Origin of the sequence: Pseudomonas frederiksbergensis, assembly GCF_001874645.1 — a bacterium.
Taxonomy (GTDB): Bacteria; Pseudomonadota; Gammaproteobacteria; order Pseudomonadales; family Pseudomonadaceae; genus Aquipseudomonas; species Aquipseudomonas frederiksbergensis_B.
The window spans coordinates 229,486-285,329 of sequence record NZ_CP017886.1 but is presented as its reverse complement, the minus strand read 5'-3'; the positions used below and the strand labels follow the sequence as shown (position 1 = coordinate 285,329).

Sequence of the window (55,844 nt, the reverse complement as noted above, 5' to 3'; positions counted from 1 at the left end):
ATCCATGGGTGGAACTCCGAATCAGATTGGAAGGGCTGATCCGATCGACAGGTCGCCAAACCTGGTCGCTGGGTAGGCGACGAGGGGACTATAGTTTTTGTTGCTGCGGGTAACTAGAGCGCCATTTCTGAGATTGATGTAGGGCGTGTGGGCGGGACGAGACTCATGGTTTTAGCCGAACAAAGCCTCCTTTACGATGCATCTGCATTTCCCCATGACGTAGACTCCTCCAACCGCGATTTCCTGCCCGCCCGAGACTCACCCATGCAAGCACCCCCGACCCATCGCCCCCTCTGGCAAACCTATCTCCTGTTCCTGGCGCCCATGGTTCTGTCGAACTTTCTGCAGTCCATGTCAGGCACGATCAACAGCATCTACATCGGTCAAATGCTCGGCACTCAGGCCTTGGCGGCCGTGTCCGGTATGTTCCCGATCGTGTTCTTCTTCATCGCGCTGGTCATCGGCCTCGGCGCGGGTGCCGGGGTGTTGATTGGTCAGGCGTGGGGGGCGCGGGAGCCGCAGATGGTGAAGGCGATTGCCGGGACGACGTTGCTGTTGGGGGCGATGATCGGATTGATGGCGGCGGTGGTGGGGAGTGTGTTTGCACGGCCGGCGTTGCAGGGGTTGGGGACGCCAGCGGATGTGCTGGACGATGCGGTGGCGTATGCGCAGGTGATGATGTGGATCCTGCCGTCGCTGTTGGTGTTTGTGTTGTTCACGCAATTGTTGCGAGGGGTGAGCGATACGCTGTCGCCGTTATTGGCGCTGGTGGTGTCGACGTGTGTCGGGCTGGCGCTGACGCCGGCGTTGATTCTCGGGTGGTTTGGGCTGCCGCCGATGGGGATTCAGAGTGCGGCGTTTGCCGGGTTGGCGGGTAACCTGTCGGCGATGGGGTTGTTGGCGTGGCGGTTGATTCGCAAGGGCCATCCGTTGGCGCCGGATCGGGCGTTTTTTGCGGCGATACGGCTGGACATGGACATCCTCGGCAAAGTGCTGCGCATCGGTTTGCCCACGGGGTTGCAGATGGTGGTGCTGTCGTTGTCGGAGCTGGTGATTCTGGCGCTGGTCAACCAGCACGGTTCCCAGGCGACGGCGGCGTACGGGGCAGTGACGCAGATCGTCAATTACGTGCAATTTCCGGCGCTGTCGATTGCGATCACGGCGTCGATCCTCGGGGCCCAGGCCATCGGGGCAGGGCGCATCGAGCGGATCGGGCCGATTCTGCGCACGGGGCTGTTGATCAACGTGTGGCTGACCGGTGGCCTGGTGGTGTTGGGTTACTTGCTGTCGCACTGGTTGCTGGGGTTGTTCCTCACCGATCCATCCACCCAGGCCATGGCCGAACACCTGTTGCACATCATGCTCTGGAGTCTGCTGGTGTTCGGCTTCCAGGCGGTCATCGGCGGCATCATGCGCGCCAGCGGCACGGTGATGGTGCCGGTGGCGATTGCAATCGTGTGCGTGATTGGGGTGCAGTTGCCGGTCGCATATGTGTTGGATGCGCGGTTCGGATTGCAAGGGGTATGGATGGCGTTTCCGGTGGCCTACCTGGGGATGCTGATGTTGCAGACGGCGTATTACAAAAGGGTCTGGCAGCATCAGAAGATCGAGCGGTTGGTGTAAAAGGGGGGGCGATGGTGATCGCCAGGCTCCATGCCCGGGCGACAAACCCGGGCATAGGCTTACAGGGAAAAAGCCAGCCTCGTGTCGATCAATGCCCGCCCACCACCAAATGGCTGAACGGCGCCACATACGCCTGCAATGTGACCAACCCACCGACCAGTATCGCCAGCACGATGGAGTGGAAAAACACGTAGCGCAGGATTTCCCCTTCATGCCCATACCAGCGGGTGGCGGTGGAGGCGACCACGATCGATTGGGCGTCGACCATCTTGCCCATGACCCCGCCGGAACTGTTGGCGGCGGCCATCAATATCGGGCTGATGCCCAGTTGTTCCGAGGTCACCCGTTGCAAGCCGCCGAACAGCACGTTGGACGCCGTGTCCGAGCCGGTCAAGGCAACGCCGAGCCAGCCGAGCAGGGTGCCGAACATGGGGTAGAAAATCCCAGTGGCGGCGAAGGCCAGGCCCATGGTCGCGTCCAGGCCGGCATAGCGGGTGATGAAACCGAGGGCGAGCATCGCCGCGATGGTGATGAGCGAATAGCGCACCACCCACAGCGTTCGCAGGTATTGGCTCACCAGCTGCGGGATGGAATAGCCCATCAGCAGTCCGCCGAGGATCGCCGCCAGCAAGATGCCGCTGCCGGTGCTGGTGAACCAGGTGAATTTGTAGATCGCTTCCTCCGGCTTAGGTTGCGGCACGACGGGCGGAACCTTCTCGACCTGCAAGTGCAGAGTGGTGAAGGTCAGGGCCGGCGCGAAGATCGGGTTCGCCTCGCTCATGGGCTTACCCTGGGGGTCGAGCTTGGCCGAGTGGGTTTGCGGGTCCATGGCCGGACGGGTGTCGAACATGTTTTTGAAGCCTTGAGTGCCCCAGGCGAAGACAAAGACCGTGAGGATGATCCAGGGCATCCACGCGCGCATGACCGCGGGCCGGGCATCGCTGGCAAAGGTTGCGCTGGCCGCCGGTTTTTCGTCTCGGGATTCCTCTACTTTTGAGTCGTCGACTCGCCCCGACAAGGCGGCAGAGGTGTGCACGTGGGCGGGTTTCCAGACCTTGAGGAAAGCGGTCAGGCAGGCCATGGAAATCAGCGCGGCAATCACGTCCACCAGCATGGGTCCGTGGTAGTTGGACACGAAGAACTGCGGCACTGCGAAGCTGACCCCGGCCACCAGAATCGCCGGCCAGATTTCCAGCATCTTGCGCCAACCGGCGAAGGCCCAGATCAACCAGAACGGCACGAGCACCGAGAAGAACGGCAACTGCCGGCCGACCATCATCGACAGTTCCATTTCGTCCAGCCCGGTGACCTTGGCCAAGGTGATGATAGGCGTGCCCAAGGCACCGAACGCCACCGGCGCGGTGTTGGCGATCAACGCCAGACCGGACGCGGCCAGAGGCGAGAAACCCAGCCCGATCAGAATGGCCCCGGTCACTGCCACCGGCGTGCCGAACCCCGCGGCCCCTTCGAAGAACGCACCGAAGCAGAAGGCGATCAGCAGCAATTGCAGGCGGCGATCGTCGGTGATGCGCGCAAGCGAATCCTGCAAGACTTTGAAGGAGCCGTTCTCGGTGGTCAGCCGATGCAGGAAGATGATGTTGAGCACGATCCAGCCAATCGGCAGCAGACCGGTGGCGGCGCCTAACAGCGCGGCGGAACCGGCCATGTTCGCCGGCATGCCGAAGGCAAAGATCGCGATCAGCAACGCCGTGCTCAGCGCCAGCAAGGCCGCCAGATGCGCCTTGACATGAAAAAACGCCAGGGACGTGAGCATCACCACGACCGGTAACGCCGCCACGAGGGTCGAGACCACCGGGTTACCGAAGGGATCGTAGACTTGCTGCCAGACCATGTTCCACCTCTGCTTCTTGTTGTTGGCAGTGCAGGCCCCGAGGGGGGAGGTGAAATTGAGTATAGGTGGCATTGCGCGGCGGGCTGGCAGGCCTGCGCGTGGCTGAAATCGGGACGCAGGCTCCCGTGGATGGCGGGTCATAGACTTGCCCATCCACCGTTGCCGAGTACAAGCAACGTTCGTCACGCCCAACGAGGCTCATCACAGATGTGCGTCTTTCTCTAGTGATCAGCAGGTGCCTCGGCTTGAATGAGGATCGCATTGGCCAGCTCATCGTCACTGGCGTTAAGGTCTGGATGATCGTGGCGAATCTGCTTCAACGCAGACTCCAGATAGACACCACGTATTGCACCTCCACTCGCCACAAAGCTGGAAGCGTCATCGCGGGCAGGGATGATCATTTTGTGGTCCTTGAACGTTGAGTACAGCGATGCGGAAACCCCTGCCGAGGTGGCGACATCGCCCGCATCTACTTTGGCGAGGACCGAACCAAAGGGCAGACAAAGCATTAGCGAAGAGATGAGCAGTATGCGACGCATGACGGCGTCCTCCGAAAGGGTGAAGCAACGGATGTGTTACATCATTTTGGAGGTGTGGCGTCAGTCAGGAGTTCCCTGTCGTTGGCATATCTGCTCACAAAGCAGAGGGCTGAGCGGACAGTCGGGATGATGCGCAGCGGCAGTGGTTGCCAGCGGTCAGTCTGTTGGAATGATTGGACGGGTACGGTGTCGACCCAATAAGCGGAGTCATCAATATGGCTCAGTCAGAAGGTTAGATCATGCGCCAGATCTGGATAGCCACCTGCCTCGCAATAACCCTTATCGGGGGCCAGGTGAGCGCGGCTGACCAAGAGCAAAACAAGGAGGTGGCGGTGGACAAGGCGCAGGTCCTGGAACAGAAAACCGCAGATAAGGGCAGTGTGTCGCCCGTGCCCAAAGCCGAGGCGATTACGCCCTCTGAAGCGCAGGCGGTCGATCCGGCGGGCAAAGCACCTTTAAAGGATGCAATTACCTGCCTTTCACGCACTGTTTTCTGGGAGGCCAAAGGTGGGGAATTGGCCGATATGGAAGCTGTCGCCAATGTTGTTTTGAACCGGCTCGGCCATGAAGGTTTTCCGGGTACCGTGTGCGAGGTGGTCAAACAAGGTTCGGAAAAGCATGCCTGCCAGTTTTCGTGGTGGTGTGATCGACGTTCGGATCAAGCCGACGAAGACGCTCCCTATGCGGTTGCTACGGAAATAGCGCGAAAAGCGCTCAACCACCAGCTCACGGACCGCACCCACGGCGCCATGTATTTCCACGGCAAGAACGTGAAGCCCGAGTGGGCCAAGGAATACATCAAGACCGCCGAGACCAAAAAATTTCTCTTCTACAAGCCTCGCGACGGTACCGCACGATAGGGGCGTTCGCTCAGGCTTCGTCAGGACGAAAACGTGGCGAAGCACCTCGCGCAGTGCCAGTATGAATGGGAGTTTCCGCATTTGCCGAGTGCGCAACATGGGTACCACCGAGCGCTTGTCATCACTGACCGCCAGCCGTCTGCGGGCCTTGCACCGGGAAGGTTTCGTGGTGCTGCCCGGCGTGCTGGATAGCGCCCGGATTACCGCGCTGCGCACTGCAATCGATGGTCTGAAACCCGAGCACTGGGACTACAGCGGCCGGCTCGATCATTACAAGTGCGTGTTCAACCGCGATCCGTTTTGGCTGCCGTTTCTCGACCTGAACGGGATCATCGAACTGGCCGAAGCTGCCTTGGGAGACGATTGTCACGTCATTGGCCAGACCGCCTGGCGCTGCCATCCCGGCTTCGTCGGGGCCCCATTGCATCTGGATTACCTGGCGATGGAGCTGCCGCAAAGCCTGCTGGTCGACCCGGCCTTCGAGTTGCCGATGCAGATCTGCACCGCGCAACTCTACCTCGACGATATCGATGCCGACCTCAGTCCTACTCGGGTGATACCCGGTAGCCACCGAGCCGGGCGGCCGCCTGCTCGCGGTGAAATCCAGTGGCATGGCTGTACAGCGAAGCCGGTGCTGTGTCGAGCCGGGGATTTGCTGATGTTACGCAGTGAACTGTGGCACGCCGGTAGCGACAATCGAACTCTCGACCGCGTGCGCTACCTGTTGCAGGTACACTACGGCCGACGCATGGTGGCGCAGAAGTTCTCGCCTTACCTGCACTGGCGCTTCAATCCGAGCGTGCTGGCCGCCGCGACACCACGTCAACGGCGCCTGCTGGGAGAGCATCAGGAAGCGGAATACGACTGACCCAAGTGACCTGGCCTTGTTGTCAGCGCTTTCGCGGTCAATGGGGTGGGGTGTTCGGGGAAGTGACTGTCTGGAACCTGACCGATCTCAAGCGCTGAGCGCCCCTGGCACTCCATTCGTGCCGCCTGCTGCCTGGCATCGTGTTGTCATGCTTTTGCCAAGCATGACATCCGCTGAGCACCGTGCAAGTTCCGTATTACGAAATGGGCCGCTGTGCCGCTCAGCACTTGATCGAACGCAGGGATGAACCCTCTAATCAAAGGGTTTCATGCCCCCTCGTGGACCGTAAATCCTGGTGACGGCTGGCACACCGCACGCTGCAGTTTTTCAAAGCGGTAAGCAACACCTGATGTGGAGCAGAACATGAAGAAAGCCGCAGTACTAACCCTTGCCTTGATGCTCAATACAGGCGTATTCAGCACGCCCGCAGAAGCGGCCGGCGATGCTGAAGCGGGTGAGAAACTCTTTAACCGGATATGCGGCGGCTGCCACCAGGTCGGGGAGTCGGCACGGGGTTCTTTTGGACCGCAGCTCAATGCCATTTTTGGGCGCCATGCTGGCAGCACGACGGACTACCAGTACTCTTCCTCGATGAAATCATCAGGCGTCGTCTGGACCCGCGAAACGCTGGCCGCCTACATCGAAGCTCCAAAAAAAGTAGTCCCCGGGACCCGCATGATTTTTTGGGGTATCAGCGATCCGGAAAAGATCGAAAACCTGTTGACCTACCTTCAGACATTTCAGCCGCAATAATCTGTACCTCAGCAAACGTCATCCCCGCAACGTCGGACAGAAGGCATTTTGCTGGCCCCGAAGCCTCAAGGTTACCGCCAAAATTACTTTATTTTCAGGTGGTTAGGCGGAATGCAAATGCGGAATGTATTGATCATGCCGATCTCGCTTGTACTGGCGAGCATTGCTGTCTGTGTCCAGGCAAAAGAGTTGATGCCCAATGATCGGTTTATGTGCAGCTGGGGGGCGGGTACTGCGGCAAGGGCCCAGGAGCTCAAGCTGTCAGGGGTCTCACTGTATGCCGCTCGCCAGAAGATACAGGCTTACAAGTTCAGCAAGGGCTGGATGCGAATGATGGCCTTGGGAATTACCGAGCAAACCTACGACAGTCAATCGAGGTTCAAGCCCGAGGCTGTCCGGCAGAGCTTCTATGAAGAGTGCGTCAGGTACACGTTGGCGCGTAAATGACGTTCGCCCTGTCGTGACTTGTCGGCGCCGGGGTCTCAGGTGCGACTGTTTGAACAGATAAGTCCTGCGCCTACTGCCATAAGGCTCTTCCATGGGCTTACTCACCGGACTTCTCCTGACGACCTGACGTGTTTCTACGGATAACGCTAGCAATGGAAACGGGTTGGTCCAGAATGTCACCGCGCCATGTTAGGTTGTTTTTGAATAATGCCAATTTCGGACTGGAAACAGCCGCTCAAATCATCGAGGGTATGCGCTGGATTCGCGATAGGCCCGGACAGTGAGGTCAATGAATAGGCCCGCCGCCGTGACGCTTCAGTTTTCCCAGCGTCTATGACTTTTATAGCCAGTGTTGGCTCTCGGCATCTTGGAAGAGGGAGATATTTATGATCGTTAAACCGCGCGTTCGTGGTTTTGTTTGTGTGACTACCCACCCCACTGGCTGCAAAGCCAACGTCAAGAATCAGATCGACTACGTGCGTGCTCAAGGACAGATCACCGATGGACCAAAGAATGTCCTCGTGCTTGGTGCATCGACCGGCTACGGACTTGCTGCACGCATCACCGCGGCTTTTGGTTGCGGTGCCCAGACGCTGGGTGTGTTCTTCGAACGTGAAAGTGTCGAGGGTAAACTCGGCACCGCCGGCTGGTACAACACCGCGGCCTTTCACACGTTTGCCGAGTCAGAAGGCCTCTACGCCAAGAGCATCAACGGCGACGCCTTCTCCGATGAAGTCAAGCGCCTGACCATCGAGACCATCAAGCGCGACATGGGCAAGATCGACCTGGTGGTCTACAGCCTCGCCGCGCCGCGTCGTACCGATCCGAAAACCGGTGAAGTCTACAGCTCGACGCTCAAGCCGATCGGCAAGTCGGTTACCCAGCGCGGCCTGAACACCGACAAGGAAGAGGTCAACGTGACCACCTTGGCCGAGGCGACCCAGGAAGAAATCGACGGTACCGTCAAGGTCATGGGCGGCGAAGACTGGCAGATGTGGATCGACGCACTGCACGACGCGGGCGTTCTGGCCGAGGGGGCGAAAACGACGGCATTCACTTACCTGGGCGAGAAGCTGACCCACGACATTTACTGGAATGGCTCCATTGGTGCGGCCAAGAAAGACCTGGATCAGAAAGTCCTGAGTATTCGTGAGCAATTGGCGGATCTGGGCGGCGATGCGCGGGTCTCGGTATTGAAAGCGGTAGTGACCCAGGCCAGTTCGGCGATCCCGATCATGCCGTTGTACCTGTCCTTGTTGTTCAAGGTCATGAAAGAGCAAGGTACACACGAAGGGTGCATCGAGCAGGTCTACGCGCTCTACAAAGACAGCTTGTTTGGCCATCCTCCCGTCATGGATGAAGAAGGGCGTCTGCGCGCGGATTACAAGGAATTGGCGCCTGAAGTCCAGGAGCGCGTCAAGCAACTCTGGGATCAGGTCAGCAATGACAACCTTTACGAACTCACCGACTTTGCCGGTTACAAGGCGGAGTTCCTGCGCCTGTTCGGCTTTGGGATCGAAGGGGTGGACTACGAGGCTGACGTCGATCCAGACGTCAAGATCTCCAACCTGGTCCAGGCTTAAGTCGCAGCAGTAGCGAAAATGGGGGCGGATTTATTTGCGTGGCAAATAAGTCCGCCCCTTTTTGCATTCAGCCGAGCGAGGCGAGGTCAATCAACCACAAACAGCTTCGCCCCCGTCACGGTCGACGACCTGTGAGGCTCAGCATTATCAGCCACCTGATAGCTCATGCCGGGTTTGAGCACGAACTGGCGGCCATCCTCGAGCTCGGTGTGCAGTTCGCCTTCAAGGCACAGCAGGATGTGACCCTTCGAGCACCAGTGGTCTGCCAGGTAATCGGCGGTGTATTCAACCATTCGGACGCGAATTGCGCCGAACTGGCGGGTGCGCCAATAGGCGCTGCCGCGTTCACCGGCGTGGACGGTGGGTTCGATGATTGACCAGTCGGTTGTGCCGAACGGGATAGCTGCTATATCCATGGCGAGTTCTTGAAGTCAGGAGAGAGCACCGATTTACGCAGCTGGGGGCGGGTTGTCAATGGATGGCGCTTCTTCAGAAGCTGAACCCCTGCTGTCCGAGGGTAATGTTTCATTATGTTTCAGATGGTCTGTCGGCGTAGGATGGTTAACTCGGATCGTGCATCACCTCGTTTCCAGCCAAGGGGAACTGAAAAATGAAGTTGAACCTCGTCAAAGCTTTCTTGATTGCTGGCACGTTGTTGTTGAGCGCGTGCTCTGGCATGACAACCAGCAGCTGTTTTTCAGAAGACTGCCATCAGTTTAACGGTCAGGGCGCCAACAAGATGAGCTTTGGTGGTAGCCCGATCGGCAACAGCTTTAATCAATACAGTTCAGGGCTGATGCAGCACGACTGATTCGGCCATTCGCAAACCGGATACGCCGATGGTAACCATCGGCGTTCCTTTGGCGTTGTGTTCACAACCCTAAACGTAGGGCTGACCACTGAATCCCCGTGGGAGCCGTTGCTGGCCCGGCATGTCGCTGAGTCTTTTGATCCAGGACGTGCGCCAGTCAATCGAGGCATGTGCGACTTTGGCTCTGCGCGCCGCTCGGCGTGCAGCGTTGCGAGCGTCTTTTCGGGCGTCCTTGAACGCGTCGGTATTACGGCAGCTACGGCATTTGACGCGGGCAAACTCAGTCGTAGACGTGAGATTGCTGCCATGGCGGCCGCAGGCCAGATGCCCGGCAGTCTTATAGTGAGTCACCATCGATGGATCTCCTTCGCAATGATTTCGGCGTAGCGCGAGGGTCACTTGCTATATCCATATGGGTGACTCTGCACTGTCTGGACTCGCTGCCCATTCAGCGGTGTGAGGAGGGTCAGAGGCCGCGATCCCATTACTATTAATGACACCTGTGTGACCGACGCGTTCGATCTGAAATGTCGAGGGCTGCACGGGGTGTTTTTCTTCAATACAGGCCTGTCAGCGTTCTCCTACTTTGAGCGCCGGAATGTCCCGAAGTTATTGAAGAAGGTGTGCAATGAGTCTGCTCATTTCCATGGCCGCATTTGCGTTGGCGTCGTCGATCACCCCAGGGCCGGTGAACATCGTTGCGTTGAGCTCGGGCGCGCAGTACGGCTTTCGTGCCAGTCAACGGCATGTGGCGGGTGCGACGCTGGGGTTTGTTTTGCTGCTGGTGTTGATGGGGTTGGGGCTGCATGAGTTGCTGCAGCTGTGGCCATCACTGACGCGGGTGGTGCAGTTGTTCGGGGTGGCGTTTTTGCTGTTCATGGCCTGGAAACTCGCTACTGACGATGGTCGGCTCAGCGCGGGTGATTCAGGGCAAGCGCCGACAATGTTCTACGGCGCGCTGATGCAGTGGCTCAACCCTAAAGCCTGGCTGGCCTGTGTCGCTGGGATGGGGGCTTTTGTTGCCGACGGCGAGGCGCAACTGGTCTGGCAGTTTGCGGCGGTGTACCTGGTGGTCTGCTACCTTTCGGTGGCGTGCTGGGCCTATGCCGGGACCTTTCTGCGGCAGTACCTGAGCAATGCCGGCGGTATGCGCTTGTTCAATCGGTTGATGGCGTCATTGCTGGCGGTCAGCGCGGGTTACTTGCTGTTGACCTGAGTGTCAGACATCAGCCGCGATACTGCCCCGGCGTCGCTGCCAGATGCTGTTTGAACGCTCGCTGAAAATGCGCCTGATCGGAGAACCCGGCTTCCAGTGCCACGTCGGCAATCAGCTTGCCCCGGCGTAGTTGGCTACGAGCGAACTGGATGCGGCGGTTGACCAGAAACGCATGGGGCGTCATGCCGTAATGCTGCTTGAAAGCGCGGATCAGGTACGACGCCGACAGCTCTGCCGCGTCGCAGATGTCTTCGAGTTTCAGCGACTGGGTGCAGTTGTCGCGGATGTAATCGGCCGCTCGTTCCAGCTTCAGGTTGGGCTCGCGAACGGTCAGTTCGGCCGGATTGAGCTTTAGCTGCACGTCAGTAAAAAACGCTATGGCGGCGCTGTGTTTTTGCAGCGTTTCCAGCTGTTCGTCGAGCAGTATGTCATACAGCCGATTGAGCTCGCTAAACAGCTCGGCATGGTCGCAGTGGGTGGTGGAGAAGCGCCGGAAGTCCAGCTCTTTGCTGAACCCCAGTTGATGCTGAAGGTGGGTCAGCCACGGCGTATCGACATACAGCATGCGATAAGACCACGGCTGATCGTCGATCGGGTTACAGGCGTGGACATCGCCGGGATTCATCAGCACCACGGTGCCGGTGCCGACTTCAAACGCGGCTTGCTCATGGATATAGGTGCTGCGCCCGGCGGTGATCGCGCCGATGGAAAAGTGCTCGTGAGAATGTCGGGCGTAGCAGACTTCGCGGCCGTCGGCGATGGAGCGCGCTTCGATGAAGGGCAGTGCGTTATCGCGCCAGAAGCGTGGGGCTTTGTCAGCATCTTTGGCAATGGCATGTTTCATCTGCGAGCGTCCTTTGGCAGTCCAGTGGGGAGTGTATTAGCTCTCGTCGTTAAAGGCTCGCTCAAGCGTGGCGATGTCGATTTTTTTCATCTGCAACATGGCCTGCATGGCACGCTGAGACTTGCTCGAGTCTTTGTCGGTCATCATTTTTTTTGTGACCGGTGGTCGCGCCAATCAAGGTCTCGGGAAAATTGCGCTTAGCTCAATGGATAAACCGAGGCGCGCGTAGGCACTCGTTGCCGCAGTGACGCCGTGAAAGGACACCGTGAGTTGCTGAGGAGACCGCCGTGCTGACGTTCAATATCAATGGCAAAGACCAATCCCTGGAAGTGCCCGGCGACATGCCGCTGTTGTGGGTATTGCGCGATGTCGCGCACCTGACCGGTACCAAGTTCGGTTGCGGCATGGCCCAGTGCGGCGCCTGCACGGTGCATGTCGACGGCGCGCCGTTGCGCTCCTGCATCACCCCGGCGGCGGCTGTCGCCAACGGGCAAAAAATCCTCACCATCGAAGGCCTGTCGAGCGACGGTTCGCACCCGGTGCAACGTGCCTGGGCCGAGATCGACGTGGTGCAATGCGGTTACTGTCAGTCAGGCCAGATCATGTCAGCGGCAGCTTTGTTGGCGAAAATCCCGTCACCGAGTGACAGCGACATCGATCAGGCGCTGTCGGGCAATATCTGTCGGTGCGGAACCTATCCGCGGATTCGTGCGGCGGTCAAACGTGCTGCGCAAATCGGGGAGGCATGACCATGAGCGCAGTGATCGATACTTCACGTCGGCAGTTTCTGAAAGGCAGTGCTGTACTCGGTGCGGGCCTGGTGGTGGCGTTTGTCATTCCGGGGGCCAATCGTTTTGCGCAGGCGGCGTCGACACTGGATGCAGTGTTCGCCCCCAACGCCTTTTTGCGCATCGCCCCCGATGGCAGCGTGACGGTGTTGTTGGGGCACTCCGAGATGGGGCAGGGGATCTGGACCGGCCTGACCATGTTGATTGCCGAAGAGCTGGATGCCGACTGGACGAAAATTCGCGTCGAGCATGCACCAGCATCGGCGGCTGATTATGGTCTACCGGCTTTCGGTGGCATGCAGATCACCGGCGGCTCGACCTCGACCTGGATGGAATTCGACCGCTACCGGCAGGCCGGCGCAGCCGCACGCTTGATGTTGATCGAGGCCGCCGCCAAGCGGTTCAACGTTGCACCCTCGACAGTACGAACCGAGCCGGGCGTGGTAATCGCCGGTGATCAGCGGGCGACTTACGGTGAGTTGGCCAATGACGCCGGCCAACTGCCAGTGCCGGATCCGGCGTCGATCAAGCTCAAGGAGGCCAAGGACTGGAAGATCATCGGCAAACCGACCAAGCGCCTGGATACCCCGGAAAAAATCACCGGCCAGGCGAAATTTGGTATGGATGTGCAGTTCGATGGGTTGTTGACGGCGATGGTCGCGCGCTCGCCGGTGTTTGGTGGCAGCGTCAAATCATTCGACGGCGCGGCGGCACTGGCGCTGCCGGGCGTGCATAAAGTCGTGCAGGTGCCGACGGGTGTCGCGGTGGTGGCCGATCATTATTGGGCCGCGAAGCTCGGCCGCGATGCGCTGAAAGTCGACTGGGACCTGGGGCCCAACGCTGATCTGGACAGCGACGCCTTGCTGCAAAACTTCCGCAAACTTGCCGCGATCCCCGGTACCCCGGCCAGCCAGGCGGGGGATATCAGTGCCGCGTTGAGCACGGCGGTGAAGACCATTGATGTTGAGTACAGTGTTCCCTACCTGGCCCACGCACCGATGGAGCCGCTTAACTGCACGGTAAAGATCACCCCGGACAAATGCGAGATCTGGACCGGCACCCAATTCCAGACGCTGGACCAAATGGTCGCGGCGAAAATCACCGGGCTCAAACCCGAGCAGGTCGAGATTCATACCGAATTCCTCGGTGGCGGTTTTGGTCGTCGAGCCAATCCGACCTCGGACTTTGTCAGTGAAGCGGTGCAAGTCGCCAAGGCCGCTGGCGGCCCAGTGAAAACTGTCTGGTCGCGGGAGGACGACATACGCGGGGGTTACTACCGCTCGGCGTTTCTCCATCACGCGCGCATTGGTCTGGACGCCAAAGGCATGCCCCAGGCCTGGCAGCACGTACTGGTCGGTCAATCGATCATGGCCGGCACTTCATTCGAAGCGACGATGGTCAAGAATGGCGTCGATGCCACCTCGGTCGAAGGCGTGGCCGACAGTCCGTACATCAAGGGGCTGGCCAACCATCTGGTCGATCTGCATTCGCCGAAAACCGGCATCAGCGTGCTGTGGATGCGTTCGGTGGGGCACACTCACACGGCGTTTGTCGTCGAGTCTTTGGTTGATGAACTGGCCACGGCGGCCGGCAAGGATCCGGTGGAATACCGACGGACCTTGCTCAAGGAGTATCCGCGACATCTGGGGGTGCTGAACCTTGCGGTGGAGAAGGCCAACTGGAAGGCGCCGTTGCCTGCGGGGCACGCGTTGGGCGTGGCGGTGCATGAGTCTTTTGGCAGTTACGTCGCGCAGGTGGCCGAGGTGTCCCAGGACAACCTGAAGATCCGCGTGCACCGTGTGGTCTGCGCGGTCGATTGCGGCATTGTGGTGAACCCGGCGAGCATCGCCGCGCAGATGGAATCGGGCATCACCTTTGGCCTGGGGTTCACCTTGCACAGCAAGCTGACCTTCAAGGACGGGCAAGTGGTGCAGTCCAATTACCATGACTTTCAGGTGCTGCGCCTGAATGAAATGCCGGAGGTCGAGGTGCACATCGTCCCCAGCACTGAAAAACCGGGCGGCATCGGCGAGACCGGGGTGCCACCGACGGCTCCGGCGGTGGCCAACGCGGTGTTTGCCCTGACCGGGCAACGGTTGCGCGAACTGCCCTTGCAACTGGCGGGGGTGTGAGATGAGGCGGCGCCTATAGGCTACCTGGCGAACAACTGGTCGATGTCTTTGAACGCCTTGAACTCCAGTGCGTTGCCGCACGGGTCGAACAAAAACATCGTCGCCTGTTCGCCCACCAGACCTTTGAAGCGAATACCGGGCTCGATCACGAAACGCGTGCCCAGGGACGTGAGCCGTTCGGCCAGGGACTCCCATTCATCCATCGACAGCACCACGCCGAAATGTGGAACCGGCACGTCGTGACCGTCCACGGCATTGGTGTGGGCGGATTCCTGGGTGGCGGTTTTCGGGTGTTCGTGGATGACCAATTGGTGGCCAAAAAAATTGAAGTCCACCCAATGCTCGCTTGAGCGGCCTTCCTCAAGGCCGAACACCTGGCCATAGAAAAGCCGCGCGGCGGTAAGGTCATACACCGGGATGGCCAGATGGAAAGGGGATAGACGCATGATGATCAAGCCTCGACAACGGGGAAGTTGAGACTGATTCTAGCCTTGTTATTTTTGATTAAATGACGATAATTTTTGCCTCCAGCTCAAATAAAATCGATCGATTGAGGTGCTCATGCTGCGTGAACTGAAAACCTTCATCGCAGTGACTCGCTATGGCACGTTTGCCGCTGCCGGTATGCACATTGGCCTCACGCAATCGGCCGTCAGCGCACAAATGCGCAACCTGGAGCAGGCGCTGGGTATTCGACTGTTTGACCGCACCGGGCGTCAGGCGATCCTCAACGCAGCGGGGCAGCGGGCGTTGCCGATGGCCCGGGAAATCCTCGAAACCTTTCAGCGCATGGCCGTCAGTGACGATGTCAGTGAGTTTCGCGGCGAATTGAGAGTCGGGGCTGTGGCGACGGCCCAGACCGGTTTGCTGCCCCAGGCACTGCTGCGATTGCGCCAGCAGGCGCCGTTGCTCGAGCCGAAACTGGTGCCTGGCGTGTCACTCAACCTGTTGAGTCAGGTCGACGCTGGCGAGCTCGATCTGGCGATCCTGATCAAGCCACCCTTTGAGTTGCCCAAGGAACTGTCTGCTCAAGTGATTCGGCAGGAGCCTTTTGTGTTGATCGTGCCGCCGGACCTCGAAGGTGAGGATCCTTTGCAGGTGCTCAGCACGCATCCACATGTGCGTTATGACCGCAACTCGTTCGGTGGCCGTCTGGTGACACGCTTTCTGCGCGAGCAGCAGATTGAGGTAAAAGTCGCGCTGGAGTTGGATGAGCTGGAGGCGATTGTGAAAATGGTCGAGTGCGGGCTGGGTGTGGCGTTGATTCCCCAGGCGGGGCTCTGGCTGGACTATGGCGCGAAGGTCAGGGTCATAGGGTTGGGCGAGTTGACGTTCTATCGGGAAATTGTGCTGCTGCAGCGTTACAGCCAGCGCACACAACCGATCCAGCAATTGTTTGCGCAGTGCCTGGTCTAAAAGATCGCAGGCTCCTACGGGCGTACACAAATACCCCGTAGGAGCTGGCGCAGCCTGCGATCTCTTGATCTTACATCCATAAAAAACCCGCCAATCGGCGGGTTTCTTGTTAACGCGCGAAGATTACTCTTCGATATTGCCCATGGCGGTGGTGTTGAAGCCGCCGTCCACGTACATGATTTCGCCGCTGATACCGGACGCCAGGTCCGAGCACAGGAAGGCGCCAGCGTTGCCGACTTCGTCGATGGTGACGTTGCGACGCAGCGGCGTTTGCGCTTCGTTGGCGGCCAGCATTTTACGGAAGTTCTTGATGCCGGAAGCGGCCAGGGTACGGATCGGGCCAGCCGATACCGCGTTGACGCGGGTGCCTTCCGGGCCCAGGGAGCCGGCCAGGTAACGTACGCCCGCTTCCAGGGAAGCCTTGGCCATGCCCATGACGTTGTAGTTCGGCATGGTGCGCTCGGCGCCCAGGTAAGACAGGGTCAGCAGGCTGCCGTTGCGGCCCTTCATCATGTCGCGGCCGGCTTTGGCCAGGGCTACGAAGCTGTAGGCGCTGATGTCGTGAGCGATGCGGAAACCGTCACGGGTGGTGGCTTCGGTGAAGTCGCCGTCCAGTTGGTCGCCCGGGGCGAAGCCAACGGAGTGCACGATGCAGTCCAGGCCGTCCCACTTCTTGCTCAGTTCTTCGAAGACCTTGGCGATTTCTTCATCGCTGGCCACGTCGCACGGGAAGCACAACTCAGGGCTCGAACCCCAGCCTTGTGCGAACTCTTCGACACGCCCTTTGAGTTTGTCGTTCTGATAAGTGAAGGCAAGCTCAGCGCCCTCGCGATGCATGGCGGCAGCGATACCGGATGCGATGGACAGCTTGCTGGCGACACCGACGATCAGTACGCGCTTACCGGCGAGAAAACCCATGTGTTGCTCCTCTTTCAGGTTATTGCGCAGTGGCTGGTGCCAGGAAAGCGGCCTCCAGCAACTGCTGTGTATAGGGATGTTGCGGTGCGGCAAAGATATCTCGCGCATCACCTTGTTCGACCACTTGGCCATGCTTGACCACCATCAATTGGTGGCTCAGCGCTTTAACCACAGCCAGGTCATGGCTGATAAACAGATACGTCAGGTTGTACTTGCTTTGCAGTGTGCGCAGCAGGTCAACCACTTGGCGTTGCACGGTGCGGTCGAGGGCCGAGGTCGGCTCGTCCAGCAAAATCAACGCCGGCTTTAGCACTAAAGCCCGGGCAATGGCGATTCTCTGCCGTTGCCCGCCGGAAAATTCATGGGGATAGCGGTGCCGGGTTTCCGGGTCCAGACCGACTTCCTTGAGTGCCGCGATAATCGCTTGTTCCTGTTCAGCCGTCGTACCGATCTTGTGTATCCGCAGGCCTTCACCGACGATCTCGCTCACACTCATCCGTGGGCTCAGGCTGCCGAAAGGGTCCTGAAAGACCACCTGCATTTCCCGCCGTAGCGGCCTTACCTGTTGCTGCGACAGGCAGTCCAGCTGCTTGCCTTCAAAACGGATCGCACCTTTGCTGGCAATCAACCGCAAAATCGCCAGGCCCAGTGTGGACTTTCCCGAACCACTCTCGCCGACGATGCCCAGGGTCTGTCCCTGAGGCAGGCTGAAGTTGATTCCGTCCACCGCTTTGACGTAATCGACGGTATGTCGCAAAAAGCCTTTTTTGATCGGGAACCAGACTTTCAGGTCCTCGACTTGCAGCAATGGCGGGCCGATGACATTGGTTGCCGGGTTGCCGCGAGGCTCCGCTGCCAGCAGCTCCCGGGTGTAAGGATGCTGCGGCGCACGGAACAGCGCTTCGCACGACGCCTGTTCGACGATGCAGCCGCGCTGCATGACACATACGCGATGCGCGATTCTCTGGACCAGGTTCAAATCGTGGCTGATCAGCAGCAGGGCCATGCCCAAGCGGGCCTGTAACTCCTTGAGCAGTTCAAGGATTTTCAGCTGAACAGTCACGTCCAGTGCGGTGGTCGGTTCGTCGGCGATCAGCAGTTCCGGTTCATTGGCCAGGGCCATGGCGATCATCACGCGCTGACGCTGACCACCGGACAGTTCGTGAGGCAGGGCCTTGAGTCGTTTGTGCGGTTCGGGAATGCCCACCAGCTCCAGCAGTTCCAGAGTGCGTTTGGTCGCGACCTTGCCGGTCAGGCCCTTGTGGATACCCAGTACCTCGTTGATCTGTTTCTCGATCGAGTGCAGCGGGTTCAGCGAGGTCATCGGCTCCTGAAAGATCATCGCAATCCGGTTGCCGCGAATGTGACGGATGGTTTTCTCTTTCAGCGACAGCAGGTCATGCCCGGAGTAGTTGATGGTGCCGGTGGGGTGCCGTGCCAAAGGGTAGGGCAGCAGGCGCAGGATCGAGTGCGCGGTCACCGATTTGCCCGAACCGCTTTCGCCGACCAGTGCCAGGGTTTCACCGCGCTTGATGTCGAAGCTGACGCCTTCCACCACCCGTTGCACATGCTCACCGACCACAAACTCGACAGAGAGGTCGCGCACTTCGATCAGATTGTCCTGATTCATTTCACTTCCTCGGGTCGAAGGCATCGCGAGCGGACTCGCCGATAAACACCAGCAAACTCAACATCACTGCCAGCACCGCAAAGGCGCTCATGCCCAGCCACGGCGCTTGCAGGTTGGATTTGCCCTGAGCCACCAGTTCACCCAGCGATGCGCTGCCTGCCGGCAGGCCGAAGCCGAGGAAATCCAGCGCGGTCAGGGTGCCGATGGCGCCCGTGAGGATGAACGGCATGAAGGTCATGGTCGAGACCATGGCGTTGGGCAGGATATGGCGGAACATGATTGCGCCGTTCTGCATGCCCAGCGCCCGGGCGGCGCGTACGTATTCCAGGTTGCGCCCACGGAGGAACTCGGCGCGGACCACGTCGACCAGGCTCATCCAGGAAAACAGCAGCATGATCCCCAGCAGCCACCAGAAGTTGGGTTGCACGAAACTGGCGAGGATGATCAGCAGATACAGCACGGGCAAACCCGACCAGATCTCCAGGAAACGCTGCCCGGCCAAATCAACCCAGCCGCCATAGAACCCCTGCAAGGCACCGGCAATCACGCCGATGATCGAGCTCAGAATGGTCAGCGTCAGCGCAAACAGCACCGACACCCGGAAGCCGTAGATCACCCGCGCCAGCACGTCGCGGCCCTGATCGTCGGTGCCCAGCAGGTTGTCTGCCGAGGGCGGTGCCGGGGCCGGGACTTTCAGGTCGTAGTTGATGCTCTGGTAGCTGAACGGGATCGGCGCCCACAAGGTCCAGGCGTCCTTGGCCTTGAGCAGTTCGCGGATGTACGGGCTCTTGTAGTTGGCTTCCAGCGGGAATTCGCCGCCGAAGGTGGTTTCCGGGTAACGCTTGAGTACCGGGAAATACCATTGGCCGTCGTAATGCACGGCCAGCGGCTTGTCGTTGGCGATCAGCTCGGCGCCGAGGCTTGCGCCAAACAGGATCAAAAACAGCCACAGCGACCACCAGCCGCGCTTGTTGGCCTTGAACCGGTCGAAACGTCGGCGATTGAGAGGGGACAGGTTCATCTCAATGCTCCCGGTGTTCGAAGTCGATACGGGGATCGACCAGGGTGTAGGTGAGGTCGCCGATCAGTTTCACCACCAGCCCCAGCAGGGTGAAGATGAACAGGGTGCCGAATACCACCGGGTAGTCACGGTTGATCGCCGCTTCGAAACTCATCAGGCCCATGCCGTCGAGCGAGAAGATCACTTCCACCAGTAGCGAACCGGTGAAGAAAATCCCGATGAAGGCCGACGGGAAGCCGGCAATCACCAGCAGCATGGCGTTGCGAAACACATGGCCGTAGAGCACGCGATGCCGGGTCAGGCCCTTGGCCTTGGCGGTGACGACGTACTGTTTGTTGATCTCGTCGAGGAAGCTGTTTTTGGTCAGCAGGGTCATGGTCGCGAAGTTGCCGATCACCAGTGCTGTCACTGGCAGCGCGATGTGCCAGAAATAATCGCGGATCTTGCCGGCCCAGCTCAGCTCATTGAAGTTGTTCGAGGTCAGGCCCCGCAGGGGAAACCAGTCCAGGTAGCTGCCGCCGGCAAACACCACGATCAGCAGAATCGCAAACAGGAACGCCGGGATCGCGTAGCCGACGATGATCGCCGAACTGGTCCACACGTCGAAGTGGCTGCCGTGCCGGGTGGCCTTGGCGATCCCCAGGGGGATCGACACCAGGTACATGATCAGCGTGCTCCAGAGCCCGAGGGAGATCGACACCGGCAGCTTTTCCTTGATCAGGTCGATGACCTTGGCATCACGGAAGAAGCTGTCGCCGAAATCCAGGGTGGCGTAGTTCTTGATCATGATCCACAAGCGTTCCGGCGCCGACTTGTCGAAGCCGTACATGTGCTCGATTTCCTTGACCAGCGCCGGGTCCAGGCCCTGGGCACCGCGATAGCTGGAACCGGCCACCGACACTTCGGCTCCGCCGCCAGCAATGCGGCTGGTAGCGCCTTCGAAGCCTTCGAGTTTGGCGATCATCTGTTCCACCGGACCGCCGGGCGCCGCCTGGATGATCACGAAGTTGATCAGCAGAATGCCGAACAGGGTTGGAATGATCAGCAACAGTCGCCGAAAAATATACGCCAGCATCTTATTGCTCCATGCCCGCAGGGTCGGCTTGCTCTTTGGTCTGCACTTCGGTCGCAGGTTTTGCACCGGGCTTGATCCACCAGGTGGATATACCCACGTCATTGGTCGGTGAGACGTTCGGGTGGCCAATGTGATTCCAGTAAGCCACGCGCCAGGTCTTGATGTGCCAGTTGGGGATCACGTAATAGCCCCATTGCAACAGCCTGTCGAGCGCCCGTGTATGAGCTATCAGACTTTTGCGTGAGTCGGCGTTGATCAGCGCTTCGACCAGTTGATCGACTACCGGGTCTTTCAGGCCCATGTAGTTGCGGCTGCCGGGTTTGTCGGCGCTTTCGGACTTCCAGAACTCGCGCTGTTCGTTACCCGGTGAGCTGGACTGCGGGAAGCTGCCAACCACCATGTCGAAGTCGCGCGAGCGCACGCGGTTGATGTACTGCGACACGTCGACCCGACGAATCACCAGGTCAATCCCCAGGTCACTCATGTTGCGTTTGAACGGCAACAGCACCCGCTCGAACTCGGTCTGCGCCAGCAGGAATTCGATGCTTACCGGTTTGCCGGTGGTGTCGACCATCTTGTCGTCGACGATCCGCCAGCCGGCTTCCTGCAACAGTTGATAGGCCTTGCGCTGTTGGGCGCGGATCATTCCGCTGCCGTCACTGAAGGCGTTCTGGAACGCTTCGCTGAACACCTGATCGGGGATTTTGCCCCGGAACGGATCGAGGATCGCCAGTTGATCCTGATCCGGCAGGCCGGTGGCGGCCATTTCCGAGTTTTCGAAGTAGCTTCGGGTGCGCGCGTAGGCACCGTTGAACAGCTGCTTGTTGGTCCATTCGAAGTCCAGCAACAGGCTCAGGGCCTGGCGCACACGCACATCCTGGAACACCGGGCGGCGCAGGTTGAAGACAAAGCCCTGCATGCCGGTGGGGTTGCCGTTAGGGATCTGCTCCTTGATCAGGCGACCCTCGGTGACGGACGGCGTGTTGTAGGCGTTGGCCCAGTTTTTTGCGCTCATCTCCAGCCAGTAATCGAACTGCCCGGCCTTCAGCGCTTCCAGCGCGACGGTGTTGTCGCGGTAGTAGTCGGTGATCATGGTGTCGAAGTTGTAAAAGCCTCGATTGACCGGCAGGTCCTTAGCCCAGTAGTCCTTGACCCGCTCATAGCGGATCGAGCGTCCAGCCTTGACCTCACTGACCCTGTACGGGCCGCTACCCAGTGGAATTTCCAGATTGCCCTTGCTGAAGTCGCGGCTTTCCCACCAGTGCTTGGGCAGTACCGCCAGTTGTCCGAGGATCAGCGGCAGCTCGCGGTTGCTGGTGTGCTTGAACGTGAACAGCACCCGCAACGGGTCTTCGGCGATCACGTTGTCGACGTCGCTGTAGTAACCGCGATAGAGCGGCGAGCCGCTTTTCATCAGGGTCTGGAAGCTGAACACCACGTCTTCGGCACGCACCGGATGGCCGTCATGAAAACGCGCTTCGGGGCGCAGGTAGAAACGCACCCAGCTGTTGTCCGGCGCTTTTTCGATTTTGCCGGCGATCAAGCCATACTCGGTAAACGGCTCATCCAGCCCCTGTTTCGCCAGGGTGTCGTAGATCAGGCCAATGTCATCGGCCGGCACGCCCTTGCTGATGAACGGGTTGAGGCTGTCGAAGCCACCGGAGCCGGCCTGGCGGAAGACCCCGCCTTTGGGCGCGTCCGGGTTCACGTAGTCGAAATGCTTGAAGTCGGACGGGTATTTCGGCGGCTCGTTGTACAGGGTCAAGGCGTGCTGCGGGGCAGCGTGGGCCGTGCAGGCAAGTCCCGCAAAGACCAGACCCAGCAGGGTACGCAAACACATCATTGGGCTTTCTCCGAAGTCTTCAGCCACCACGCATTCAGTCCCAGGGTGTAGGGCGGCGTGGTGACGAAGGCGAACCGGTTGCGGTACGCCAGGCGATGATAATCGATATACCAATTGGGGATGCTGTAGTGCTGCCACAGCAGTACCCGGTCCAGCGCTTTACCGGCCGCCAGTTGCTCGTCACGGGATTTTGCCGCGAGCAGCTGTTCCAGCAGATGATCGACCACCGGGTTGGCAACGCCCGCGTAATTCTTGCTGCCCTTGACCGAGGCCTGGCTCGAGTGGAAGTACTGCCACTGCTCAAGTCCGGGGCTGAGAGTTTGGTCGAGGGTCATCAGGATCATGTCGAAATCGAACTGGTCCAGACGCTGTTTGTATTGGGCTCGGTCGACGGTGCGCAGGTGCGCGTCAATGCCGATACTGGCGAGGTTCTCGGCGTAGGGCTGGAGAATGCGCTCCAGGTTCGGATTGACCAGCAGGATCTCGAACCGCAGCGGCTGTCCGGCTGCATTCTGCAGGCGCTGACCATTGAGCTTCCAGCCAGCCTCGGCGAGCAAACCCAGCGCCCGGCGCAGGGTTTGCCGGGGGATGCCGCGGCCGTCGGTCTGCGGCAGGCTGAAGGGCTCGGTGAACAGCCTGGCAGGGAGCTGATCGCGGTAAGGCGAGAGCATCAGCCATTCATGACCGACCGGTAAGCCTGAGGCGGTGAACTCGCTGTTGGGGTAGTAACTCATGGCCCGTTTGTAGGCATCGCTGAACAGGGTGCGGTTGGTCCATTCGAAGTCAAACATCAAGCCCAGGGCTTCACGCACCTTGTCGTCGGCAAAGGTACCGCGCCGGGTGTTCATGAACAGGCCTTGGGTCTGGGTCGGAATCTGGTGGTTGATCTGCGCCTTGATCACATCGCCACGCCGCACGGCCGGGAAGTTGTAGCCATTGGCCCAGTTCTTGGCCTGGTGCTCGATGTAGATGTCGAACTCGCCGGCCTTGAATGCCTCGAACGCCACGTCGCTGTCGCGATAAAACTCGACTTCAACGCGATCATAGTTGTACTTGCCGCGATTGACCGGCAGGTCCTTGCCCCAGTAATCCTTGACCCGTTCAAACACCAACTGCCGACCCGGCTGAACCTCGGTGATGCGATAGGGGCCACTGCCCAGCGGTGGTTCGAAGGTGGTGGCCTTGAAGTCGCGACCTTCCCAGTAGTGCTGCGGCAACACTGGCAACTCGCCCAGGCGCTGGATCAGCAACGGATTACCGGCACGCTTGAACACGAAGCGGATGCGTTGTGGATTGAGGATGTCGACCCGCTGCACTTCCTGAAGGTTGGTGCGGTATTGCGGATGACCTTCCTTGAGCAGCAAGCGATAGGAAAACGCGACGTCGTAGGCCGTGATCGGCGTACCGTCGTGAAAACGCGCTTCCGGGCGCAGGTTGAACACTACCCAGCTGCGGTCTTCGCTGTATTCGACAGACTGGGCGATCAACCCGTAACTGGAGGCGGGTTCATCGCCGGACGGCGCGTATTGGCCGGTACCGACCATCAACGGTTCGTTCAGCTCGTTGATGCCGTACTGCAGAAAGTTCGGGGTCGCGACCGGGCTGGTGCCCTTGAAGGTGTAGGGGTTGAGCGTATCGAAGGTGCCAAACGCCATGACCCGCAACGTACCGCCCTTGGGCGCTTGCGGATTGACCCAGTCAAAGTGGGTGAATCTGGCCGGGTACTTGAGTGTGCCGAACTGCGCATAACCATGGCTTTCGCTGATCGTTGCGCTTGCGGGAAAGCTCAGTGCCAGACTGATTAGGAGCAGGAGGGGGCGTATCAAGGCAGAGATCCGGTCCAGGCGGCTTGGGCTTGTGGACCGTACAGTAACAGCTTGTATGCACAGGAAAAAGGTAGGGGCGGAAAGCCGCGTAGAGCTACAAAAAAAGATCGCAGCCTGCGGCAGCTCCTACGCCGAGCACACGTCCTGTAGGAGCTGCCGCAGGCTGCGATCTTTTCTTTTTTAACGCGGGGAAGAAACGGTCAGCATCTGCCCAGGTTTGAGGGCCTGGCCAACACGTGGGTTCCAGCGCTTGAGGTGTTGCATCTCAACGTTGAAGCGCTTGGCGACCATGTACAGCGAGTCGCCTTGCTTGACCTTGTATTGGGTCTGCTTCTTGTTGTTGGCCGCAACCACCGTGCTGGTGCGTGTGCTGCGCTTGCTGGTGTCTCGCATCACCAGGGTCTGGCCAACCTTGAGGTCCCTGCCGTTCAGCTTGTTCCAGTGTTGCAGGTCCTTGACCTCGACCTTGTTGGCCTTGGCGATCTGCGTCAGGCTATCGCCGCGCTTGACCCGATAGCTGCGCTTGAGTTTTGCCAGCTCACCGTCGTCAGCACCTTCGAACACCGGTTTGAGCGAACGCTTGCTGATCAACTCTTCGGGTTTCATGGTTGACAGACTGGCGGTCAGCAACTGCGCTTTGGACGTCGGCACCAGCAAGTGTTGGGGACCGTCGACGGTGGTGCGTTGCTTGAAGGCCGGGTTGAGCTGAAACAGTTCGTCTTCGTCGATGTTGGCCACTTCGGCAACCTTGGACAGGTCCATGCGCTGGTTGATTTCGACAACTTCGAAGTAGGGGCGGTTGGCGATCGGGTTGAGGTTCACGCCATAGGCTTCTGGCGACAGAACCACTTGCGACAAGGCCAGCAGCTTGGGCACATACGCTTGGGTTTCTGCCGGCAGCGGCAGGTTCCAGTAGTCGGTGGGCAGGCCGAGTTTTTCGTTACGCTCGATGGCCCGGCTGACCGTGCCTTCGCCGGCGTTGTAGGCCGCCAGGGCCAGCAGCCAGTCACCGTTGAACATGTCGTGCAGGCGGGTCAGGTAATCCATCGCCGCGATGGTCGACGCGGTAATGTCGCGACGACCGTCGTAGAAGCGGGTTTGACGCAGGTTGAAGTAACGCCCGGTGGACGGGATGAACTGCCACAGACCGACCGCATCGGAGCGCGAGTAGGCCATCGGGTTGTAGGCGCTTTCGATCACTGGCAGCAGTGCCAGCTCCAGCGGCATGTTGCGTTCTTCGAGGCGTTCGACGATGTAATGGATGTACAGGCTGCCGCGTTCGCTGGCGCCTTGAAGAAACGATGGATTGCTGGCGAACCACAGGCGCTGTTGCTCGATGCGCGGGTTGACGCCGAGCCCGTCCTGCAACTGGAAGCCTTGGCGCATCCGCTCCCAGACATCCTGCGCGGCTAGCGGCGATGGCTTTTCGCTGAGCCAGATAGGTTTTTGCTTGGTCCGGGTGGAAAGCGTATGTGCCGCGTCGGTTTGCGGCACATGACTGGTGCTTTGGCAGCCCGCCAAGGTGGCGGACACAGCCACCGCGATGGCTTGAGCCAAGCGGGTCAATGCGTCTGATTTGATGGATTTACGAATAGTTGACGACATTGGCTGGAAGTTAGTTCCGGGCAAAAATGTCGGGCGATTCTAGAAAGCGCACGGGGTGCGGTCAACCATTCAGAATTTTTGGACCTATAGTAGCCCCGTCTAGAACGTATCTTTCCAAGTCCTCAGGGCCGCAAAAACCTCACTCGGAGCCCGGTTATCCTGGCCATTCCGTTCGTCTGCTTTTTCTTTAACAGATGTTTCGCCGGTACGCAAAAAAGGGTTGGTGAGCTTCTCCAGCGCCAGGGTCGACGGCAGGGACATGTGTCCGGCCTCGCGTAACTGGGAAACCTTCTTGAGTCGTTCGGCAATCTCCGGGTTATTCGGCTCGACAGCCGCGGCAAAGCGCAGATTGCTCAGGGTGTACTCGTGGGTGCAGTACACCCGTGTGTCTTCGGGCAGTGCGGCCAGACGGCTGAGGGAGTGGTGCATTTGCTCCGGTGTGCCTTCAAACAAACGCCCGCAACCGGCAGCGAACAGGGTGTCGCCACAAAACAGCAAGCCTTGATGGTAATAAGCGATATGGCCCAGCGTGTGGCCGGGCACCGCGAACACATCGAACTCCCAACCGAGTACGCTGACGCGGTCGTTATCGTTCAGGGCCACGTCCCGTCCAGGGATGTTTTCGCTCGCCGGGCCGTAGACGGTGGCGCCCGTCGCTTTTTTGAGTTGCTCGACACCGCCGACGTGATCATGGTGGTGATGAGTGATCAGAATGTCGCTGAGCCGCCACCCCGGGTGCATGGTCAACCAGGCCTGCACGGGTGCGGCATCACCCGGATCGACCACGGCGCAACGCTGGTTGTGGTGATCCTGTAACAACCAGATGTAGTTGTCGGTGAAGGCGGGAAGGGCACTGATCTGTATCATCGCGAGATTCGCCAAGCGGAAAACATTGGTGCATCTTAGAGCTTCTTGGCGAGTTGGAGAATGCAATGACCGATAAAGCGTTCGCTCAGGCTGATCCTGACTGGCTGGCATTGATCAGTGCCGCCCGCGAGTGGCTGTCAGGTCCCATCGGGCAATTTTTGCTGAATGAAGAACGCCAGATGCTCGAAGACGAGTTGGGGCGTTTCTTTGGCGGGTATCTGGTGCATTACGGTCCTTCGGCCGAAACACCCCCGGCGGCGAGGCAGGTGCAACGTAATGTCCGTCTGGGAGCGCCGTTGCCGGGGGTGGAAATTGTCTGTGAAGAACAGGCCTGGCCGATCAGTGAGCACGCTGCCGACGTGGTGGTGATGCAACATGGGCTGGATTTCTGCCTGTCGCCTCATGGCCTGCTGCGTGAAGCCGCCAGCGCGGTGCGTCCCGGCGGGCACCTGTTGATTGTCGGGATCAACCCCTGGAGCAGTTGGGGACTGCGGCACGTGTTTGCCCACGACGCCCTGCGCAAGGCGCGCTGCATTTCGCCGTCGCGGGTCGCCGACTGGCTCAACCTGCTGGGGTTTGCGCTGGAGAAACGCCGCTTCGGGTGCTATCGTCCGCCGCTTGCGTCCCCGGCATGGCAAGCCCGCCTGGCCGGCTGGGAACGCAAGGCCGGTGACTGGCAGCTGTCCGGTGGCGGCTTCTATCTATTGGTGGCGCGCAAGATCGTCGTTGGCTTGCGACCGGTCCGCCAGGTGCGCCGCGAGCCTATGGGCAAATTGATCCCGCTGCCGATGGCCAAGGTCAATCGTCGTCATCTGGAACCGTAAAACACTCTTTCTCTTAATTATTATATTGGTCGGCCGGGCTTGCCCGGCCTCGGGCGTTGTTGATCATTGATCGGCAAGCCACAGACATTTTCTGGATAGGTTGGCATGAGCGATAGCGTAGAACTCTTCACCGACGGCGCCTGCAAGGGCAACCCTGGCCCTGGCGGCTGGGGCGCACTGCTGGTGTGCAAGGGCGTTGAAAAGGAACTCTGGGGCGGCGAAGCCAATACCACCAACAACCGCATGGAGCTGATGGGCGCGATTCGTGGCCTCGAAGAGCTCAAGCGTTCCTGCGACGTGTTGCTGGTCACCGACTCACAATACGTGATGAAAGGCATCAACGAATGGATGGTCAACTGGAAGAAGCGCGGCTGGAAAACCGCGGCGAAAGAACCGGTGAAAAACGCTGACCTGTGGAAGCTGCTCGATGAGCAGGTCAATCGCCACAACGTCACCTGGAAATGGGTGCGCGGCCATATCGGGCATCCCGGCAACGAACGCGCCGACCAGTTGGCCAACCGTGGCGTTGACGACGTTCGGGGTTACAAGCAGGACTGATCTACCTGCAAAGATCGCAGGCTACGCCAGCGCCTACGCTGGAATGCGTCCCCGTAGGCGCTGCCGAAGGTTCGGGCCGCGTTCGGACGATCTTTTGATTCTAAAGGCGGTCATTTCGGATCGCGCAGGCGTAACGCTTCGATCAATTTCAGGCAATGACTCAACCCCGGTGATACATCGCCGACACGTCGACTCAGGATGATCGGCGACGTGGCATTGGTTTCCAATACCGGGGTGAAACCGATGTCGTCGCGATGCAGCAACTGCACCGAGGCCGGCACCAGCGTGACGCCGATACCGGCGCCCACCAGGCCAATGGCGGTTTGCAGTTCGTTGGTCCATTGCGCGACCTTGATGCTCACACCGTAGGACTCGAACAGCGCGATCACATGGTCGGCATAGCTGGGGCGGGGATTGCCAGGGTAGAGCACAAACGGCTCATCGGCCAACTCGGTGAGGCTGATGGGGCCGGCCAGCAGCGGATGCCCGGCGGGCAGGGCCGCCACCAGACGGTCTTCATTCAATACGGTTTGAATGATTGCCGGGTCATCGATGCGGATCCGCCCGAAGCCGACATCGATACGTCCAGCCTTGAGCGCTTGCACTTGTTGCAACGTGGTCATTTCCGACAAGCCCAGCTCCAGCTCCAGCGGCTCATTACTGCGCAGGCGCCGGATCAGTTCCGGCAACACCCCATAAAGGGTCGAAGGGGCGAAACCGATACCCAGCCAGGTCTTCTCGCCCAAGCCGATACGTCGGGTGTTGTCGCAGACCTTGCTCAGTTGCTCAAGCAGGGCGCTGGAGTGTTCAAGGAAAAACCGTCCGGCTTCGGTCAGACGCAGAGGTCGTCCACGTTCCAGCAACACCACCCCGAGTTCATCTTCCAGTTGCTGAATCTGCCGGCTCAACGGTGGCTGAGCGATGTGCAGGCGTTCGGCGGCGCGGGTGAAGTTCAAGGTTTGGCCCAGCACCTGAAAGTAACGCAGATGACGCAGTTCCATGAGCTCTCCACAGTCGAGGATGGTGAATACCTTTAAGGTATCGACCCAGACCAATTCTATATTGGAACCCTGAAAAAAGCCGTACGAGAATCCGTCACAGAACTTCAAGAACCTGACGGGTATCGACATGCTTTCTTCTGCCATTGAATCGATCGAGACGATCATCGTCGATCTACCGACTATCCGCCCGCACAAGCTGGCGATGCACACCCTGCAGAATCAGACGCTGGTGATCATCCGCGTGCGCAGCAAAGACGGCATCGAAGGCATCGGCGAATCGACCACCATCGGTGGCCTGGCCTACGGCAATGAAAGCCCGGACAGCATCAAGACCAACATCGACAAACACTTTGCGCCACTGCTGCTAGGGCAGGACGGGTGCAACATCAACGCGGCGATGTTGCGCCTGGAGCGCAGCATTCGCGGCAATACCTTTGCCAAATCCGGTATCGAAACCGCTTTGCTCGATGCCCACGGCAAGCGCCTTGGGCTGCCGGTCAGCGAGTTACTCGGTGGCCGTGTACGTGACTCGTTGCCGGTGGCCTGGACGCTGGCCAGCGGCGATACCGCCAAGGACATCGCCGAAGCCGAGCAAATGCTCGACCTGCGCCGCCACCGGATCTTCAAGTTGAAGATCGGTGCCGGCGAAGTCGACCGCGATCTGGCTCATGTCATTGCGATCAAAAAAGCCTTGGGCGACCGTGCCAGTGTGCGCGTCGACGTCAACCAGGCCTGGGACGAAGCGGTGGCGCTACGGGCTTGCCGGATTCTCGGTGGCAATGGCATCGACCTGATCGAACAACCGATTTCGCGCAATAACCGTTGCGGCATGGTGCGCCTCAACGCGATGAGCCCCGCGCCGATCATGGCCGATGAATCGATCGAGTGTGTGGAAGATGCGTTCAATCTGGCGCGCGAAGGCGCGGCTTCGGTGTTCGCACTGAAAATCGCCAAGAACGGCGGCCCCCGCGCAGTGTTGCGTACCGCAGCGATTGCCGAAGCGGCAGGTATTGGCCTGTACGGCGGCACCATGCTTGAAGGCGGGATTGGCACGCTGGCCTCGGCCCATGCCTTTCTCACGCTGAACAAACTGAGCTGGGATACCGAGCTGTTCGGCCCGCTGTTGCTGACAGAAGACATCCTCAGCGAGCCGCCGGTTTACCGCGATTTCCATTTGCATGTTTCGCAGGCACCCGGCCTTGGCCTGAGCCTGGACGAAGAGCGTCTGGCGTTTTTCCGCCGCGACAAAACCTCCACTGCCATTCATCCCGCCTGAGGAGAACCGCATGTTATTTCACGTAAAAATGACCGTGAACCTGCCGGTCGACATGGACCCAGAGCGCGCCGCCCAGCTCAAGTTCGACGAAAAGTCCCTGGCCCAGCGCCTGCAACAGCAGGGCAAGTGGCGCCATCTGTGGCGCATCGCCGGGCTCTACGCCAATTACAGCGTGTTCGATGTCGACAGTGTGCAGGAACTGCACGACCTGCTAATGCAACTGCCGCTTTATCCCTACATGGCTATCGAAGTGAATGCGATGTGCAGGCATCCTTCCTCTATTCATGAGGATGATCGCTGAGCCGTTGTTTGCCAGCTCTGTACTCTAATAAATACAAGATGAGGATTAATCATGAATGCCAAGATTTCCCACACTGCCAGCGCCCAGAAGTTCCTTGAAGACGCCAGTGGTCTGCTCAACGATGGTGGTAACCCGCGCGCCAAAGCGCTGATCTATCGCATCCTGCGTGATTCGGTGAACATCATCGAAGACCTTGAAGTGACCCCGGAAGAGTTCTGGAAAGCCGTCAACTACCTGAACGAATTGGGTGCGCGGCAAGAGGCTGGCCTGCTGGTTGCAGGCTTGGGTCTGGAACACTATCTGGACCTGCTGATGGATGCCGAAGACGCGCAGACCGGTAAAACCGGTGGCACCCCTCGTACCATCGAAGGCCCGCTGTACGTGGCTGGCGCACCGCTGTCCAACAGCGAAGCACGGCTGGACGACGGCGTCGATCCGGGCGTGGTGCTGTTCATGCAGGGCCAGGTCAAGGACACCAATGGCCAGCCATTGGCAGGCGCCGTGGTGGATGTCTGGCACGCCAACACGGGTGGCACTTATTCGTACTTCGATGGCAGCCAGTCGGAGTTCAATCTGCGTCGCCGGATCGTCACCGACGCCGAAGGTCGCTACCGTTTTCGCAGCATCGTGCCGTCGGGCTACGGTTGCCCACCAGACGGTCCGACCCAACAGCTGCTTGATCAATTGGGTCGCCATGGCCAGCGTCCGGCGCACATCCACTTCTTCATCTCGGCTGACGATCACCGTCACCTGACCACCCAGATCAACCTGGACGGTGACAAGTATCTGCATGACGATTTCGCCTACGCTACCCGTGACGAGTTGATCGCCAAAATCACCTTCAGTGATGATCAGCAGCGTGCACGTGAGCATGGCGTCAGTGGGCGTTTTGCCGAGATCGAATTCGATTTCACCCTGCAGTCGTCGGCGCAGCCAGAAGAGCAACACCGTCACGAGCGAGTGCGCGCGCTGGAGAACTGATCAGCAGCGTTGGCCCGGGCCACGAGATAACTGACCGTTGATTTCGTGGCCTTCCGCTTTGCGGCGACTTGCATAGAATGGCCAGGCCCGATTTGCTGGGGTGCGTGGCCAACAGCACCGATACCGCAGCCGATAATTACAATGAGAGTGAGCGGTTATGCAAGCGCATCTATTGGGTGAGCGCAGCAGAGTGTTTGAACAGGCCGACCCTTATGCAGTGTCGGGCTACGTCAATCAGCACGTCGGCAACCATTGCATCCGTTTGTCCAGGAGCAGCAGCCCTCAGGCCAGTCTCAATCACAGTAAATTCGCCAGCCTCGACCTGTGCCGTATCAGCTATGGCGGCAGCGTGCGGGTGACCTCGCCGGCGCTGGAAACCATCTACCACCTGCAAGTGCTATTACGCGGAAACTGTCTGTGGCGCGGTCATCGGCAGGAACACTACTTTGCTCCCGGTGAGCTGCTGTTGATCAACCCGGACGATCCGGTGGACCTGACGTACTCCGACGACTGCGAAAAATTCATCGTGAAAATGCCCACCAGCCTGCTGGAGTCAGTGTGCCAGGAGCAACGCTGGTTACACCCGGGGCAGGGCGTGCGGTTTCTGGAGAACCGCTACCAACTGGATGAACTCGAAGGCTTCGTCAACTTGCTGGGCATGGTCTGCCAGGAAGCTGAAGCAAGCGAGCGCATGCCGCGTATTCAGGAGCATTACACGCAAATTGTCGTGAGCAAGATGCTCAGCTTGATGAAAACCAATGTCAGGCGCCTCAGCCTCGGTTCGCGTTCAGCGAACTTCGAGTTGATCGCCGACTACATCGAACGCAACCTCAAGCAGGACATCTGCAGCGAAGAACTGGCGCGTCAGGCACAAATGAGCCTGCGTTCGCTGTATGGGTTGTTCGAGCGCAATGCGGCCACCACCCCGAAAAACTACATCCGGCAGAAAAAGCTCGAGCGGGTCAACGCTTGCCTGAGCGACCCGACCTGCACAGTGCGCAACGTGACCGAGCTGGCCATGGATTATGGCTTTTTGCATCTGGGACGATTCTCCGAAAGCTACCGTAAGCAGTTCGGCGAATTGCCGTCGGACACCCTCAAGCGCCGGCACTGATACCGACCGTGTGCCCCCTGTTTTAACGGGCGTACGTTGCCCCCGTAGGAGCTGCCGCAGGCTGCGATCTTTTGATCTTCGACGGCCTGGAAACCGCCAAAGATCGCAGGCTTCGCCAGCGCCTACGCCGACCGTGTACGCGCCCCCGCAGGGTTATGTGCGTTTTGCACAAAACGGATAAAGGTCTGCACCCAGCGGATATTGTCCCTGCATCAGCCGCCCTAGCATGAGCCTGCCTGAATAAAAACAATGGAGGCGGCGGCCATGTCCCTGCGACCCGAATACCTTCACTCCCTGCTTGAAGAAAACAAAGACCAGGGCCTCTACCGCTGCAAGCGGGAGATGTTTACCGACCCACGGTTGTTCGATCTCGAGATGCAACACATCTTCGAAGGCAACTGGCTGTACCTCGCCCACGAGAGCCAGATTCCGAACAAAAACGATTTCTACACCACCACCATGGGCCGTCAGTCGATCTTCATCGCGCGCAACAAGGACGGCGAGCTCAACGCATTCATCAACGCCTGCAGCCACCGTGGCGCGATGCTCTGCCGACACAAGACCGGCAACAAGTCTACCTACACCTGCCCGTTTCATGGCTGGACGTTCAACAACTCCGGCAAGCTGCTCAAGGTCAAGGATCCAGCGTCGGCCGGCTACCCGGCGAGCTTCAACTGCGAAGGCTCCCACGACCTGACCAACGTCGCGCGGTTCGAATCCTATCGTGGCTTCCTGTTCGGCAGCCTCAAGGCCGACGTGGTGCCGCTGGTCGAGCATCTGGGCGAGTCGGCGAAGATCATCGACATGATCGTCGACCAGTCCGCCGATGGCCTTGAAGTACTGCGCGGATCAAGTAGCTACATCTACGAAGGCAACTGGAAACTCACCGCCGAGAATGGCGCCGATGGCTATCACGTCAGCTCCGTGCACTGGAACTATGCAGCCACCCAGAACCAGCGCAAGCAGCGCGAATGCGGTGACGAGCACCCAACCATGAGCGCCGGCACCTGGGCCAAGCAGGGCGGCGGGTTCTACTCCTTCGACAAAGGCCACATGCTGCTCTGGACCCGTTGGTCGAACCCTGAAGACCGGCCGCTGTACGAGCGCCGCGATGAGCTGGCCAAGGATGTCGGTCAGGCTCGCGCCGACTGGATGATCGAGAATTCGCGCAACCTGTGCCTGTACCCCAACGTGTACCTGATGGATCAGTTCAGTTCACAGATCCGCATCGCCCGGCCGATCTCGGTCAACCGCACCGAAATCACCATCTACTGCATCGCTCCCAAAGGCGAAAGCGACAGTGCACGTTCGAGCCGGATTCGTCAGTACGAGGATTTCTTCAATGTCAGCGGCATGGCGACCCCGGACGACCTCGAAGAATTCCGCTCCTGCCAGATGGGCTATCAGGGCAGCACCACCGCCTGGAACGACATGTCCCGTGGCGCCGCGCACTGGGTTGAAGGTGCCGACGAGGCGGCCAAAGAGATTGATCTGCATCCGTTGCTCAGTGGCGTGCGCACCGAAGACGAAGGCCTGTTCGTGCTGCAACACAAGTACTGGCAGGAAACCATGCTCAAGGCGTTGAGCGAAGAGCTGTCGGTCTTGATCAAGGTGGAGGCGTTGTCATGAGCATCACTTACGACGCCGTGTGCGATTTTATCTACCGCGAAGCGCGCTACCTCGACGACAAGGAATGGGACAACTGGCTGGAGCTGTATGCCGCGGACGCGAGCTTCTGGATGCCGTCCTGGGACGATAACGACGAGCTGACCGAGGACCCGCAACGGGAAATTTCACTGATCTGGTACGGCAACCGCACGGGCCTGGAAGACCGCATTTTCCGGATCAAGACCGAGCGCTCCAGCGCCAGCGTGCCGGACACCCGGACCTCGCACAACATCAGCAACATCGAACTGCTCGAACAGGCCGATGGGCTGTGCAAGGTGCGCTTTAACTGGCACACCCTGAGCTTTCGCTACAAGACCGTCGACAGCTATTTCGGCAGCAGTTTCTACACCCTTGACGTGCGTGGCGACAGCCCGCTGATCAAGGCCAAGAAAGTGATCCTGAAGAACGACTACGTTCGTCAGGTGATCGATGTTTACCACCTGTGAGGCGGCCGTCATGACTCATTCCATCGCACTCAATTTTGAAGACGGTGTCACCCGATTCGTTGACGCCAATCCCGGCGAAACCGTGGCCGACGCTGCCTACCGCCAAGGCATCAACATCCCGCTGGACTGCCGCGACGGCGCCTGCGGCACTTGCAAATGCTTCGCCGAAGCCGGGCATTACGATCTGGGCGAGGAGTACATCGAAGACGCCCTCAGCGGCGAGGAGGCCGAACAGGGTTTTGTGCTGACCTGCCAGATGCGCGCCCTCAGCGACTGCGTGGTGCGCGTGCCGGCATCCTCGGACGTCTGCCGCACCCAACAAACCCGCTACAGCGCGGCGATCAGTCAGGTGCGTCAGCTGTCGGACAGCACGATTGCGCTCTCGATCAAGGGCGACGCCCTGAGCAAACTGGCGTTCCTGCCGGGGCAGTATGTCAACCTGGGTGTTCCCGGCAGCGAGCAGACCCGTGCCTATTCGTTCAGCTCGTTGCAACGCGACGGTGAAGTCAGTTTCCTGATCCGCACTGTACCGGGCGGGCTGATGAGCAGCTTCCTCACCGGCATCGCCAAGGCCGGCGACAGCATGAGCCTGGCGGGACCGTTGGGCAGTTTTTACCTGCGCGATATTCAGCGTCCGTTGCTGCTGTTGGCGGGTGGCACCGGCCTGGCGCCATTCACCGCCATGCTGGAGAAAATTGCCGATCAGGGCAGTGAGCATCCGTTGCACTTGATCTACGGCGTGACCCACGATTTTGACCTGGTGGAACTGGACCGACTGCAAGCCTTGGCTGCGCGGATCCCGAATTTCAGTTTCAGCACCTGCGTGGCCAACCCGCAAAGCGCGCACCCGCTCAAGGGCTACGTGACTCAACACATCGAACCCAGGCACTTGAACGACGGCGATGTCGACGTCTACCTCTGCGGCCCGCCGCCGATGGTTGAGGCAGTCAGCCAGTTCATCCGCGAGCAGGGCATCGCGCCGAAAAACTTCTACTACGAAAAGTTCGCTGCAAGTGCTGCGCAAGCGGGAGGGTTTGATGAACAGATTCCATGAGAAAGTCGTGCTGATTACCGGCGCGGCCCAAGGGATTGGTCGTCGCGTCGCCGAGCGCATGGCCGCCGAAGGTGCGCAGTTGATTCTGGTCGACCGTTCCGAGCTGGTGTTTGAGCTGCAAGAACAATTGGGGCAGACCTGCGAGGTGCTGACCCTCACTGCCGACCTCGAACAGTACGCCGAGTGCCATCGCGTGATGACGGCGGCCATCGAGCGTTTTGGCCGTCTGGATGTGTTGGTCAACAACGTCGGCGGCACCATCTGGGCCAAGCCTTACGAGCACTACGAAGAACGGCAGATCGAAGCTGAAGTCCGGCGTTCGCTGTTTCCGACCCTGTGGTGCTGCCATGCCGCGTTGCCGTTCATGCTGGAGCAGGGCAGCGGCGCCATCGTCAACGTCTCATCGATTGCCACGCGCGGTGTCAATCGCGTGCCTTACGGCGCGGCCAAGGGCGGGGTCAATGCGCTCACCACGTGCCTGGCGTTTGAAACCGCCGAGCGGGGCGTGCGGGTCAACGCCACCGCGCCGGGCGGCACCGAAGCGCCGCCACGGCGGATCCCGCGCAACAGTGCCGAGCAAAGTCCACAGGAGAAGGTCTGGTATCAGCAGATTGTCGATCAAACCGTCGACAGCAGCCTGATGAAACGCTATGGCACGATTGACGAGCAGGTCGGGGCGATCCTGTTTCTGGCCTCTGACGATGCAGCTTATATCACTGGGCTGGTGATGCCGGTCGGCGGCGGTGATCAGGGCTGAGTCCCGGCCGTCCGCAGCCGACAGTTGTCCTGTCGGCTGTCGCTGGCACTTTCAAGCTCTGTGTTAACATCGCCGCCTTATGCAAAACGGCACGAAGAGGGGTTGAAAGAAGATGGCTCAGAGGATGGTGGTGCTCGACACCGAAACCACCGGCATGCCGGTGACCGACGGCCACCGGATTATCGAGATCGGTTGCGTCGAGTTGATCGGTCGACGCCTGACGGGCCGGCATTTCCACGTTTACTTGCAACCAGACCGGGAAAGTGACGAGGGCGCGATTGGCGTCCACGGCATCACCAACGAGTTTCTGGTGGGCAAGCCGCGCTTCGCTGAAGTGGCCGATGAATTTTTCGAGTTCATCAAGGGCGCGCAGCTGATCATCCATAACGCGGCGTTCGACGTTGGCTTCATCAACAACGAATTTGCGCTGATGGGTCAGCAGGATCGAGCGGATATCACCCAGCATTGCTCGATCCTCGACACCTTGATGATGGCCCGTGAGCGTCACCCCGGCCAGCGCAACAGCCTCGATGCCTTGTGCAAACGCTATGGCGTCGACAACTCCGGCCGTGAACTGCACGGCGCCTTGCTCGACTCCGAGATTCTCGCCGACGTTTACCTGACCATGACCGGCGGTCAGACCAGTCTGTCGCTGGCGGGTAACGCGTCTGACGGCAATGGTTCGGGCGAGGGTTCGGGCAATCGGGCGAGCGAGATCCGTCGTTTGCCCGCCGATCGCCAGCCGACGCGGGTCATTCGCGCCAGTGAAGCGGACCTGGCCGAGCACGTTGCGCGCCTTGAAGTGATCGCCAAGTCTGCCGGTGCCCCGGCGCTCTGGACCCAGCTGGCCGAGGCCAAGGCACAGGGCTGATTGCAGCCCCTGGAGCTGCCGCAGGCTGCGATCTTTTACTCATCAATGCCAAATACTTCGGCCCGGTAATCTTCACCGGGTCGTCCATCTCGTCCAGTGTCGCTTCAGTTAGACAATCGAATCGATATCCAGTGTATGCGGTGCACCAATGGTGTGGCCGTAGATCGAAGCGGTCTGTGTGCTGTCACTGCCGCTTGATGGCGCCATGGCCAGTTGTTCAACGACCTGATTCTGCGGGTGTGCCTGCCAGCGGGGCAGGTTGTCTGCCAGTCGTTCAGGTTGCTCCGATAACTGTCCATACACATCTTTCTGGCTAACGCTCATGTAACGCAGAGTGGCCAGGCGAGTGCGGGTGGTGTGTACCTTGTCGACCTCACGATTGATTGCACCTATCGCCTGTTCGTGGGCTCGTACATACGCATCGGGACGCGCCAGTAAATCACGGCACTTGTCACGCAACTGCTGGGTGATTCCTATCAGTGCGCTTTCTATCCATTCAAACTCCCGCTCGGTCACCAGGGAACGCCTGGACTCCTGGGCTTCTTGCCAACGCCGCAGGGTGGCCCAGCATGCCGGAATGTACCCGCCGGCCATCAAGTGGTTGCCGGCGCTGAATACTTGCGTCAGTAACCCCGGCCGATCCGGCAGGCCGTTTTTTTGCTGGAGCGCCACGCTGCACGCGGCGTGCTGGGTAATGGTGTCGCAGCCGGGCTCCCAGAGGATCGAGGACTGTGCCTTGCGGCCAAACTCCACCGGCATGAAGTGACGCAAGGTGCCGTGGTGTTCGTAGGGTTCTCCCGTCCAGTTGGTGATCCCCGCGACGAACACCGAGAGGCCGAGCGGTACGTTGACGAAGGTTAAGGCCAGCCCCGAGCCGAACACCTTCGCCTTGGTGTTCATCCAGGTGCCGGGCACGCTCGGCACCGGGTCGTTGTGGTTCACCATGCGGTAATGCACCAGTGGGGCGGCACCTTTGGCGAAATTGGCGTCACCGGCGCGGGGCGCGCCGTAGGTGTAGAGCTGGATGTCGTAGCCTTCAGGACTGCGACGCAACATCTCAGAGAGTAACAACGCTACTGCGCCACCCAAGCTGTGGCCGCAAATCAGCAGCTTTTGTCCGGCATAGAACTTGTCGAGATATTTCACAGCGAAGCCGTAGGCTTTTTGCGCGGCCTCATAAAAACCACGGTGTACCTTGCTGTCGGTGTCTTCAAATGGCACTTGAAACGCATCGGCATCGCGCAGGCCATCCGCGACGAGTTCATAAGTGCCACGCACTGAAATCAGGATCAGTTCGTCGTTGTGGGTAATGAACGCCTGGGTGTCGGTGGCTTCTACCCCAAGCTTTCTATCGTCGAGGAAGTGGATCTTGGCGGGGTGTTCCTGATCTTCACGCAGTTTTGGATCGTTGACCGGATAGAGAGTGGGATCGAACGGCACAATCTCCAGCCGCTTGGAATACGGCACCTCTTCATACAACGGGTAATAGGCGTTGGTTTGCGTGGAGTCGACCCTCCACAGTTCATCGAACTTGGCCAATGCATCCCCGAACCAGTTACCTACGCTCGGTTGCAGGGGAAAACTCACGGTCTTGGTTTTAACAGGTTGGTCTTCAGGCTGCTGACCAAACGGGCAATAACTCAAGGTCGCCATCAGCGCGAGTTGGTAGAGGTTGAGCGCGCAGAATTCGGAGCCGGTGGACAACATGGGGCGCAAGGCCCGTAGTGGGCGGACTTCCAGCACCGTGTGTTTTTGCGGCATGAGGGCAACGCCGAGCTGGCCATGTTTACCCATGATTTTCGCCGGCCCTGAACTGACGGGGTAATGGCGATAAACCTCAGGAGGCAAATGCGCGACATACTCGACCAGATGGCGTACTTCCACCTGATAGTACTCATCAGCGCAGGCTTGTGCGGGGTTGTCTTTCGTGCGGGTGGCGTTGTTGTTCAGGTAGCGGGTTTGTTCAGCGCGGACTTGAAGTTCGGTGATCTTGAGCGGGTAATGCGGTCTTGTCTGTAGGTCTTTATAGAGTTCCTCTGTCCCTTGGTACATCTGATCAAGGGTGAGCGCAATGGGGCCTGCAAAGTGGTTATCCACCTTGCCATTGCCTGTGGCATCCAACCGGCCAGTGTACTTTTGCCCTTCTGAATCGGTGACTTCATAGGCTAATCCGGCATAGGGTTCACCTGAGCCGAGTTCATCCACCAACTGAAAGCTGGTCCACTTACCTTGCACGGGGCAGGCAAGCACGCGACTGCTTAAGGGTGAGTTCAGTTCTTTATCCATTAGTGTCATTTCGTCATTTCCTTATTCTGTACAGCCAGGGTAAATGGTGCACTTCTGCCCATCCGGCATTTGAAAACCGCTGAAATCTGTGTGATTGCCATTGCAGTAAGCACGTTGATCTTCAAAACCTTTGCCCATGCAGCGTTTCCAGCCATTGGGTACCTTGACCCAGGTATCTCCCCAGCCGGGCCTTTCCTCATCCGCCAACTTGATCGTCATCTTCACGGTTTTTCCCGGTAGTTGATCCAGGGTGTAGGCCGAGAACGGGCGACCACGCGCCGGCTCGCCCTGTGCATCGGTTTCTTTGCAGTCGAGGATTTTTCTGAGGATGCGGGGCTTGCCTGAGGTGCGGAACAGCCATTGGCATTGCCCATGGAAGGTACTTTCGCCCGCTTCGTTGAAGGTGCCCTTGTACTGTTCCTCCAGCTCATCGCGAATGGCGACCACGGCGTCGTCCCCTCCAAAATCTCGCCGGGTTTTGCCGTAGGTGGCGTTTATCTCCAGCTTGATGCGCCTGATCACCAAGGGGCAGCCGCTGACCGTTCTGCGAAGGGCGATTTCAGAATTGGGTGTGTAGGATTCACGCCACTTCAAGTTGAACCCCACTTCCGTGTTTCTCCCGCCCGGCACGCTGCAAGTTTCCCCTTTGGCCGGCTCATACACGGCGATGGCCTGATAGGCAAAATCGGGCGGTAAATCAGCGGTAAAGGTGAACGTGTTCGGCTGACCGGTGGCGCAGCCTGCGGTTAAAGCGAGGCAACAACCCAAGGCAGGGATTTTAAACCGCGACTTCACCTGCGAATTCAACGTTGTCATTGGGTAATGTCCTTATTCCGTGCAGCCAGGGTAAATGGTGCAGGTGCGGCCATCCGGCATTTTGAAGGTGCTGAAATCTGTGTAATCGCCATTGCAGTAAGCACGTTGATCTTCAAAACCTTTGCCCATGCAGCGTTTCCAGCCATTGGGTACCTTGACCCAGGTATCTCCCCAGCCGGGCCTTTCCTCATCCGCCAACTTGATCGCCATTTTTACGGTTTTACCCGGTAGCTGATCGAGGGTGTAGGCCGAGAACGGGCGACCACGACCCGGCTCACCCAGTGCATCGGTTTTTTTGCAGTCGAGGATTTTTACAATGCGTCGCGTTACCCCCATGGTGCGAAACAGCCATTGGCATTGCCCATAGAAGGTGCTTTCGCCCGCTTCGCTGAAGGTGCCTTTGTACTGCTCCTCCAGCTCATCGCGAATGGCGACCACGGCAGTGTCCCCTCCAAAATCTCGCCGGGTTTTGCCGTAGGTAGCGTTGATTTCCAGTTTGATGCGCCTGATCACCAACGGGCAGCCATTGCGGGTTCTGCGAATGGCTATTTCGGCATCAGGCTTGTATTCCGTTCTCCACTTGTCATTGAAAACCGGCGCTTTGTTGTCCCTCGATTCGACGGAGCAGGTTTCACCTTTCGCGGGCACGTAGTAAACCGCTGCAACGTAAGCAAAATCGGGCGGTAGATCGGCGGTAAAGGTAAACGTGTTCGGCTGGCCGGTGGCGCAGCCTGCCGTTAAAGCGAGGCCGCAGCCCAGACTTGCGGTGTGTAGCATGCGTTTCATAGCGGGGCGTCTCCTTGCCAAAATGCCGTTGCCTGAGACACCCGCTCGAAGTGTTCGATCGGGTTCTCATCAGGGCGCACTTGCCAGTGCACGGGCAGTGTATAGGCTGGCGCTTTCAAGCTCTGAGTCAGCAGAAACGCCAACTGCTCCGGTGCCGACCATCCCCACGCGTCAGCCAAGGCCAATAGGCTGCTCAACCACGCCTCGTGATCCTGTTGTTCGGCGAGCCTGGCGTAGGCCTCAACATGTTCTGCCAGCAGATGGCGATGAGCATTGGCCAGACGAGCCTCCGTGGCCTGGAGTTTGGGCACAGGCATCTGCAGCCACAGCGGTTCATCAGGCACTGGACACGCACCGGGAGCGGGATTGTCAGTACTGGCCCAACGCTCCCCTTGCCAGTAACACACGCTGATTGCCGGCCCGAGATAGGCCGGGTAGGCCTCGACGGGTAAATACTCGACGGCGCGGGCCAATACGCGGTTGTCGTGAAAGCGGTACAGCGCCTGCTGGGGCCGGGCGCCAATCATCAGGCGTTCGCGCCAATGCTTGGCCAGCGCGAGCAGGTCACCGTGTTGAAGGCTGGCAAACCAGCCCCAGTTGCGCTCCGGCACCTTGAGCAATTCATGGAGGCGTGGGTCGTCAGGATTATCGAGGATAAAGATGAACGGCCCGACGTCGGCCAGTTCAGCCACCGGGGTTTCGCGGTACACGCTCAGGTACTGATCGAATGGGAGGGTCTTCAACAAGGAACGGCGCATTTCGTGTTCATCGGCTGAGTCCAGAACGAGGCAGAGGGAGTGCCCAAGGCGTCGTTGTTCGCTCATCCATTGACGAGGTAGTGAGTGGGTCATGCGGCGGCTCCTTGCGTCAGACAGAGGCCCGCTCGACAGGCTTCGCAGAGGGGACAGAAATCTGAACCCATGGTTTTGCTGGCGGCCATGAGCGTGCTCTGCGAGGGCGCAATGATTGGCGGCAGTTGCGCTGGCGCCGACAAGGCGTCCAGCACGCCGGGCAGCAATGGCGACGCGGCTGTCCCGGCAACCGGCGCGCCACCGATTGCCATCTCGCTGCTGCCGAAGATTGCGCCGTGGCCAAGCACGAAGTGTTGATCGCCGGCCTTCAAGGTAATGCTCCCCCCTGCATCCAGCACCAGATTGCCACCGGCCTTGATATGTACATCCCAACCGGCTTCGATCACAAGGGTTTGCCCGATACGGGTGTGGCTGCTGCTGGCGACATTCAGATAGTCGTTGGCCTTGAGCTGGACTTTTCGATCCGCCGTGACCGTGCGCTGTTCTTCGGCCTCCAGCACCGTGATGCTGTGGCCCTTGATGGTTTCCCGACGTTCATTGCCCACTTCCAGCCGACTGTCGTTTTCGACCTTCTGCTCCATGTCGCGCTGGGCACGCAGGTAGATCAACTCCCGACCGATGCGGTCTTCCAGATGCAGTTCATTGAAGCCGCTGCTGTCCGGCGAACTGCGGGAGCGGAACACGCTACGGGTTTTGTGCTCCGGCAGTTCATAGGGCACCGGGTTGGCGCTGTTGGCCAGGCAGCCGCTGATCACCGGCTGATCGGGGTCGCCGTCCTGAAAGCTGACCTGCACTTCCATCCCGACCCGCGGGATGGTGACACTGCCATGGGCATTACCGGCCCAACTGGTGAGCACCCGCAACCAACAGCTGCTTTTATCGTCGTAGCGACCTTCGCGATCCCAGTGAAACTGCACCTTGACCCGACCGTACTGATCGCAGTGGATCTCTTCGCCCTTGGGGCCGGTGACCACGGCGGTCTGGGTGCCCGGGATTCGCGGTTTTTTGTGCGTCAGTGGCGGGCGGTAGAACACATCCCAGGGCGTGGCGACGAATCGGTTGCGATAGCCCTGAAAACCATCTCCGTCAGCGGCGGTGCTGGTCATATCGCTTTCAAGGGCCTGCGGTTGCCAGCCTTCGTGATGAACCTCGGTCAGCAACCAGAGGTCGTTCCACTCCTCGAGTGGATGTTCGGACAGTGGCAGAAAGTGCCCGGAGGCCAGAGCGGCCTGATCACTGTTGCCGCAAGCCAGACGGTAGTCGGCACGGTGGCGTTCCAGGGCGCGCCGACTGAGGAGCTTGCCACGCTCACGGTGGATAAAGCGGCCAGGATAAGCGTAGTCCTCCAGATCCGGTTGAACCTTGTCGGCGTCGGGGCGATAGCCGGACTCGAGTAGCATGCGGGCCTTTTCGAAGTCATAATCGCGGCGCGTGACGTGGCTGGGGCGAGCCGCCAGCTGCACTTCAAACCGATTGATCACGGGCCCCTCGGCGACCATGCCGCTGTCTTGTTTATAGGGCGTTGGTTGGTCGAGCCGGGGGAACACGGTCTGATCGTCGCCAAACACCAGCACATGCTGATCGCGGCTGTGCCGGAAGTGATAATGCAGGCCTTCCTCCTGGCAGAGGCGCTGAATGAAGTCCAGGTCGGACTCCTCGTATTGCACGCAGTAGTCACGCGCAGGGCAGGGCGAGCCCAGTTGAAACTGGTAGGCATCGCCAAGGATCCCGTGCTCTTCCAGTATCCGCGCGATGATCTGCGGGACAGCCAGTTGCTGGAACATGCGCTGGTTAGTGCGATATGCCAGATAAGCCAGCTGTGGCACCAGGGTCAGGCGGTATCGGGCCAGGCGATTGACTGAGTCGCCTTGGGCAAAACTGTGAATCTGTCCATGAATACCTGCACCGTTTTCGTCGAACGCCAAAAAGGCGTGTTTATACATCAGGCTTTCGAGCTCCAGCCTGGGGCGCTCGCTGACCAGTTCGACAATGAAGGCGTAAGGCTGGCTGATGAACTCCTTGCCGGTGAACGAGAGGACTTGAACGTCGTGCATGAAGTCGTCGATCGTCAGGCTGAAACGGCTTTGCGGATTAGCGTTGAACATCCATTGTTCCTTCTGCGATGGCTAAGGACTCTCACACCTGAATCGAGTCATCCAGCTGTAATGACACGAACGCTAACAAAATCGCAGAGGGGAAAATGTAGGAGAGGTCCCGAAGGATTGAAGGACGTTGCCGTAATAGGTCAAGCCCCATCAGGCCATTCGTTGCCCGTCACGCAAATCGCCTTGGAGGGGCTCTAAGGTCAAAAGATCGTCCGAACGCGGCCCGAGCCTTCGCCAGCGCCTACATTGACCGTGTGTGTCCCTGATAATCTGTCCTCTCGCCACATCAGCCTCAACCCTCTACCCTGAGGGTATTGGCAGACTACGGTCTGCCGCCTCAGGACGCCGAGCCCCATGTATAAAGACTTGAAGTTCCCGGTCCTTATTGTCCACCGCGACATCAAGGCTGACACGGTCGCCGGTGATCGTGTGCGCGGCATCGCCCGGGAGTTGGAACAGGAAGGCTTCAGCATCTTTTCGGCCGTGGACTACGCCGAAGGACGACTGGTCGCTTCGACTCACCACGGCCTCGCGTGCATATTGATTGCCGCCGAAGGCGCCGGGGAAAACACCCACCTTTTACAGAACATGGTCGAGCTGATTCGCGTGGCCCGTGCCCGTGCACCGAATTTGCCGATCTTTGCCCTGGGCGAGCAGGTCACCCTGGAAAATGCCCCGGCCGATGCCATGAGCGAATTGAACCAGTTGCGCGGCATTCTTTATCTGTTCGAAGACACCGTGCCGTTTCTGGCGCGCCAGGTCGCCCGTGCGGCGCGCAGCTACCTCGATGGCTTGCTGCCACCGTTTTTCAAGGCATTGGTGCAACACACCGCCGATTCCAACTATTCCTGGCACACCCCAGGGCACGGTGGTGGCGTGGCCTATCACAAAAGCCCGGTAGGGCAGGCGTTCCACCAGTTTTTTGGGGAAAACACCCTGCGTTCGGACTTGTCGGTCTCGGTGCCGGAGCTCGGCTCGCTGCTGGACCACACTGGGCCGCTGGCGGAAGCCGAGGCGCGTGCGGCGCGTAATTTCGGCGCTGATCACACGTTTTTCGTGATCAATGGCACTTCGACGGCCAACAAGATTGTCTGGCAAGCCATGGTCGCACGTGATGATCTGGTGCTGGTGGACCGTAACTGCCACAAATCGGTGTTGCACTCGATCATCATGACCGGGGCGATTCCGTTGTACCTGTGTCCGGAGCGCAATGAACTGGGGATCATCGGGCCGATTCCGCTGAGTGAATTCAGCCGCGAATCGATCCAGGCCAAAATCGACGCGAGCCCGCTGACCAAGGGCCGAGAGCCCAAGGTCAAATTGGCGGTGGTGACCAATTCGACTTACGACGGCCTCTGCTACAACGCCGAGCTGATCAAGCAAACCCTGGGCAACAGCGTCGAAGTCTTGCACTTCGACGAAGCCTGGTACGCGTATGCGGCGTTTCACGAGTTCTTCGCCGGGCGTTATGGCATGGGCACCTCGCGCACTGAAGACAGTCCGCTGGTGTTTACCACTCATTCCACTCACAAACTGCTGGCGGCCTTCAGTCAGGCATCGATGATTCACGTGCAGGACGGTGGCGCTCGGCAACTGGACCGCGACCGTTTCAATGAAGCGTTCATGATGCATATCTCCACATCACCGCAATACAGCATCATCGCCTCGCTGGATGTGGCGTCGGCGATGATGGAAGGCCCGGCTGGTCGTTCGCTTTTGCAGGAAATGTTCGATGAAGCCCTGAGTTTTCGCCGGGCGCTGGCCAACCTGCGCCAGCACATCGCCGCCGACGACTGGTGGTTCTCAATCTGGCAACCACTGCTGGTGGAGGGGATAAACCGGGTGACGACCTCGGACTGGCTGTTGCAGCCCGAAGCTGACTGGCACGGTTTTGGCGACATCGCGGAAGATTACGTGCTACTGGACCCGATCAAAGTGACGCTGGTGATGCCGGGACTGACGGCGGGTGGCGCACTGAGCGAGCGGGGGATTCCAGCGGCAGTGGTCAGCAAGTTCCTCTGGGAACGCGGGCTGGTGGTGGAAAAAACCGGTCTGTATTCATTTCTGGTGCTGTTTTCCATGGGCATCACCAAGGGTAAATGGAGCACCTTGCTCACCGAGTTGCTCGAATTCAAACGCAACTACGACGCCAACGTCAGTCTGGCGGCGTGTCTGCCGTGTGTCGCGCAACGAGACGTGGCACGTTATCAGGGCATGGGGCTGCGTGACCTGTGCGATCAATTGCACGCCTGCTACCGCAGCAACGCCACGGCCAAGCACCTCAAACGCATGTACACGGTGCTTCCGGAAGTCGCGATGAAACCGGCCGACGCCTATGATCAATTGGTCCGTGGCGAGGTTGAGGCGGTGTCAATCGACAATGTGCAGGGACGCATCGCTGCGGTGATGCTGGTGCCGTACCCGCCGGGGATTCCGCTGATCATGCCGGGCGAGCGCTTCACCGAGTCGACGCGCTCGATCATCGATTACCTGACGTTCGCCCGCACGTTCGACAGCAGCTTCCCGGGTTTCGTCGCCGATGTGCACGGTCTGCAGCATGAAGACGAGGGCAATGGGCGGTGTTACACCGTCGATTGCATCAAGCTTTGAGGACCTTTCCCAGTATGCAACCGGTCATCAACCCCAAGCACCCGGGTCTGGCGGTACGTGTCGCCGATCAGGGATTCGCTGCGTATATCTGGGGCAGCGACTTCAGTTTTGAGGTCCGGGCTTACGCGGCCGCAGAGATCAATAAACCGGTGGATCAGTGGCCGCTGGAAACCATCACGCCCTACCGCAAATGCTACGGCATTGACCCGCAAGAGTTCGCCAGTTACCAGAACGCGGCCGACAGCGCGATTTTCATGGCGTTTCTCGACGATGCCCCGGTGGGGCACATCGTGATCAGCACTAACTGGAACGGTTTTGCCCATATCGATGAGCTGGCGGTGCACGCCCCGGCGCGTCGCCACGGGGTGGCCAAGGCGTTGCTGGATGTCGCGCAGTTCTGGAGTCGCAAGAAGAAACTGCCGGGCATCATGTTGGAAACCCAGAACAACAACCTGGGAGCCTGCCGGCTGTATGAGCGTTGCGGCTATGTCATGGGTGGCATCGATCACCTGCGTTATCGCGGCATCGACCCGCACACTGCTGAGGTGGCGTTGTTCTGGTATCGGTTGTTCGATAATCCGTTGGAAAATCCGCTTAGCTCGCCAACATCGCCTCGGCTTGTTCCTTGATGATGTCCAGCAGTGCCTGGATGGCAGGAGATATGGCCGCATTGTTGAGGGTCAAGGTGTAGAGGCTGATAGGGACGGCCGGTGACAGCGGGCAAACGTCCAGGCCACTGGCCTTGGCGCCGATCGCGGTAAACGGATCGACAACGGCCAGACCTTCGCCGGCCTCGACCATGCTGCGCATCATCTGATGGGTCTGAACCCGGGTTTGCACCACCGGTGCCGGGCGCAAGGCGTGCAGCTTGCTCTCAAACATCACGCTGAGCGGGTCGTGGCCTTCCAGCCCGACCATCGACTGGCCGGCCAGGTCCTGCACTGAAACGTATTTTTGCTTGGGTTGCAGCCAGCCATGGGGCGCCAGGAGCTGGAGTTTGCCTTGGGCAACGACCTGACACTGAATGTCGGGGTGGTCGGGGTCGTGCAGGCTCAAGCCGAGATCGCTTTCACGCAGCAGCAGGCTTCTGACGATTTCACGCGTGGGTTGGCTGAGCAGCGAGCAGGGCGCATCCGGGAAACGTCGACGCAGGGTGGCAATGCTCTGTGGCAACAACTGTTGCGCCAAGGGTGGCGTGCAAATGATCCGCAACGGGGGCGCCAGGTACTGTTTGAGGCTGCTGGCCAGCCGCTGCACCGGTTCAAGCGCTTCGTAGACGTGAGCAATCTCGACCTGCAACTCCCGCGCCTCGCGGGTGGCCTGCAAGCGCCCGCGCACGCTGGCAAACAGCATGAAGCCGAGTTGATCCTCGGCTTCGCGCAAAATCCCCTCGACCCCGGCCACCGGCAGTTGCAGCATCTCGGCAGCGGTGCCCAGATGACCAGTTTGCAGGAGCGCCTGGATCACTTCGATATGACGTAAACGCATGCATGAAGTCCATGTTCGGCAGGTGAGGGGTCAGTGACTGAATCCTAACCCAAGTCCGTGCCTATGACTTCAGCTCATAACGGTCGCTTATGAGGCGACGTTTGATTCGGGCTCACGGGTGATGGTGACGCCCGATTGCACCAATACAAATTCGTTGTCATCGAGTTTGTTCACGCGATCGCCAATAGCCAGCTTATAGGTGGTGACAGGCGCAGGGCCGGCGATACCGTCCTGCGACGGGGTGGATTCCTGGAACTCATGCACTGAATAAACACGGCCTTCCGCGTCTCTTGCATGGAATTGTCCGACGAGTACTGCTGCCATCTGCTTAGAACCTCTGGAGATAAGTCACTCAATTTGCGGTTCTGTAGACCGTCGATAAGCTTGGTAAGTTTTCCTACAGGAAAAAAATAGTACTTAACTGCTATTCCGCGACAAGGAGCACGTGAAGTGCTGCCGAATCATCTATAACTACAGGCTCCTTTAGCCAGATAGTCGGGAATTCCCAATGAGCAAGGTCTATACGGTTGCTGTCCTGGTTGGCAGCTTGAGAAAACAGTCGATCAACCGCAAAGTCGCGCTGGCGCTGGCTGAACTGGCACCGGCAAACCTCAGGCTGAACATCGTCGAGATTGGCGACCTGCCGCTCTACAACGAAGACATCGACGTAACACCGCCGGCAGCCTACAGCACTTTCCGTGATCAGGTGAGGACATCCGACGCGGTGCTGTTTGTGACACCGGAATATAACCGCTCGGTGCCTGCGCCCCTGAAGAACGCCATTGACGTCGGTTCCCGGCCTTATGGCAAGAGTGCCTGGGGCGGTAAACCGGGTGCGGTGATCAGCGCTTCGCCCGGCGCTATCGGCGGTTTCGGTGCTAACCACCATTTGCGTCAATCCATGGTGTTTCTCAATGTGCCCTGCATGCAGCAACCGGAAGCCTACCTGAGCAACGCCGGTTCGGCGTTCGACGACTCGGGCAAGGTGTCCGAGTCGGTCCGGCCGTTTTTGCAGAACTTCATCAACGCCTACGCTGAGTGGGTCGAGCAATTTAACAAGGCGTGATCGGGTGGCGGCCAGTGCTTGCGCTGAGGAAGTGCTGGCCAGTCGGCTGTTGATCGAACCATTGAATTTTGGACAGCCACGCGACAAGGAGTAGGAACAATGCAAAGCCCTGGCACGGTGACACGGCTGATCACTCGTAAAAACGCCATCGACCAGAGTCGTGTCGAGCGTGAACAGCGCAGCCTTATTCCGGCGGCGGGTGAAGTGATCCTGAAAATTGATCGCTGCGCGCTAACCACCAATAACATCTCCTACGCAGCCTATGGCGACTTGATGAATTACTGGGGGTTCTTTCCGACAGGACAATCGGAGTGGGGCCACATCCCGGCCTGGGGGTTTGCCGATGTGCTGGCCTCTGAAGTCGATGGCATTGCGGTAGGGGAGCGCTTTTATGGGTACTTTCCACTGGCCAGTCATCTTTGGGTACGTCCGGACCGGGTGACCGAGCGCGGCTTTTATGATGCCGTGGAGCACCGTCAAACACTGTCATCGACTTACAACCAGTACACCCGTTGCAGCTGGGATCGGTACTACAGCGAGGCGTTCGAAAACCTGCAGATATTGCTAAATCCGCTGTTTTTGACGTCGTTGATGTTGGCGGATTTCCTGCAAGACAATCAGTTCTTCGGTGCGACTCGTCTGGTGTTCTCCAGCGCTTCGAGCAAAACCGCTTTCGGCACTGCGGTTTGCCTGGAGGGTCAGTCAAATCTGGAACGAGTGGCACTGACATCGACCGGAAACAAGGCGTTTGTTGAACATCTCGGGTGTTACGAGCGTACGCTCGGGTACGCCGAATTGGCCTCGTTGCCCGCTGACCGTCCGACGTTGTACGTGGACTTCTCCGGCGACCTGGACTTGCGCGATCAAGTGCATCTGCATTTTGCCGAGCGATTGGTTTACAGCTGCTTTGCAGGTTCCGCCCAGAGCACGGATGAGCCGCAATTGAGCGCTATAACAGGGCCGCAGCCGGCGTTTTTCTTTGCACCGATCCAGATTCGCAAACGCAGCGCCGAATGGGGGGCGCAGCGGCTCAGCCAGTATTTCGGCGAGGGGGTTCAGCAGTTTTATCGGAAAGTGACGGCACCGGCCAACCCATTGCTCAGGGTGGTGGAGAGTGATGGACTTGAAGCGGCGCAAACGGTGATTTCGCGGCTGTTTCATGGGAAAATCGCGGCGATCGAGGGGCATGTGATCCGTTTGTGATATCGCAACCTCACCAATAACCCGTGGCAGCTGTAAATCCTGAGTCCGCGATTAATCTGAGGTGCCCGTTCAGACGCCACAAGGCTCAACTCTGCCCCGGTACGTTCGGCCACAGATCCGCCACCAGAAACAGCCGCTCGGCTTCGTCCCAGTCACCGTCGCCGTTTTCGGTCAGGCGTACCAGCAACTGTGCGGGCGCCTGAGGGTCGAGCCCGGTCAGCCAGGTCTCCAGTTGCGTGCGGTCCCACGTGTGCTCGGCAGGATAGTGGGCGGGCGCGAGCCAGGCGTGTCGTGGCAATGGTTGCCAGCGACCGGGCGGGCTCTGGGCGATAAAGTGTGCCCAGTCTCGTTGATGCAGCCAGCGTCCTTTGAGGTGCTGCGGATGGGCACAGTCGGGTGACCGGGCTTTGCCGGGCCACGGATACAGCAGATAACCGCCCAGCCACAGGTGTGCGCTGAACCGCAGGATGTCCAGCGCGGCCAACGCATCGCGGCTTTCGGGGCGAGCGGAGATCGGCAGTTGATGGTGGGTCAGATGCGCCAGCTTGCGGTCCAGTCGGTCGTGACAGCCCGGGCCAAGCCATTGGGCGGTGTTTTGGCCGTTGCCGTTCTGTGGTCCCAGGTACAGCTTGATCGCGAGCTCCAGGTGATGCACGCCGTCGCGGTCACGCAGCAGCATGTCCAACTCGCCCAGGGTATGGCCCTCGCGGCGGATCGGCAGGTTGGCGGCAATCAACTCGACCCCCGGCGCGTGCTGCACGGCAAACTGCCAGAGGCGTTCGTAATACAGGCCCAGACGACGAGTCGGGCCGAGCGCCAGCCAACGCTGCAATTCACGGCTGTCCTGATCCAGTTGAAGCAGCCAGTGTTCCAGTCGTTCGGGGGCTTGTACCCAGTCGCTGCCAGCCAGTGGATGGCGTTGTGGCCAGGGTGTTTCGCTGAGCATCGGTGGCGCGAGGATGACCCAGGCCAGGTCGCGCACTTCGGGATGGCGCAACTGACGAGGCAAAGTAAGCAAGTCAGGAAATAAGGTCATCTTGCGAGCATAGCGCTTTGGTTCGCGGCTGAAAGGATTTTGTCTACGGCCCGCTTTCGCCCATAATCGTGTTTTTCGCCGTCGCAGACCCTCGCAGGAGCCCCATGGAGCAATTTCGCAATATCGGCATCATCGGTCGCCTGGGCAGTTCGCAGGTGCTGGATACCGTTCGCCGACTGAAAAGATTCCTCCTTGACCGGCACTTGCATGTGATTCTCGAGGACACCATCGCCGAAGTCCTGCCCGGCCATGGCCTGCAAACCTCATCGCGCAAGATGCTCGGTGAAGTGTGTGACATGGTGATTGTCGTTGGCGGTGACGGCAGCCTGCTGGGCGCCGCTCGGGCATTGGCACGGCACAACATTCCGGTGCTGGGGATCAACCGCGGCAACCTGGGCTTTCTGACCGACATTCGCCCGGATGAGCTGGAAGTCAAAGTCGCCGAAGTGCTCGACGGGCACTATCTGGTCGAAAACCGCTTCCTTTTGCAGGCCGAAGTTCGCCGTCACGCCGAGGCCATTGGCCAGGGCGACGCGCTGAACGACGTGGTGCTGCACCCCGGCAAGTCGACGCGGATGATCGAGTTCGAGTTGTACATCGACGGCCAGTTCGTCTGCAGCCAAAAGGCCGACGGTCTGATCGTCGCGACACCCACCGGTTCGACGGCGTATGCGCTCTCAGCCGGTGGCCCGATCATGCATCCCAAGCTCGATGCCATTGTGATTGTGCCGATGTACCCCCATACCTTGTCAGGAAGGCCAATTGTGGTCGATGGAAACAGCGAGCTGAAAATCGTCGTGTCCAAGGATATGCAGATTTACCCGCAAGTCTCCTGTGACGGGCAGAATCACTTCACCTGCGCCCCCGGTGACACCATCACTGTGAGCAAGAAGGCGCAGAAACTGCGGTTGATTCATCCGCTGGATCACAACTACTACGAAGTCTGCCGGACCAAGCTTGGCTGGGGCAGCCGGTTGGGTGGTGGAGGCGACTGATGCTCGATCCCGCGCGTAGCTACGACCTGATCGGTGACGTGCACGGTTGCGCTCATACCCTTGAGCATTTGCTGGACCGGCTCGGGTACCAAAAATTGGCTGGCGTCTGGCGCCATCCGTCACGCATGGCCGTGTTTCTCGGTGATGTCATCGACCGCGGCCCGCGGATTCGCGAAGCGCTGCACATCGTTCACGACATGGTCGAGGCCGGTCAGGCGCTGTGCATCATGGGCAATCATGAATTCAACGCGCTCGGCTGGAGCACCCCGGCACCCCCCGGCAGCGGCAAGCAGTACGTGCGCGATCACACGCCACGGCATGCCCGTCTTATCGATGAGACCCTGACCCAGTTTGCTGATCACCCGGCGGACTGGCATGACTTTCTCGCGTGGTTCTACGAGATGCCGCTGTTCGTCGACGCCGGGCGCTTCCGGGTGGTCCATGCCTGCTGGGACGGTGGCCTGATCGACGTGCTGCGCGCGCAACACCACGACGGTCGCGTCGATGAGCACTTCGTCCAGGCGGCGGCGGTTTCCGGCAGTTTCGCCTGCATGGCGTTCGACCGCTTGCTGCGCGGCACCGACATGCGCCTGCCGCACGGTTTGACCATGACCAGCGGCGACGGTCTGACGCGCTCGTTCTTCCGCACCAAATTCTGGGAAGACAACCCGCAAACCTATGGCGACATTGTGTTCCAGCCGGACGCCTTGCCCGAGCCCGTGGCCCGCACGCCGCTGTCGCCGGTAGAAAAAGATACCCTGTTGCGCTACGGCATCGACGAACCGCTGTTGTTTGTCGGGCACTACTGGCGCAGTGGCAAACCGGCGCCGATCCGTCCGAACCTGGCCTGTCTGGATTACAGCGCCGTGTTGTACGGCAAGCTGGTGGCCTATCGGCTGGACCAGGAAACCCGTCTCGATCCACGCAAATTTGTCTGGGTCGATGTCGAACGGCCAGAGGTATTGCAATGAGTATTGTTGCTGTTTTACGTCTGCCGCTGGCGGTGGATCTCAGTGGTTTCGTCCAATTGCTGCAACGCATGCACGTGCCGCATCGGGTCAGCGAAGAAGCCGGCGAACAGGTGCTCTGGGTGCCTGACGCGATCAGCGAAGACGTGCGCTCGCTGTACGAACGGTATCCTGCGGGCGATCCCGAACATCAACTGGATATACCGGCTGCACACGCGAATATTCAGCGTCCCGGGTTCGTCGAGCAACTGCGCCACAGCCCGGTGACAGCGCTGATTCTGCTGTTGAGCATGATCGTCGGTGCGGTGACGCTGCTCGGTGAGAACCTCGATACGATGCACTGGCTGACGTTCCTAGAGTTTCGCGTGGTGGGCGAGTACATCCATTTCACGCCGTTGGCCGACAGTCTGGCTGCGGGGCAGTGGTGGCGTCTGGTGACACCCATGCTGATCCACTTCGGCATTCTCCACCTGGCCATGAACGGCATGTGGTACTGGGAACTGGGGCGGCGCATCGAGTCGCGTCAGGGCAGTATCAATTTGCTGGGGCTGACGTTGCTGTTCAGTCTGGTGTCGAACTACGCCCAGTATTATTACGGCGGCCCGACGTTGTTCGGCGGCCTGTCCGGGGTACTTTATGGCCTGCTCGGGCATTGCTGGATCTACCAGTTGTTGTCGCCGAACCCGGCTTATCGCCTGCCTCGCGGGGTGTTGGTGATGATGCTGGTGTGGCTGCTGCTGTGTATGTCGGGGCTGATCTCGATGATCGGCTTCGGCGAAATTGCCAATGCGGCGCACGTCGGCGGGTTGCTCGTCGGATGCCTCACCGGTTTGTTGGGCGGCTTGTACAGTCGCCGTAGACTCTCTGTCCAATAAATCGCCGTCTAAATTGCTATGTGAATAACGAGCGCGGAGACCTGATGTCCTCTTTTAACGAAATGATCAAAAACATCACGCCGGAGATCTACCAGAGCCTGAAACTGGCGGTAGAAATCGGTAAGTGGTCTGACGGTGGCAAGCTGACCGCCGAACAGCGCGAACTGTCGTTGCAGGCGATGATCGCCTGGGAAGTGCAGAACCTGCCCGAGGAAGAACGCACTGGCTACATGGGGCCGCAGGAATGCAGTTCGAAGTCGATCACTGTGCCCAATATCCTGTTCAAGTCGGATGCCATCCATTGATCGAGATTGGCCGCGGTGCAATCAGCAAGATGTCGGCGCGTCTCGACGCGTCGACCGTGCAATACGCTTTTCGCCTGGGCGATACCGAGGTGCCGGTCAATCCGATGATTGGCAGCACGGTTCGGCTGGAGTACCTGGGGGCGATCCACTGCATCCATTGCGGGCGCAAAACCAAAACCAGCTTCAGCCAGGGTTACTGCTACCCGTGCATGACCAAACTGGCGCAGTGCGATGTCTGCATCATGAGCCCGGAGCGTTGCCATTACGATGCCGGGACCTGCCGTGAACCGGCCTGGGGCGAGCAGTTCTGCATGACCGACCACGTGGTGTATCTGGCCAATTCGTCGGGCGTCAAAGTCGGGATCACCCGCGCCACTCAGCTGCCAACCCGCTGGCTCGATCAGGGCGCCAGCCAGGCATTGCCGATCATGCGCGTGTCGACCCGTCAGCAATCCGGCTTCGTCGAAGACCTGTTCCGCAGTCAGGTGGCCGACAAGACCAACTGGCGCGCCTTGCTCAAGGGCGATGCGCCGCCGGTCGATCTGAAACAGATTCGTGATCAACTGTTTGAACGCTGTACCGAGGGCATGCAAGGACTGCAGGAACGTTTCGGTTTGCAAGCGATTCAACCGGTGTTTGATGTCGAGCCGATTGAAATCCGTTACCCGGTCGAGCAGTACCCGGCCAAGATTGTCAGCTTCAATCTGGACAAGAACCCGATTGCCGAAGGCACGCTGATGGGGATCAAGGGCCAGTACCTGATCTTCGATACCGGCGTCATCAATATTCGTAAATACACGGCCTACCAGCTCGCCGTGCATCAGTAGAAGGATTCGACGCATGCGCACCGAACAACCGAAGATGATCTACCTGAAGGACTATCAGGCGCCCGAGTACCTGATCGATGAGACGCACCTGACCTTCGAGTTGTTCGAGGACCACAGCCTGGTCCATGCGCAACTGGTGATGCGCCGTAATCCAGCCCGTGGCCCGGGCCTGCCGCCGCTGGTGCTCGATGGCCAGCAGCTGGAACTGCTGTCGGTCGCCTTGGGCGACACTGAGCTGAGCGCTGACAATTATCAGCTGACAGAGAATCACCTGACCCTGCACCCGACCAGCGCCAGC

Annotated in this window: 56 protein-coding genes and 1 pseudogene (2 of these 57 only partly in view); 32 read left to right on the top strand and 25 right to left on the bottom strand. The window is 59.4% G+C overall.

What is annotated here, in order from left to right:
- On the bottom strand, nt 1–6 hold the start of the coding sequence (locus BLL42_RS01275; protein ID WP_071550418.1) for a hypothetical protein. It extends 267 nt beyond the left edge of the window; the window shows 6 of its 273 coding nt (coding positions 1–6); the start codon lies at nt 4–6; the stop codon falls past the left edge of the window.
- Between the two features lie 258 nt (nt 7–264).
- On the opposite strand from BLL42_RS01275, the gene BLL42_RS01270 reads away from it, so the two are divergent.
- Nucleotides 265–1,623, top strand: coding sequence for an MATE family efflux transporter (locus BLL42_RS01270; RefSeq protein WP_071550416.1), 1,359 nt, complete (start codon nt 265–267; stop codon nt 1,621–1,623).
- An 88-nt stretch (nt 1,624–1,711) separates the two neighbouring features.
- Here BLL42_RS01270 and BLL42_RS01265 read toward each other — a convergent pair whose 3' ends face one another.
- Both BLL42_RS01265 and BLL42_RS01260 read right to left on the bottom strand, forming a co-directional pair.
- Nucleotides 1,712–3,475 carry an L-lactate permease gene (locus tag BLL42_RS01265; protein WP_071550414.1) on the bottom strand — a complete coding sequence of 588 codons (1,764 nt, stop codon included), beginning with the start codon at nt 3,473–3,475 and terminating at the stop codon, nt 1,712–1,714.
- Nucleotides 3,476–3,696: 221 nt separating this feature from the next.
- Nucleotides 3,697–4,014, bottom strand: a complete 318-nt coding sequence (locus BLL42_RS01260) for a DUF2388 domain-containing protein (protein ID WP_071550412.1) — start codon at nt 4,012–4,014, stop codon at nt 3,697–3,699.
- Nucleotides 4,015–4,253: 239 nt separating this feature from the next.
- On the opposite strand from BLL42_RS01260, the gene BLL42_RS01255 reads away from it, so the two are divergent.
- From BLL42_RS01255 to fabV, 5 genes are all read left to right on the top strand, one after another.
- A complete protein-coding gene (locus BLL42_RS01255) occupies nt 4,254–4,874 on the top strand; it encodes a cell wall hydrolase (RefSeq protein WP_071550410.1) in 621 nt (206 codons plus the stop codon).
- 97 nt (nt 4,875–4,971) lie between these two features.
- Nucleotides 4,972–5,742 carry a phytanoyl-CoA dioxygenase family protein gene (locus BLL42_RS01250; RefSeq protein WP_071550408.1) on the top strand — a complete coding sequence of 257 codons (771 nt, stop codon included), beginning with the start codon at nt 4,972–4,974 and terminating at the stop codon, nt 5,740–5,742.
- A gap of 363 nt (nt 5,743–6,105) precedes the next feature.
- Nucleotides 6,106–6,495, top strand: a complete 390-nt coding sequence (locus BLL42_RS01245; protein WP_071550407.1) for a c-type cytochrome — start codon at nt 6,106–6,108, stop codon at nt 6,493–6,495.
- Nucleotides 6,496–6,612: 117 nt separating this feature from the next.
- Complete coding sequence (locus BLL42_RS01240; RefSeq protein ID WP_071555665.1) at nt 6,613–6,942, top strand: hypothetical protein; 330 nt, start codon at nt 6,613–6,615, stop codon at nt 6,940–6,942.
- 386 nt (nt 6,943–7,328) lie between these two features.
- Complete coding sequence (gene fabV, locus BLL42_RS01235; protein ID WP_071550406.1) at nt 7,329–8,525, top strand: enoyl-ACP reductase FabV; 1,197 nt, start codon at nt 7,329–7,331, stop codon at nt 8,523–8,525.
- An 86-nt stretch (nt 8,526–8,611) separates the two neighbouring features.
- On the opposite strand, the gene BLL42_RS01230 is transcribed toward fabV, so the two are convergent.
- A complete protein-coding gene (locus tag BLL42_RS01230; protein ID WP_071550405.1) occupies nt 8,612–8,941 on the bottom strand; it encodes a DHCW motif cupin fold protein in 330 nt (109 codons plus the stop codon).
- Between the two features lie 194 nt (nt 8,942–9,135).
- On the opposite strand from BLL42_RS01230, the gene BLL42_RS01225 reads away from it, so the two are divergent.
- Nucleotides 9,136–9,336: a hypothetical protein gene (locus BLL42_RS01225; protein ID WP_071550404.1), complete on the top strand. Its 201-nt coding sequence runs from the start codon at nt 9,136–9,138 to the stop codon at nt 9,334–9,336.
- Nucleotides 9,337–9,405: 69 nt separating this feature from the next.
- Here the strand turns inward: BLL42_RS01225 and BLL42_RS01220 are convergent, their stop codons facing one another.
- Nucleotides 9,406–9,690, bottom strand: a complete 285-nt coding sequence (locus tag BLL42_RS01220; protein WP_071550403.1) for a hypothetical protein — start codon at nt 9,688–9,690, stop codon at nt 9,406–9,408.
- Between the two features lie 274 nt (nt 9,691–9,964).
- Here BLL42_RS01220 and BLL42_RS01215 point away from each other — a divergent pair, with 274 nt between their 5' ends.
- Nucleotides 9,965–10,552 carry a LysE family translocator gene (locus BLL42_RS01215; RefSeq protein WP_071550402.1) on the top strand — a complete coding sequence of 196 codons (588 nt, stop codon included), beginning with the start codon at nt 9,965–9,967 and terminating at the stop codon, nt 10,550–10,552.
- 10 nt (nt 10,553–10,562) lie between these two features.
- Here BLL42_RS01215 and BLL42_RS01210 read toward each other — a convergent pair whose 3' ends face one another.
- The gene (locus BLL42_RS01210) at nt 10,563–11,396 is read right to left on the bottom strand and encodes a helix-turn-helix transcriptional regulator (RefSeq protein ID WP_071550401.1); all 834 of its coding nucleotides are present in this window, start codon (nt 11,394–11,396) and stop codon (nt 10,563–10,565) included.
- Between the two features lie 36 nt (nt 11,397–11,432).
- Nucleotides 11,433–11,528: pseudogene (locus BLL42_RS29450) on the bottom strand (VOC family protein); the annotation flags it as partial.
- Between the two features lie 155 nt (nt 11,529–11,683).
- Between BLL42_RS29450 and BLL42_RS01205 the strand changes: the two are divergent.
- Nucleotides 11,684–12,145, top strand: coding sequence for a (2Fe-2S)-binding protein (locus BLL42_RS01205; RefSeq protein ID WP_071550400.1), 462 nt, complete (start codon nt 11,684–11,686; stop codon nt 12,143–12,145).
- Between the two features lie 2 nt (nt 12,146–12,147).
- Nucleotides 12,148–14,316 (top strand): xanthine dehydrogenase family protein molybdopterin-binding subunit, encoded by a 2,169-nt coding sequence (locus BLL42_RS01200; protein WP_071550399.1) that lies wholly within the window; start codon nt 12,148–12,150, stop codon nt 14,314–14,316.
- A gap of 20 nt (nt 14,317–14,336) precedes the next feature.
- On the opposite strand, the gene BLL42_RS01195 is transcribed toward BLL42_RS01200, so the two are convergent.
- Complete coding sequence (locus BLL42_RS01195) at nt 14,337–14,762, bottom strand: VOC family protein (RefSeq protein WP_071550398.1); 426 nt, start codon at nt 14,760–14,762, stop codon at nt 14,337–14,339.
- A 115-nt stretch (nt 14,763–14,877) separates the two neighbouring features.
- Between BLL42_RS01195 and BLL42_RS01190 the strand changes: the two genes are divergently transcribed.
- Nucleotides 14,878–15,732 (top strand): LysR family transcriptional regulator, encoded by an 855-nt coding sequence (locus tag BLL42_RS01190; protein WP_071550397.1) that lies wholly within the window; start codon nt 14,878–14,880, stop codon nt 15,730–15,732.
- A gap of 123 nt (nt 15,733–15,855) precedes the next feature.
- Here BLL42_RS01190 and fabI read toward each other — a convergent pair whose 3' ends face one another.
- The 8 genes from fabI to gloB form a co-directional block, all read right to left on the bottom strand.
- Nucleotides 15,856–16,650, bottom strand: coding sequence for an enoyl-ACP reductase FabI (gene fabI, locus BLL42_RS01185; RefSeq protein WP_071550396.1), 795 nt, complete (start codon nt 16,648–16,650; stop codon nt 15,856–15,858).
- A 19-nt stretch (nt 16,651–16,669) separates the two neighbouring features.
- Nucleotides 16,670–18,280 (bottom strand): ABC transporter ATP-binding protein, encoded by a 1,611-nt coding sequence (locus BLL42_RS01180; protein WP_071550395.1) that lies wholly within the window; start codon nt 18,278–18,280, stop codon nt 16,670–16,672.
- A 1-nt stretch (nt 18,281) separates the two neighbouring features.
- Nucleotides 18,282–19,301, bottom strand: coding sequence for an ABC transporter permease (locus tag BLL42_RS01175; RefSeq protein WP_071550394.1), 1,020 nt, complete (start codon nt 19,299–19,301; stop codon nt 18,282–18,284).
- Nucleotide 19,302: 1 nt separating this feature from the next.
- Nucleotides 19,303–20,376: a microcin C ABC transporter permease YejB gene (locus tag BLL42_RS01170; protein ID WP_071550393.1), complete on the bottom strand. Its 1,074-nt coding sequence runs from the start codon at nt 20,374–20,376 to the stop codon at nt 19,303–19,305.
- A 1-nt stretch (nt 20,377) separates the two neighbouring features.
- A complete protein-coding gene (locus tag BLL42_RS01165) occupies nt 20,378–22,219 on the bottom strand; it encodes an extracellular solute-binding protein (RefSeq protein WP_071550391.1) in 1,842 nt (613 codons plus the stop codon).
- Complete coding sequence (locus BLL42_RS01160) at nt 22,216–24,045, bottom strand: extracellular solute-binding protein (protein ID WP_174553321.1); 1,830 nt, start codon at nt 24,043–24,045, stop codon at nt 22,216–22,218. The genes BLL42_RS01165 and BLL42_RS01160 overlap by 4 nt, the downstream gene beginning before the upstream one ends.
- Before the next feature lie 180 nt (nt 24,046–24,225).
- Nucleotides 24,226–25,650: a transglycosylase SLT domain-containing protein gene (locus BLL42_RS01155; protein ID WP_071550389.1), complete on the bottom strand. Its 1,425-nt coding sequence runs from the start codon at nt 25,648–25,650 to the stop codon at nt 24,226–24,228.
- Nucleotides 25,651–25,749: 99 nt separating this feature from the next.
- Nucleotides 25,750–26,517, bottom strand: a complete 768-nt coding sequence (gloB, locus tag BLL42_RS01150) for a hydroxyacylglutathione hydrolase (RefSeq protein WP_071550387.1) — start codon at nt 26,515–26,517, stop codon at nt 25,750–25,752.
- Between the two features lie 65 nt (nt 26,518–26,582).
- Here gloB and BLL42_RS01145 point away from each other — a divergent pair, with 65 nt between their 5' ends.
- On the top strand, nt 26,583–27,341 hold the full coding sequence (locus BLL42_RS01145) for a class I SAM-dependent methyltransferase (protein ID WP_071550385.1): 759 nt from the start codon (nt 26,583–26,585) through the stop codon (nt 27,339–27,341).
- Between the two features lie 105 nt (nt 27,342–27,446).
- Nucleotides 27,447–27,899, top strand: coding sequence for a ribonuclease HI (rnhA, locus tag BLL42_RS01140; RefSeq protein ID WP_071550383.1), 453 nt, complete (start codon nt 27,447–27,449; stop codon nt 27,897–27,899).
- A 110-nt stretch (nt 27,900–28,009) separates the two neighbouring features.
- On the opposite strand, the gene BLL42_RS01135 is transcribed toward rnhA, so the two are convergent.
- Nucleotides 28,010–28,900: a LysR family transcriptional regulator gene (locus BLL42_RS01135; RefSeq protein ID WP_071550381.1), complete on the bottom strand. Its 891-nt coding sequence runs from the start codon at nt 28,898–28,900 to the stop codon at nt 28,010–28,012.
- A gap of 127 nt (nt 28,901–29,027) precedes the next feature.
- On the opposite strand from BLL42_RS01135, the gene BLL42_RS01130 reads away from it, so the two are divergent.
- The 9 genes from BLL42_RS01130 to dnaQ all read left to right on the top strand — a co-directional run bounded on the left by BLL42_RS01130 (nt 29,028) and on the right by dnaQ (nt 37,368).
- Complete coding sequence (locus BLL42_RS01130; protein ID WP_167368521.1) at nt 29,028–30,176, top strand: muconate cycloisomerase family protein; 1,149 nt, start codon at nt 29,028–29,030, stop codon at nt 30,174–30,176.
- A gap of 10 nt (nt 30,177–30,186) precedes the next feature.
- Nucleotides 30,187–30,477 carry a muconolactone Delta-isomerase gene (catC, locus tag BLL42_RS01125; protein WP_071550377.1) on the top strand — a complete coding sequence of 97 codons (291 nt, stop codon included), beginning with the start codon at nt 30,187–30,189 and terminating at the stop codon, nt 30,475–30,477.
- 51 nt (nt 30,478–30,528) lie between these two features.
- Complete coding sequence (catA, locus tag BLL42_RS01120) at nt 30,529–31,458, top strand: catechol 1,2-dioxygenase (RefSeq protein ID WP_071550375.1); 930 nt, start codon at nt 30,529–30,531, stop codon at nt 31,456–31,458.
- Between the two features lie 157 nt (nt 31,459–31,615).
- Complete coding sequence (locus tag BLL42_RS01115; protein WP_071550373.1) at nt 31,616–32,572, top strand: AraC family transcriptional regulator; 957 nt, start codon at nt 31,616–31,618, stop codon at nt 32,570–32,572.
- Between the two features lie 264 nt (nt 32,573–32,836).
- The gene (benA, locus tag BLL42_RS01110; protein WP_071550371.1) at nt 32,837–34,201 is read left to right on the top strand and encodes a benzoate 1,2-dioxygenase large subunit; all 1,365 of its coding nucleotides are present in this window, start codon (nt 32,837–32,839) and stop codon (nt 34,199–34,201) included.
- On the top strand, nt 34,198–34,686 hold the full coding sequence (gene benB, locus BLL42_RS01105) for a benzoate 1,2-dioxygenase small subunit (RefSeq protein WP_071550369.1): 489 nt from the start codon (nt 34,198–34,200) through the stop codon (nt 34,684–34,686). Before benA ends, benB begins: the two co-directional genes overlap by 4 nt.
- Before the next feature lie 10 nt (nt 34,687–34,696).
- Nucleotides 34,697–35,740 (top strand): benzoate 1,2-dioxygenase electron transfer component BenC, encoded by a 1,044-nt coding sequence (gene benC, locus BLL42_RS01100; RefSeq protein WP_071555663.1) that lies wholly within the window; start codon nt 34,697–34,699, stop codon nt 35,738–35,740.
- On the top strand, nt 35,724–36,497 hold the full coding sequence (locus tag BLL42_RS01095; RefSeq protein ID WP_071550367.1) for a 1,6-dihydroxycyclohexa-2,4-diene-1-carboxylate dehydrogenase: 774 nt from the start codon (nt 35,724–35,726) through the stop codon (nt 36,495–36,497). Before benC ends, BLL42_RS01095 begins: the two co-directional genes overlap by 17 nt.
- A 112-nt stretch (nt 36,498–36,609) precedes the next feature.
- Nucleotides 36,610–37,368, top strand: a complete 759-nt coding sequence (dnaQ, locus tag BLL42_RS01090; RefSeq protein ID WP_071550365.1) for a DNA polymerase III subunit epsilon — start codon at nt 36,610–36,612, stop codon at nt 37,366–37,368.
- Nucleotides 37,369–37,476: 108 nt separating this feature from the next.
- On the opposite strand, the gene BLL42_RS01085 is transcribed toward dnaQ, so the two are convergent.
- The 5 genes from BLL42_RS01085 to BLL42_RS01065 are packed head-to-tail and all read right to left on the bottom strand — an operon-like array spanning nt 37,477 to nt 44,173.
- Nucleotides 37,477–39,663 (bottom strand): lipase family protein, encoded by a 2,187-nt coding sequence (locus BLL42_RS01085; RefSeq protein WP_071550363.1) that lies wholly within the window; start codon nt 39,661–39,663, stop codon nt 37,477–37,479.
- Nucleotides 39,664–39,675: 12 nt separating this feature from the next.
- Nucleotides 39,676–40,470, bottom strand: coding sequence for a hypothetical protein (locus tag BLL42_RS01080; protein ID WP_071550362.1), 795 nt, complete (start codon nt 40,468–40,470; stop codon nt 39,676–39,678).
- A 12-nt stretch (nt 40,471–40,482) separates the two neighbouring features.
- On the bottom strand, nt 40,483–41,256 hold the full coding sequence (locus tag BLL42_RS01075) for a hypothetical protein (RefSeq protein WP_071550360.1): 774 nt from the start codon (nt 41,254–41,256) through the stop codon (nt 40,483–40,485).
- A complete protein-coding gene (locus tag BLL42_RS01070; protein ID WP_071550359.1) occupies nt 41,253–42,107 on the bottom strand; it encodes a DUF4123 domain-containing protein in 855 nt (284 codons plus the stop codon). Before BLL42_RS01070 ends, BLL42_RS01075 begins: the two co-directional genes overlap by 4 nt.
- Complete coding sequence (locus tag BLL42_RS01065; protein WP_071550358.1) at nt 42,104–44,173, bottom strand: type VI secretion system Vgr family protein; 2,070 nt, start codon at nt 44,171–44,173, stop codon at nt 42,104–42,106. The genes BLL42_RS01070 and BLL42_RS01065 overlap by 4 nt, the downstream gene beginning before the upstream one ends.
- Nucleotides 44,174–44,527: 354 nt before the next feature.
- On the opposite strand from BLL42_RS01065, the gene BLL42_RS01060 reads away from it, so the two are divergent.
- Nucleotides 44,528–46,783, top strand: a complete 2,256-nt coding sequence (locus BLL42_RS01060; protein WP_071550357.1) for an Orn/Lys/Arg family decarboxylase — start codon at nt 44,528–44,530, stop codon at nt 46,781–46,783.
- Between the two features lie 14 nt (nt 46,784–46,797).
- Complete coding sequence (locus BLL42_RS01055; protein WP_071550356.1) at nt 46,798–47,412, top strand: GNAT family N-acetyltransferase; 615 nt, start codon at nt 46,798–46,800, stop codon at nt 47,410–47,412.
- Here BLL42_RS01055 and BLL42_RS01050 read toward each other — a convergent pair.
- The gene (locus BLL42_RS01050; RefSeq protein WP_071550355.1) at nt 47,378–48,271 is read right to left on the bottom strand and encodes a LysR substrate-binding domain-containing protein; all 894 of its coding nucleotides are present in this window, start codon (nt 48,269–48,271) and stop codon (nt 47,378–47,380) included. The two genes, BLL42_RS01055 and BLL42_RS01050, sit on opposite strands and share 35 nt — an antisense overlap.
- An 87-nt stretch (nt 48,272–48,358) precedes the next feature.
- Nucleotides 48,359–48,595 carry a hypothetical protein gene (locus tag BLL42_RS01045; RefSeq protein ID WP_071550353.1) on the bottom strand — a complete coding sequence of 79 codons (237 nt, stop codon included), beginning with the start codon at nt 48,593–48,595 and terminating at the stop codon, nt 48,359–48,361.
- Between the two features lie 184 nt (nt 48,596–48,779).
- Between BLL42_RS01045 and BLL42_RS01040 the strand changes: the two genes are divergently transcribed.
- The gene (locus BLL42_RS01040) at nt 48,780–49,337 is read left to right on the top strand and encodes an NADPH-dependent FMN reductase (RefSeq protein WP_071550351.1); all 558 of its coding nucleotides are present in this window, start codon (nt 48,780–48,782) and stop codon (nt 49,335–49,337) included.
- A gap of 99 nt (nt 49,338–49,436) precedes the next feature.
- Nucleotides 49,437–50,540, top strand: coding sequence for a DUF2855 family protein (locus BLL42_RS01035; protein ID WP_071550349.1), 1,104 nt, complete (start codon nt 49,437–49,439; stop codon nt 50,538–50,540).
- Between the two features lie 85 nt (nt 50,541–50,625).
- Here the strand turns inward: BLL42_RS01035 and BLL42_RS01030 are convergent, their stop codons facing one another.
- The gene (locus BLL42_RS01030; protein WP_071550348.1) at nt 50,626–51,576 is read right to left on the bottom strand and encodes a DUF1853 family protein; all 951 of its coding nucleotides are present in this window, start codon (nt 51,574–51,576) and stop codon (nt 50,626–50,628) included.
- 104 nt (nt 51,577–51,680) lie between these two features.
- On the opposite strand from BLL42_RS01030, the gene BLL42_RS01025 reads away from it, so the two are divergent.
- The 6 genes in view from BLL42_RS01025 to pepN are tightly spaced (at most 44 nt apart) and all read left to right on the top strand, a layout consistent with a single transcriptional unit that may run on beyond the window.
- Nucleotides 51,681–52,571: an NAD(+) kinase gene (locus BLL42_RS01025; protein ID WP_019690613.1), complete on the top strand. Its 891-nt coding sequence runs from the start codon at nt 51,681–51,683 to the stop codon at nt 52,569–52,571.
- On the top strand, nt 52,568–53,542 hold the full coding sequence (locus BLL42_RS01020; protein WP_408004040.1) for a metallophosphoesterase: 975 nt from the start codon (nt 52,568–52,570) through the stop codon (nt 53,540–53,542). The genes BLL42_RS01025 and BLL42_RS01020 overlap by 4 nt, the downstream gene beginning before the upstream one ends.
- Nucleotides 53,539–54,414 carry a rhomboid family intramembrane serine protease gene (locus tag BLL42_RS01015; RefSeq protein WP_071550345.1) on the top strand — a complete coding sequence of 292 codons (876 nt, stop codon included), beginning with the start codon at nt 53,539–53,541 and terminating at the stop codon, nt 54,412–54,414. Before BLL42_RS01020 ends, BLL42_RS01015 begins: the two co-directional genes overlap by 4 nt.
- 44 nt (nt 54,415–54,458) lie before the next feature.
- Nucleotides 54,459–54,719: a YeaC family protein gene (locus tag BLL42_RS01010; RefSeq protein ID WP_071550343.1), complete on the top strand. Its 261-nt coding sequence runs from the start codon at nt 54,459–54,461 to the stop codon at nt 54,717–54,719.
- The gene (locus BLL42_RS01005; protein ID WP_071550341.1) at nt 54,716–55,546 is read left to right on the top strand and encodes a DUF2797 domain-containing protein; all 831 of its coding nucleotides are present in this window, start codon (nt 54,716–54,718) and stop codon (nt 55,544–55,546) included. Before BLL42_RS01010 ends, BLL42_RS01005 begins: the two co-directional genes overlap by 4 nt.
- A 13-nt stretch (nt 55,547–55,559) precedes the next feature.
- Nucleotides 55,560–55,844 carry the start of an aminopeptidase N gene (pepN, locus tag BLL42_RS01000; protein ID WP_071550339.1) on the top strand. It continues 2,373 nt past the right edge of the window, so only the first 285 of its 2,658 coding nucleotides appear in the window; the start codon lies at nt 55,560–55,562; its stop codon lies beyond the right edge, outside the window.

Bases quoted from the DNA above. Each gene is read 5' to 3' on its own strand.
- BLL42_RS01225 (WP_071550404.1), top strand. From the start codon at position 9,136: ATGAAGTTGAACCTCGTCAAAGCTTTCTTGATTGCTGGCACGTTGTTG.
- BLL42_RS01170 (WP_071550393.1), bottom strand. From the start codon at position 20,376: ATGCTGGCGTATATTTTTCGGCGACTGTTGCTGATCATTCCAACCCTG.
- BLL42_RS01035 (WP_071550349.1), top strand. From the start codon at position 49,437: ATGCAAAGCCCTGGCACGGTGACACGGCTGATCACTCGTAAAAACGCC.
- BLL42_RS01025 (WP_019690613.1), top strand. From the start codon at position 51,681: ATGGAGCAATTTCGCAATATCGGCATCATCGGTCGCCTGGGCAGTTCG.
- BLL42_RS01240 (WP_071555665.1), top strand. From the start codon at position 6,613: ATGCGGAATGTATTGATCATGCCGATCTCGCTTGTACTGGCGAGCATT.
- BLL42_RS01245 (WP_071550407.1), top strand. From the start codon at position 6,106: ATGAAGAAAGCCGCAGTACTAACCCTTGCCTTGATGCTCAATACAGGC.
- BLL42_RS01095 (WP_071550367.1), top strand. From the start codon at position 35,724: ATGAACAGATTCCATGAGAAAGTCGTGCTGATTACCGGCGCGGCCCAA.
- BLL42_RS01045 (WP_071550353.1), bottom strand. From the start codon at position 48,595: ATGGCAGCAGTACTCGTCGGACAATTCCATGCAAGAGACGCGGAAGGC.
- BLL42_RS01155 (WP_071550389.1), bottom strand. From the start codon at position 25,650: ATGTCGTCAACTATTCGTAAATCCATCAAATCAGACGCATTGACCCGC.
- BLL42_RS01260 (WP_071550412.1), bottom strand. From the start codon at position 4,014: ATGCGTCGCATACTGCTCATCTCTTCGCTAATGCTTTGTCTGCCCTTT.
- BLL42_RS01175 (WP_071550394.1), bottom strand. From the start codon at position 19,301: ATGAACCTGTCCCCTCTCAATCGCCGACGTTTCGACCGGTTCAAGGCC.
- fabI (WP_071550396.1), bottom strand. From the start codon at position 16,650: ATGGGTTTTCTCGCCGGTAAGCGCGTACTGATCGTCGGTGTCGCCAGC.
- BLL42_RS01015 (WP_071550345.1), top strand. From the start codon at position 53,539: ATGAGTATTGTTGCTGTTTTACGTCTGCCGCTGGCGGTGGATCTCAGT.
- BLL42_RS01190 (WP_071550397.1), top strand. From the start codon at position 14,878: ATGCTGCGTGAACTGAAAACCTTCATCGCAGTGACTCGCTATGGCACG.
- BLL42_RS01250 (WP_071550408.1), top strand. From the start codon at position 4,972: ATGGGTACCACCGAGCGCTTGTCATCACTGACCGCCAGCCGTCTGCGG.
- BLL42_RS01200 (WP_071550399.1), top strand. From the start codon at position 12,148: ATGAGCGCAGTGATCGATACTTCACGTCGGCAGTTTCTGAAAGGCAGT.
- BLL42_RS01115 (WP_071550373.1), top strand. From the start codon at position 31,616: ATGCAAGCGCATCTATTGGGTGAGCGCAGCAGAGTGTTTGAACAGGCC.
- BLL42_RS01265 (WP_071550414.1), bottom strand. From the start codon at position 3,475: ATGGTCTGGCAGCAAGTCTACGATCCCTTCGGTAACCCGGTGGTCTCG.
- catC (WP_071550377.1), top strand. From the start codon at position 30,187: ATGTTATTTCACGTAAAAATGACCGTGAACCTGCCGGTCGACATGGAC.
- BLL42_RS01050 (WP_071550355.1), bottom strand. From the start codon at position 48,271: ATGCGTTTACGTCATATCGAAGTGATCCAGGCGCTCCTGCAAACTGGT.
- BLL42_RS01165 (WP_071550391.1), bottom strand. From the start codon at position 22,219: ATGATGTGTTTGCGTACCCTGCTGGGTCTGGTCTTTGCGGGACTTGCC.
- BLL42_RS01065 (WP_071550358.1), bottom strand. From the start codon at position 44,173: ATGTTCAACGCTAATCCGCAAAGCCGTTTCAGCCTGACGATCGACGAC.
- BLL42_RS01075 (WP_071550360.1), bottom strand. From the start codon at position 41,256: ATGAAACGCATGCTACACACCGCAAGTCTGGGCTGCGGCCTCGCTTTA.
- BLL42_RS01060 (WP_071550357.1), top strand. From the start codon at position 44,528: ATGTATAAAGACTTGAAGTTCCCGGTCCTTATTGTCCACCGCGACATC.
- dnaQ (WP_071550365.1), top strand. From the start codon at position 36,610: ATGGCTCAGAGGATGGTGGTGCTCGACACCGAAACCACCGGCATGCCG.
- benA (WP_071550371.1), top strand. From the start codon at position 32,837: ATGTCCCTGCGACCCGAATACCTTCACTCCCTGCTTGAAGAAAACAAA.
- BLL42_RS01215 (WP_071550402.1), top strand. From the start codon at position 9,965: ATGAGTCTGCTCATTTCCATGGCCGCATTTGCGTTGGCGTCGTCGATC.
- BLL42_RS01210 (WP_071550401.1), bottom strand. From the start codon at position 11,396: ATGAAACATGCCATTGCCAAAGATGCTGACAAAGCCCCACGCTTCTGG.
- BLL42_RS01230 (WP_071550405.1), bottom strand. From the start codon at position 8,941: ATGGATATAGCAGCTATCCCGTTCGGCACAACCGACTGGTCAATCATC.
- BLL42_RS01130 (WP_167368521.1), top strand. From the start codon at position 29,028: ATGCTTTCTTCTGCCATTGAATCGATCGAGACGATCATCGTCGATCTA.
- BLL42_RS01085 (WP_071550363.1), bottom strand. From the start codon at position 39,663: ATGACACTAATGGATAAAGAACTGAACTCACCCTTAAGCAGTCGCGTG.
- BLL42_RS01070 (WP_071550359.1), bottom strand. From the start codon at position 42,107: ATGACCCACTCACTACCTCGTCAATGGATGAGCGAACAACGACGCCTT.
- catA (WP_071550375.1), top strand. From the start codon at position 30,529: ATGAATGCCAAGATTTCCCACACTGCCAGCGCCCAGAAGTTCCTTGAA.
- BLL42_RS01135 (WP_071550381.1), bottom strand. From the start codon at position 28,900: ATGGAACTGCGTCATCTGCGTTACTTTCAGGTGCTGGGCCAAACCTTG.
- benB (WP_071550369.1), top strand. From the start codon at position 34,198: ATGAGCATCACTTACGACGCCGTGTGCGATTTTATCTACCGCGAAGCG.
- BLL42_RS01010 (WP_071550343.1), top strand. From the start codon at position 54,459: ATGTCCTCTTTTAACGAAATGATCAAAAACATCACGCCGGAGATCTAC.
- BLL42_RS01080 (WP_071550362.1), bottom strand. From the start codon at position 40,470: ATGACAACGTTGAATTCGCAGGTGAAGTCGCGGTTTAAAATCCCTGCC.
- BLL42_RS01180 (WP_071550395.1), bottom strand. From the start codon at position 18,280: ATGAATCAGGACAATCTGATCGAAGTGCGCGACCTCTCTGTCGAGTTT.
- fabV (WP_071550406.1), top strand. From the start codon at position 7,329: ATGATCGTTAAACCGCGCGTTCGTGGTTTTGTTTGTGTGACTACCCAC.
- benC (WP_071555663.1), top strand. From the start codon at position 34,697: ATGACTCATTCCATCGCACTCAATTTTGAAGACGGTGTCACCCGATTC.
- BLL42_RS01145 (WP_071550385.1), top strand. From the start codon at position 26,583: ATGACCGATAAAGCGTTCGCTCAGGCTGATCCTGACTGGCTGGCATTG.
- rnhA (WP_071550383.1), top strand. From the start codon at position 27,447: ATGAGCGATAGCGTAGAACTCTTCACCGACGGCGCCTGCAAGGGCAAC.
- BLL42_RS01055 (WP_071550356.1), top strand. From the start codon at position 46,798: ATGCAACCGGTCATCAACCCCAAGCACCCGGGTCTGGCGGTACGTGTC.
- BLL42_RS01220 (WP_071550403.1), bottom strand. From the start codon at position 9,690: ATGGTGACTCACTATAAGACTGCCGGGCATCTGGCCTGCGGCCGCCAT.
- BLL42_RS01255 (WP_071550410.1), top strand. From the start codon at position 4,254: ATGCGCCAGATCTGGATAGCCACCTGCCTCGCAATAACCCTTATCGGG.
- BLL42_RS01040 (WP_071550351.1), top strand. From the start codon at position 48,780: ATGAGCAAGGTCTATACGGTTGCTGTCCTGGTTGGCAGCTTGAGAAAA.
- gloB (WP_071550387.1), bottom strand. From the start codon at position 26,517: ATGATACAGATCAGTGCCCTTCCCGCCTTCACCGACAACTACATCTGG.
- BLL42_RS01270 (WP_071550416.1), top strand. From the start codon at position 265: ATGCAAGCACCCCCGACCCATCGCCCCCTCTGGCAAACCTATCTCCTG.
- BLL42_RS01030 (WP_071550348.1), bottom strand. From the start codon at position 51,576: ATGACCTTATTTCCTGACTTGCTTACTTTGCCTCGTCAGTTGCGCCAT.
- BLL42_RS01195 (WP_071550398.1), bottom strand. From the start codon at position 14,762: ATGCGTCTATCCCCTTTCCATCTGGCCATCCCGGTGTATGACCTTACC.